Origin of the sequence: Flavobacterium terrigena (assembly GCF_900108955.1) — a bacterium.
Classification (GTDB): domain Bacteria; phylum Bacteroidota; class Bacteroidia; order Flavobacteriales; family Flavobacteriaceae; genus Flavobacterium; species Flavobacterium terrigena.
Genome location: NZ_FNYA01000002.1, coordinates 519,043 through 576,713 on the forward strand (window position 1 = coordinate 519,043; position 57,671 = coordinate 576,713).

A 57,671-nucleotide genomic window follows, 5' to 3' on the forward strand; every position below is an offset into this window, starting at 1 on the left:
TGAAGGATTAAAACCTGACATGGCTGTAATTAGCGACAGAGGCGTTGTTGGAATTATTGAAAAAACATCAAAAAATTTCGCTACGGTGATTAGTATCTTACATACCAAAAATCCTTTAAACGGAAAAATAAAAAATTCTGAGCATTTTGGTTCTATCACTTGGGATGGAAGAAATGCTGGTTACGTACAATTGATAGATGTTCCAAAATTGGCAACCCTGAAAAAAGGAGACACGATTGTTACTGGAGCACAATCGGCTATATTTCCTGAAAATATTCCAATTGGAAAAATTGACAGAATCTTTGAAGAAAAAGCAACCAACAAATATGTTATCAATATTCGATTATTTAACGACATGACTTCATTAGGTTATGTTTATATTATTGAAAATAAAAAGAAATTAGAGAAACAAGCTCTGGAAACAGAAACCGAAAAAGATCCAACTAAAAAATAATGAACAGTAACTTCATTTTAAATTTAATACGTTTTATTGTTTTATTAACGATACAAATTGTTGTTTTAGAACAAGTCAAATTTGGAGGTTGGATAAATCCGTATTTATATATATTATTCATTATCTTATACCCAATTAATTCTAACAAATCTGGGTTTATAGCCGCAAGTTTTTGTTTGGGTTTAGTAATGGATTTATTTTGCGATAGTGGCGGAGTTCACGCAACAGCTTGTTTACTACTCGCGTATTTTAGGCCTGGATTTTTAAAATTTGCCTTTGGTTTAAGTTACGAATATCAAACCATTAGAATTGCCGAAAAACTATCTGTAGACCGATTTACATTTATCATGTCTGCAATTTTATTTCATCATTTAGTGCTTTTTAGTTTAGAATTGTATCGTTTTGATTTAATTTTCGAAATCATAACTCGCACCATTTTAAGTACTTTATTTACGTTTATAATTTGCATCATTAGTATTTATTTAATTAAACCTAATAAACGATGAGAAAGACCTTATTACCAACCATTATCATTATAACTTCGGTTATTTTATTGGCGCGTCTTTTTTACTTACAAATTATTGATGACACCTTAAAAATTAAGTCGGAAAACAACGCTATAAAAATCAAATATGACTTTCCAGAAAGAGGTTATATTTATGACAGAAATGGAAAACTTTTAGTTGCCAATCAGCCATCTTATGATATTATGGTTGTTCCGAATGAAGTTAAAGAAATCGATACACTTGAATTTTGCCGAATTCTTCAAATTACAAAACCAGAGTTTTTAGAAAAAATCGAAAAAGCAAAAGTATATAGCCCAAGATTACCTTCACTATTTCTTGCGCAATTAAACAAAATGGAATTTGCTGGTTTTCAAGAAAAAATTAGAAAATACAACGGATTTTATATTCAAAAACGTGCCTTAAGAGAATATCAAACCAAAAGTGGCGCCAATGTTTTTGGATTTATCACACAAGTTAACGACGCCATTATTGCCAAACAACCCTATTATAAAAGTGGAGATTTAATTGGTCAACAAGGCGTAGAACAAGCCTATGAAGAAGATTTACGTGGTGTAAAAGGTGTGAAATATATTTTAAAAGACAAGCACAATCGTGAAATTGGCTCGTATAAAGAAGGAAAATTTGACACTATTGCCAAACAAGGAAGTGATTTAACGCTTTCAATCGATGGAGATTTACAAAAATATGGTGAAGAATTAATGGTTAATAAACGTGGTGGAATTGTAGCCATTGAACCCAGTACTGGTGAAATTTTAGCATTGGTAACTGCTCCTTCTTATGATCCTGCCTTATTAGTTGGAAGACAACGTTCAAAAAACTATACCAAATTATATAACGATTCCATTGCAAAACCTTTGTACGATAGAGGATTATTAGGAGAATTTCCTCCTGGCTCACCTTTTAAAATTTTAACTGGATTAGTCGGTTTACAAGAAGGTGTTATTGACGAAGAAACTTCATTTAGTTGTGGACCTGGTTTTTATTATGGTCGTGGAGCTTTTATGAAATGCCACTGTCCTGGCGGACACATTAAACTGAATTTCGGAATTTATAAATCGTGTAATACCTATTTTGCAAATACTTATAAGCGTACGATTGAAAAATATAAAAAACCAAAAGACGGAGTAAATGCTTGGGCAAATCATTTAAAAAGTTTCGGATTAGGTAATTTTATGGGTTACGATTTACCAACTGGTAGAAAAGGACACATTCCAACATCAAAATTTTATGAAAGGTTTTATCCAAATGGAGGTTGGCGTTCTACAACGATTATTTCTAATTCAATTGGACAAGGTGAAGTTTCAATGACTCCAATTCAATTGGCAAATATGATGGCGACAATTGCAAATAGAGGTTATTATTACACACCACATATTATAAAAAGTATTAAAGGAAGAAAAATTGACCCTAAATACACAACTAAACACGTAACAACGATTGAAAGGAGACATTTTGACCCAATAGTTAATGGCTTATTCGACGTATATAATCATGGTACTGCTTATAGTTTGGGTGTTGTTGGTTTAGAAATTTGTGGAAAAACAGGTACTGCAGAAAACTTTGCAAAAATAAATGGAAAACGTGTACAATTAGAAGACCATTCAGAATTTGTAGCTTTTGCGCCAAGAATACAACCTAAAATTGCTATTGCCGTAATCGTAGAAAACGGGCATTACGGAAATACTTGGGCTGGACCAATTGCTACGTTAATGATTGAAAAATATTTGAACAAAAAAATTACCCGAAAAGATTTAGAAAAACGAATGTTAGAAGGTAATTTAAATTATCAATATCGAAAATTATATCCGAGTAAAGATTCTATTAATAAACCGAAATTAACTAAAGTAGATTCGCTTCGTATGAAGTTGAAATCTAAAAAGGAAATTGAGGACGAAAAGAAGAATAAAGCAACAGGTAAGAAAAAAGATTCTGTAAAAAAATAAAATGAAATCACCACTAACAAAAAGTTTGTGCAAACAAACACCTATAAATAACAAGGTGATACCATATATGACCTCTTAAAAATAAATTTGCATATATGAAAAATCAAGATATTAGTAATTCCATCGATTGGATAACAATTTTGTTATACATCATCCTTGTTATTTTTGGATGGATGACTATTTATTCTGTTACTGTTCCACCTGATCAAGAATATACTTTTGATTTTAGTTTAAATTATGGACGACAAATGATTTTCATGATCATTACCATCCCAATTATTTTCGCCATATTATTTGTAGATTCAAAAATATTTGAACGGTTTTCCTTTGTGTTTTATGGTATTGGAATTGCACTACTTCTCGGATTATTTGTCTTTGGTGTTGAAAAAAAAGGACAAACTAACTGGTATCAATTTGGCGGATTTGGTTTTCAACCTTCTGAGTTTGTTAAAACTGCCGTCGCTTTATTATTATCAAAATATTTGAGTGATGCCCAAGTAAACTTAGCTAAAAGAAACTTTCAATACATTGCTTTTGCCATAATGGGATTGCCGATAGTTTTAATATTAATGCAACCAGATGCTGGTAGTGCGATGATATTTTTATCTCTAATTTTTGTATTATATAGAGAAGGATTACCGGGTTGGTATTTATGGACAGGCGCCATCGCTATCGCCACATTCCTTTTAGCTTTAATTATAAAACCGATATTCCTAATTTCATTTATTGGGGTTTTTATGGTGATTCATTATATTTTCAACCGATTAATTTCCAGAAATCCAATTGTATACGGTTTGATATTTATTGCCATTGCGAGTTTTGCTTTTTCGGTAAGTTATATGTACGATAAAGTTCTAGAACCACATCAAAAAGACCGTATTAACGTGCTTTTAGGGAAAGATGTGAACATGAAAAAAGAAGGTTATAATCTTAACCAATCTATGATTGCGATTGGTTCTGGAGGTTTACTCGGAAAAGGATATTTAGAAGGCACTCAGACCAAAGGTGGTTTCGTACCAGAACAACACACCGATTATATTTTTACAACCGTTGGTGAAGAATGGGGATTTGTAGGAAACCTATTAGTCATGAGTTTATTCGTGTGTTTATTCATTAGAATTTTATACTTAGCTGAAAGGCAAAAAACTAGATTTAGCAGAGTCTATGGCTATTGCGTCGCCACCTATTTATTTACCCACTTTTTTGTAAACATTGCGATGTTAATTCGTTTGTTCCCAACCATTGGAGTTCCACTACCCTTTTTCTCTTATGGTGGTTCTAGTTTATGGGCGTTTACCATTATGCTTTTTATCTTTATTAAGCTAGATGCGAATAAAGTGAATGAGTGGTAATAGAATGGATAAACTTCTAAACATAACTTTAGCACATGAATTTTACAGATGCTCAAAAGCACTTGAAAACTTTTGCAATCAAGCTGTTTATCTAAAGTCAAATCCAACAAAAAAAGACCGAATTGATTGCTACAATTCTTATGTAGATTTTCTTTCACATTTATATGAATTTTATCTAAATTTCATAGAAAATGAATTAAAACACAATAAATCAAAAACTTATGAAATCCATGATTTAAATAATAAAATGAAGGATCATGAAAAGCATGATATAATTCTCAACAATGAATTAAAACAACTATTAAGAAATAGAAAAAACAGAATTATAAAAGGATTTGAAGACAATTTAGGAGAAACAATAGATTTTTATGATAGAAGATTTCCTGAAGAATTTGCTAAACATTTTAGATATATTAGAAACAGAAGAAATCATTCTGATTTTAAAAGAGCATCAGATAATCATGACATTTCACTAAAAGAATTTTTCAAATTATACCATAAATATTTACTAATTATGTATTATGAAACGAAATGGATTTGGGATGTTGATATAGAAAAATATGAATGGAATGGAATTCAAGAATTTGCAACAGAAATTTTGAAGTAATACTTCCTAAAAACTCCAACCTTTATAATCTTTACTCGCTTCTAATTTATTTTCAGTTGCATCATCTAATTTAGGAAAAAAGTCAATTCCTGTTTTCTTTTCTAATTCATCTACAGAAACCACAAATTCATATAAAGGTTTATTCGATTTTTCATGTGGTACTAAAAAAGCAATCATTCTCGTTTTATCTTTCGTTAATAAAACCTTGTAGAAGTATTTTGGCACGGAAACATCTTCTTTACCAATAGTTTCTAAATCATCACTTAAAACACCACCAGTTACAACATAAATGCCATCGTATTTCCCAGCCCAATAGCGTACTTTGTTTTCTAAACGGTTCCAAATTCCAGCATTGAAATCGTATAATTGTGGCGAAGCATTGCTTGTAAAAAAAGTTTCGTCATATAATTCCTGTGTTTGTTTTCTATCGCCAGCCGGACACAAATGTCCTTTCGTATAACCTGATTTTTTATAATTTCCCCAATGTGCTGATTCCGTTTTTACTATTGGATCTTGTTCAAAAAGTGGACGTTCTAAATTGGAATATTTCCATTTTCCATCTTCAAGTAAATAGGCAACCCACTCGCTTTGTTCATGTGCTTCCACATATGAAAACACATACCCTTTATGTTCATAAACCGCATTTGTAGTTGATGTTGGCAGATAAGAAAACTCAATGTTTTCTGCTTCCTTTTCTGAAGTTGGCACATTTATTGTATCGGTTGCTTCTGTTACTTTTTCATTTTTAATTTGACAAGAAGTAAAAACAGAAAGAATAAATATATTTAAAAAAAAAATCGCATAATTATGTTTATTATCTTTGTAAAAGTAAACAAAAAACGTTCAATCTAATACCTACAATTATGAAAAAAACATTAACCTTTATGGCATTTGGTTTGTTTGCGTTAAATGCAAACGCGCAAGATATAACACCTGCTCCAACTCAACCAACTGATTCGATTCAAAAAGTTGAAGTCACTAAATTAGAAAAAGAAAAGACAGACAAAGAAGCTTTAAAAGCAAAAGAAAAAGCAGATAAGGATGCAGCGAAAGAAAAGGAAAAAGCGGAAAAAGCAGCCAGAGACCAACAAAAAGAAATTGAAAAAGAAAAACTTGCATTAACAAAAGAACTTAAAGCCTCTGAAAAAGCAAGAAAAGAAGCAGAAAAAGACCGAAAAAAACTTGAAAAAGAAAGAAAACAATTAGCAGATGCAAGAGATAAAGTTGCTGATTTAAAAGAAGATATTCTTAAAAACAAAGAAAAACTAGAAGACGAGAAAAAGGATTTTGAAAAAGATAAAAAAAGAGGAAAACTTTCTCCAAATGACGAATTAAAGCGTCAAGGAAAAATTGATAAACTTCTTGATAAAAGCATCGAATTACAAAACAAATTAGAAAAAGCTACTATCAAATTAGACAAAATAAGATAAGCGTTTTCATATTCCATAGAAACAAAAAATGCCATTCAATTTGAATGGCATTTTTTTATATTTTAAAATTGAAATTACTTCGAAGCTAATTTTTTCTCTTTAGTTTTTTTAGCTTTTTGACCTTTCATTGAAGTTGTGTTTGCGTCTTTTCCGCTTAAATCAGTTAAAACATTTAATGTTTCTGTCATATAAACATCTTTAATTAATTCACTATGCCATCTGTCGCGTTTTTCTTTTAGCAATTCATCTTTTGCCATTAATTCTAATTCATATGGTAAAGAAGTAAACGTTAAGTTGTTTTTGAATTTCTCAATATCTTTAAATTTCTTTGTTTGTGCTTCAATGTCAGCCAACTCTTTTTTGTAAGAAGTATAATTTAAACTAATTGTATTGTCTTCTTTTCTGTTGTTGATCCATTTTGCATTTTCAGAAATTAAATTGAAATTTTCATTTGCAGCAATTCTGTGTTTACTATTTGCAATTACTTTATCAAAATTCACATTTAATGGTGTGTAATCAGCTGGTTCAATTTTATCCCATGGTAAAGCGCTTTTTTCGTCTTTTTCACCAGTTTCCATAAAACTAAAACGGTCTGGCATTACAATATCACTTTTTACACCTTCTAATTGCGTAGAACCACCATTAATTCTGTAGAATTTTTGAGTCGTAGTTTTTAACGCTCCTAAATCTCCGTATTGGTTACCACGAACAAATTCGTTTAATTCAAATACATTTTGAACCGTTCCTTTTCCGTAAGATTGCTTACTTCCAACAACAATTCCTCTTTTATAATCTTGGATTGCAGCTGCAAAAATTTCTGAAGCTGAAGCCGAATAATTGTTAATCATTACAACTAACGGACCGTCCCATTGTACTTTTGCATCAGTATCAGGTAAAACTTGTGCTTTACCATTTGCTGGTTTTACTTGAACTACTGGACCTTTATCGATAAATAAACCTGTCATTTTCACAACCGTTTCTAAAGAACCTCCGCCATTGTCACGTAAGTCCATTACAATTCCTTGAACGTTCAATTCTTTTAATCTTTCAATTTCTTGAGCAACATCTTTAAAAGCATCTCTTTGCGATTTGTTTTCAAAAGATTGGTAGAATTTCGGCAAATAAATTACACCATATAATTTCCCATCTTTATTAACCACAGTCGATTTTGCAAAAGTTTCTTCTGTTTCCACTTCGTCTCTAAAAATTGGCACTACTTTAATAGTTCCATCTACTTTTTTAACTGTCAGTTTTACTAAAGTTCCTTTTGGTCCTTTTATCTTTTTAATAACATCATCTAAACGCATTCCAGAAATGTCAATAGGCTCTTCGTTTCCTTGACCCACTTTGATAATAATATCGCCTTGTTCCAATAATTTTCCTCTCCAAGCTGGACCACCACTGATTAATTCTGAAACTTCAATTCCTTCATTTTTCTTTTGTAAACGCGCGCCAATTCCTTCGAATTTTCCACTCATACTTACATCAAATTTCTCTTTATCTTCTGGAGAAAAATAATACGTATGTGGATCGTATTGCGTTACAATCGCATTAAGATAAATTGAGAACCAATCTTCACGAGTTAATTCTCCAATAAAACTGAAGTTGTTATTTAAATTACTTTCCGTGTTTTTTCTAGCTTTTTCTTCTAATTGTTCAAAAGTTTTTGGAGCTGATTTAACTGCTTCTTTATTTTCTTTAACATCAACTACTTGACTAATAGTTTTGTCTGCATTTTTTACAATAGCATCTTGAATTTCTTCTTTATCCGTAATATCACTTAACACAGCGAATTCCAATTGCTTTCTCCATCTTGCCACTAAATCAGCTTTAGAAGTTGCGAATGGTAATTTTTCGTAATCTACATTAATGGTTTCTTCGTCATTTAAGTTTAATGGTTTAGAAAGAATTTCACTATAAATTTCTTTAGATTCTTTCATTCTTAACATTAATCTTTTGTATGTTAAATCGAAAAAAGACAAATCTTTACTTCTAATCATATCATCAATTGAATTTTCATATTTCTGAAATTCATTGATATCCGATTCGATAAAATATCTTTTCGTTGGATCTAACGACTGAATATAAGACGCATAGGCTTTCTTCGAAAAATCATCATTCAATTGAATTGGTGAAAAATGCCCTTTTTCTAACACGAAAGAAAGCAACTCAATTAACATTTTATCCTTTTCGTCGCCAGACGTTTTTTGAGACGGAATAAAACTCCACAATCCTGCAGATAATATTCCTACGATCAATAAAACTCTATAATTTCTTTTCATAAATTCTACTATATTTTTCATTTCTAATTTCTAAAATCGTGCCAAAAGTGTAATCGTACCATTATTTAAAATGATGAAAACAAATTTAATATTTTTATCTGCAATAAAATCATAAAATATGATAATTTAGCAAATAATTTAACACTTCACGAAAATGAAAAAAATTCTAATTACTAATGATGATGGTATTGCAGCACCAGGAATAAAAGCCTTAACGGAAGTGATGCACGAATTAGGTGAAATTTTTATTATTGCACCTGATAGCGCGCAAAGCGGAATGGGTCATGCCATAACCATAAACAGTACGTTAGAATTGAAGCATATTCCAGGTTTTTTAGGAACCGAAAATGCCTATAGTTGCACTGGAACACCGGTAGATTGTGTGAAAATGGGGATTCATGAACTAATGAAAACTAGACCCGATTTATGTGTTTCTGGAGTAAATCATGGTTCGAATTCATCTATAAATGTGATTTATTCTGGTACGATGAGTGCTGCGGTTGAAGGCGGAATTGAAGGAATTCCATCGATTGGATTTTCATTGTGTGATTATAGTTGGGACGCTAATTTCGAAAACATCAAACCTTATATCAAAAAAATTGCATTAGAAGTTTTAGAAAAAGGTTTACCAGAAGGTGTTATTTTAAATGTAAATTTCCCGAAAACAGATAAAATTAAAGGTATTAAAATTTGTCGTCAAGCGAAAGCGGCTTGGGAAGAAGAATTTGACAAACGCACTAATCCAATGGGAAAAGAATACTATTGGTTAACAGGAAAATTTGTGAATCATGATAATGGTGAAGATACGGACGAATGGGCTTTAGCAAATGATTACATTTCCATAGTTCCCGTTCATTTTGATTTGACGGCCTATCACGCGATTCAGCAATTAAACAATTGGAATTTATAGTTTTCGAACTGAATCTCTTTTTCGTAATTCGGTTTTAATTACGGCCGTTTCAAATATTTTTTCTGATTCTGAATCAGGAATTTCTTCAATACGTTTGATGATTAATTCCGCCGTTTTTTGCCCGATTTCTGGTGCGTGCTGACTTATGGTTGACAAACTTGGCGTCATTCGACGTGACCACAACCCGTCGGCAAATCCAATTATTGACACATCATCTGGAACATGAAGTCCGTTTTTTAAACAAAATTTCATGGCGGTTACCACAGCATATTCGTCAATAGCAAAAATCGCATCTGGTTTTTTATCTAAAATAAGTTTGCTCATTTTCTCATCAAAACCAATATCAGAATCCATTAATAAAGAAATACTCTCATCAAAATTAATATTGTTTTTCAGCAATGCTTCTTTGTAACCGTTTTGTCTTAAATCGCCCACACTTAAATTATTGATGGTAGAAAATAAGGCGATTTTTTTACAATTTGTATCAATTAAATATTGAGTAGCATTTACCGCAGAATCGAAATCATCTACAATTACTTTATCGCATTTTAATTCTTCTGCAATTCGGTCAAACAAAACAACTGGCGTTCCGTGACGTATTACATTATATATATGTGCAAAATCATTTTCTTTTTGAGTCTCTTCGGCCAAAGCTAAAATAAAACCATCAATCGCACCATTATCTAACATTTCAATCATTTGTTTTTCTTTTTCCAAAGATTCGTTAGAGGTACACGTAATTAAATTATATCCTTTTTCGTTGGCATATAATTCAATTCCAGAAAAAACTTTAGCAAAAAACGGATTTAAAATATTTGGTAAAACCACACCAATAGTATAGGAACGCTGGTTTTTTAAGTTTTTAGCAATGCTATTGGGTTTGTAATTTTTAAGTTGGGCAAATTCTTTAATTTTAATTTTAGTTTGCTCGCTAATTTCAGGACTATTGCTTAACGCTTTAGAAACCGTTGAAGTAGAAACACCCAATTCTTTTGCTAATTCTTTTAATGTGGCTTTAGATTTCATTTTCATACTATATCAAAATCAAAAATATAAAAACAGACCCTAATAATTGTATTAAAATGAATATAAATTTAGAATAGAATTCAAAGACTTCAAAATCAATACAAAAGAAATTTAGGTTAGAGTTTGTAATTTTAATATTTAATTGTACTTTTGCACCCCTAAACCCGAAGTTCGGGGATAGGAATGGAATGTTTAATTAAAAATTAGTATTGTGAACACATTAAGCTACAAGACAATTTCGGCAAACAAGGCTACTGCAGACAAGCAGTGGATTGTTGTAGACGCTGAAGGTCATAACTTAGGTCGTTTTGCTTCTAAAGTAGCTATGCTATTAAGAGGTAAGTACAAGCCAAGTTATACGCCGCATGTTGACTGTGGAGATAACGTGATTGTTATTAACGCAGAAAAAATCAATCTTACTGGAAACAAATTGGATGAGAAAACTTACATCCGTCACACAGGTTATCCAGGAGGACAAAGAAGTCTAACTGCAAAAGTAATGCAACAAAAGAATCCTGCATTATTAGTAGAAAAAGCAGTTAAAGGAATGTTGCCTAAAAACAAATTAGGGGCTCAATTATTCCGTAATTTAAATGTTAACATAGGAGATGCTCATAAACATGCAGCACAATCACCTAAAACTGTTAACCTAAACGATCTTAAGTAATGGGAGTAATTCACAAAATCGGAAGAAGAAAATGTGCAGTTGCACGTGTTTATGTTTCAGAAGGAACTGGTAACATTACAGTTAACAAAAGAGAGTTCGCTGTTTACTTTCCAACTGCTACATTGCAGTACAAAGTAAAACAAGCTTTAACATTAACTAACAACGAAAACAATTTCGACGTTAAAATTAATGTTTATGGTGGTGGAGCAACTGGTCAAGCAGAAGCTGTAAGAATGGCAATTGCAAGAGCAATGTGCGAAGTAGAAGCAGAAAACAGATTGGTTTTAAAACCAGAAGGATTACTAACAAGAGATCCAAGAATGGTAGAACGTAAAAAATTCGGTCAGAAGAAAGCACGTAAGAGATTCCAATTCTCGAAACGTTAATATTGGATTTATTCCTGTATTATTTTTCAGATACATTTTTACAATTAAATTAGAATTTAAAAACAAGTTGTCGATATTTCTTTTTATTGAAAAAGAAATTAGTTTAGCATCTAAATTTTTAAGACAAACGCAAGTTACTACTTAAAGATTGCTAGAACACGGAACGTAAACTATTACAAAATGGCAAACAAAATTGACGTTAAAGAGTTACTAGAGGCTGGTGTACATTTCGGACACATGACTCGTAAGTGGGATCCAAACATGGCTCCTTACATTTATATGGAACGTAATGGTATTCATATCATTAACCTATATAAAACTGCTGCAAAAATCGAAGAAGCTAATGAAGCTTTGAAAAAAATTGCTGCATCTGGTAGAAAAATACTTTTCGTAGCTACCAAAAAACAAGCAAAAGATATCGTTGCTGAAAAAGCTGCTGCTTGTAACATGCCGTACATCACTGAAAGATGGCCAGGTGGTATGTTAACAAACTTCATCACTATCAGAAAAGCTATTAAAAAAATGGCTTCTATTGACAGAATGAAAAAAGACGGTACTTTTATGACGCTTTCTAAAAAAGAACGTTTACAAGTTGATCGTTTAAGAGCAAAATTAGACAAGAACTTAGGTTCAATTGCTGACATGTCAAGAATTCCTGCTGCATTATTCGTAGTAGATATTAAAGCTGAACATATCGCGGTAAAAGAAGCAAAAAAGTTAAACATTCCAGTATTCGCAATGGTTGATACAAACTCTGACCCTCGTTTGGTTGAGTACGTTATTCCAGCTAACGACGATGCTTCTAAATCAATCGATAAAATTTTATCTTTAGTAACTACTTCTATTACAGAAGGTTTATCTGAGAGAAAATCAGACAAAGAAGAAACTGCAACTGAAGCTCCTGTAGCTGAAGCTGAAGAAACTTCATCTGAAGCATAAATAATATAAATTCCGAAAGTAAAATTCCAAATTCCAAATTAATTTATTAACTTTTTGTTGTAAATTATATAAAACTGGAATTTGGATTTTTACGATTGGAATTTCTTTTTTTACATTAATAATTTAAAATATAATAAAATGTCAAATATAACTGCTGCTGAAGTTAACAAATTAAGAACTACAACTGGTGCTGGTATGATGGATTGCAAAAAAGCTTTAGTTGAAGCTGAAGGTAATTTTGAATTAGCAATTGAAATTTTAAGAAAAAAAGGTCAAAAAGTTGCTGCTAACCGTTCTGATAGAGAATCTACAGAAGGTGCTGTTATTGCTGTTGTTAATAGTGATAATACTGCTGGTGTTGTTGTTTCTTTAAATTGTGAAACTGACTTCGTAGGTAAAAACGAAGGTTTCGTAAAATTAGCAAATGATTTCGCAAACTTAGCATTAAACTTTACTGATAAAGACGCTTTCTTAGCTGCTGACTTCGGTGGAATCACTGTTGCTGAAAAATTAATTGAGCAAACTGGTGTAATTGGAGAAAAAATTGAAATCGGTTCTTTCGAAAGATTAGAAGGTGCTTTTGTTAATTCTTACATTCACGCTGGAAACGGTATTGCTACTTTAGTAGCTTTATCTGCAAATGTTGATGGTGGTGCTGAAGCTGCTAGAAACGTTGCAATGCAAGCTGCTGCAATGGCGCCAATCGCTTTAGATGAGTCTGGAGTTGATGCTGATACTATTGCAAAAGAAATTGAAATCGCAAAAGATATGTTACGTCAAGAAGGTAAACCAGAAGCTATGATTGAAAACATCGCTAAAGGTAAATTAGGACGTTTCTTTAAAGATAATACTTTAGTAAACCAAGATTATATTAAAGATAGTTCAATGAGTGTTGCTGCTTACATTAAATCTGTAGATTCAGGTTTAACTGTTACAGGGTTCAAAAGAGCTGCTTTAGGATAATATATCTTAAAAATATCTATACCTTTAAGGCTGTCAAATTTGACAGCCTTATTTTTTACTTGTATTTTATGGGAAACAAAAATTCAAAATGGTTTATCTTGCTAATATTAGCAGTAGTTTGGGGAAGTTCATTTATACTAATGAAAAAAGGTTTAGATGGCGGTATGAATGCTTATCAATTAGGCGCTTACCGAATTATATTCACCTCAGCATTTTTGCTACTTATAGCTGGAAAAGAACTATTTAAAATTAATTCAACCAAAATTAAATATATTTTTTTAGCTGGATTGCTAGGTAACTTCTTCCCTATTTTTCTTTTCGCATTAGCGCAAACTCAAATTAGCAGCTCAATTAGTTCTACCTTAAACTCGTTTACACCTTTAAACACATTAATAATTGGAAGTATATTTTTCGGATTAACCTTTAGCAGAAAACAAATTTTGGGTTTATTAATCGGAATTGCGGGTTGCTTACTATTAGTTTACGCTGGCGCTTCAGGAAATCCTTCTAAAAATTATTGGTATGCACTTTTGGTGATTGTAGCCTCCTGGTGTTATGCTTCAAATATTAATTTAGTAAAAAAATATTTATCTGATGTATCTCCATTAGCTATTACAGTAGGGAATTTTGCTTTTTTACTTTTACCTGCAATTGGAATTTTACTTTATAATGGATTTGATTTTCAAACGATTCATCAAGTAGCTGATGGTTACAATATATATCCTTTGTTCTATGTCGCAATTTTAGGAATTGTTGGTACAGGATTAGCCAATATTTACTTTTATCGATTGATACAAATGTCCTCACCTATTTTTGCATCCAACGTAACCTACTTAATTCCTGTTGTTGCAACTATTTGGAGTGTAATTTTCAATGAAGGAGTCACCTTGTTACAAGTTGCAGGAACTGTAATTATTTTATTTGGAGTTTATATTACGAATAGAAAGTAGAACAAACATAAAATAAACAAAATGAGCTCGATATTATATCGGGCTTTTTTTTTAATTCTATAAGCATTTACATTTGGTCTGATTTTTTTGCATTTCATTAAATTATTCGATTAACTGCTTGATTTTCAAGATTAAAAGATAAATGAATTTCAACCCAGCTTTAGAATAAGTTCTAACTTTGTAAAAAGATAAATGAAATTCTTATGAACAAAATTTACTTAACTCCAAAACAGCCCCACCAAAATGCAAACCAAATCTTAAAAATCAACATCAGAAAAAAACAATTCAGTTTATTTTTATTGATGTTTTTATTGGTTTCAGTCAAAATTTTAGGTCAATCCGTTGGCGATTACAGATCAGTAAATCCTGGCGGCCCATGGACTACTTTAGGTAGTTGGGAATACTACAACGGCAGTAGCTGGATTGCGGCCTCAACCTATCCAGGACAAAACCCAACAGGAACTGGTGTAGTTACAATTCTAGCAGGACACTCCATTTCTATTGGAACTACAGGGATAAACACAGGAGTAATCGGCTCAATTATTATATCAGGAAACTTAGCACTTACAGGAACTAATACCGGAGGAAATGGAACTGATTATGTTTTTAACACGCAATTAATTTCAGTTACACCTCTTTTAGGAACTATTACATTTATTGATAAGATAGATTTAATATTACCTAATAATGCTGTACTTTCAGTAACCTATGACATTACACCAAATCCGGATTATTATGGACTTATCGGAGATTGTAATCACAACCAAGATATTCATATTGGTTCATCCATTTACGCATATTGTAACGGAGGTGGAACAACTGCACTAACTTTTCAAGAAGTGATGGCTGGTGATGGAACCTTGAATTCATCACCAAGTTCAAACACCCCAGTTTGTGAAGGCAGTCAAATTAATCTTTCCGGAAGTTATTTAGGCACTTTTGGTACTACTGTAACTTATAGTTGGGCCATAATTGCCCCAGGTGGTGGAAACAGTTCTTCAGCTTTGCAAAACCCTGTTATACCTAATGCTTTAGTAGGAACTTATACAGCTACACTTACTTGTACAACAACTTACAGTGGAAATACGTATAATAATTACGAAGCTATTTCAATTCTTGTAAATCCACGTCCTGGTACTATTTCTATTGGTACAATCACACAACCTACATGTGCTTTACCAACTGGAAGTGTTCAATTAAACAACTTACCAGCAGGAAACTGGACTATTAATCCGGGAGCTATTGCAGGAAGCGGAAGTAGTTATACCGTTAGTGGTTTGACTCCAGGTAGTTATTCTTTTACAGCAACCAATAGTGGAGGCTGTACTTCTGTAGCAACTAGTCCTGTTAATATTATTTCTTCAAGTAAAGTTTGGAATGGCTCAATTAGTTCCGATTGGTTTGCTCCTTCAAATTGGACACCAAATAATGTCCCAAATGCAACGGACTGTGTTTCAATAACAAATATTGGAAATTCACCAGTAATTTCAGGACCTTCTGTGGCCTATGCTTATGCAATTACAGTACCTAGTAATGGAAGTTTAGAAATAGTATCAACTGGTATTTTACAAGTAACAGATGTCATAAATGTGAATGCTAACGGTATTTTCAACATTAGAAATAACGGAAGTTTGATCCAAATAAACAATGTGAGTAATATTGGAAATATCAATATGGAAAGAACAGCTTTTGTTGACCATAGTGATTATGTGTATTGGTCAAGTCCAGTTGCGGGATTTAATTCTGCAAATATTTCAATTTTTTCTAGTAATTCGAATCTTTACAAGTGGGTTCCAACTATACCTGGAAATGGTATTGGAGCATTCGGGAATTGGGCATATGCTACAGAAACTATGATACTTGGAAAAGGTTATGCTGAAAGAGGTTTGAACGGCGCACCTCAAAACTCACCTGTAAACTTCACCTCAACATTTACAGGCGTGCCTAACAACGGAAATATTACAACTCCAATTTCAAGAGGAACTTATAATACTATAGGAACGTATCCTTCACCGTATTCTCCAACAAATGCTACACAAGATGATGATAATTGGAACTTATTAGGAAATCCATATGCATCCTCAATTTCTGCAGACGCCTTTTTAACAGCAAACGCTACCAATATTATGGGTTTTGTTAATATTTGGAGACATGGAATTGCGCCAAGTGCAGGTGCTACAGATCCTTTCTATGGCAACTATGCTTATAATTATGACGCGTCTGATTATTTAACATATAATCTTTCTGGACCTTCTTCCCCATTAGGTTTTGATGGTTATATTGGTGCAGGACAAGGATTTTTCGTTTTAATGAATCCTTTAAGCCCGTTAACTTCAACAACAGCAGTGTTTAATAACACTATGAGAAGCAGTAGTTATCGTAACGACCAGTTTTACAAAACTGCAAACACAAATACAGCTGATTATCCTGAAGGAAGAATTTGGATCGATTTAGTATCTTCAACAACAAGCATCTCAACACTTATTGCTTATGTTAACGGGGCAACCAATCAAAAAGACCAACTGTATGATGCACAAGTCGATTTAAAAGCCCCTTTTAGTATTTATTCTTTATTAGAGGGTTATGACAGAAACATTATTCAAGGTAGAAGCTTGCCGTTTGATCAAAACGATCAAGTACCATTAGCTATTAAAGTACCGAGTTCTGGCAGTTACACTTTCTTTATTAAAGGAATTGATGGATTATTGAGTAATCAAAATATATATTTGGAAGACAAACTGTTAAATATAATTTATAATTTACGAATAGATCCATACACATTTACAGCCTCACAAGGTGAAACGCTTGATAGATTTGTATTACGTTTTACAAATAATATATTATCAACGGACCAGAATGTGTTTTCTGACCAAGTAACTATTTTCACAAACAACAATATCAATGTAAAATCAACAGTTCAATCGATTAATGAAATAATGATATATGATATACTAGGGAAAAATTTAGTTGACAGAAAAAATATTAACCAACAAGAAATCATTTTATCTGAATTAAAAGCTACAACTGGCGTATTAATTGTTAAAGTCAAACTTGAAAATGATGTGGTTATAACTAAAAAAGTTGTTTATTAATTCAAAATACATCTTCAGAAACAACCCCGTGTTTTTTAATATGAATAGATGTAAAATAAAAAAGGATTGCTTTCGCAATCCTTTTTTCTATATCAAAATAAAATTTATTCAAAATCTTTATCAGTAACACCTTCATTAATTTTTACATCTTGTGTAATAAACTCTAATGGCATACCCACATCTAAAGTAGTTTTGTAAGGAACTTTTACTCCTTTAACATCTACATAATCAGCATATGTTGTCATTACTTTACGTTTTTGATCTCCTTCACCTGCTTCATTTTCAGCAGCCACTCTTAATCCTGTTTTTACATCATAAAAATATTTTGAAGTATTCACTTGAATTACATAAGCATCTTGACCATTAACAGCCTCAATTCCACTTAAAACAATTGTTTTATCAGCTAACAAGGCTAATTCAATAAACGGAACAGCTTCTTTTTTCTCTTTAACTAATTCAGCACCTTCAATATTTTTTTTCTGACCTTGAGAAGTTTGGTAACCTGTTTTGTCTCCAATAATTTGTTTCATTAATGACATTCCTTTCATCGTAACATCTGTTGAAGACATTCCTTTGTTTGAAGTTTTAGAAACCATGTCTAAAGTTTGACCTTGAATTGTTCCTTTTGAAATCACAAACAATGTTTTAACAGCTTTTAAGGCTTTTTCTCCACCAATTGCATCAACGTGTTTCTTAATTACAGATTGAGCTGTTACACCAGCAGGAATTTCTTTTTTAACAACAGGCTTTTCAACTTTGTTTCCATATTTATCAAAATAGAAAATTGGCATTTTTTCTTTTGCACTCATTGCTTCTAATCCTGGTAATACATCAGCTGCTTTACCAACAATTACAACTCTAGTATTATTTGCTAAGAAATATTTATTAGCTGCATTTCTAATATCTTCTGGAGTTACCGCATTGATATTTCTTACATAATTTTCGTAGAAATCTTCAGGTAAACCTAATGTTTTAATGTTTAATGCATAACGAGCAATAGTTGCAGGTTTTTCAATTTGCATTACGAAGTTTCCAATGTATTTTGCTTTTGCATTTTTTAAATCTTCAGCAGAAACTAAATCAGTTCTAATTTTTTTCAATTCGTTGAAAATTTCAACAACTGCACTATCAGTAACTGTGTTTCTTACAGAAGCTGTAGAAGAAAATTTAGAGATATATTTACTAGCTCCTAAATTAGAATACGAACCGTATGTCCAACCGTGTTTTTCTCTTAAGTTTAAAAACAAACGACCTTCTCCACCACCACCAAGAATTTGGTTAGCTAAAATAGCAGCAAAATAATCTTTATCATTCATTTTTAATTTTGATAAATTGATTAACGAAATTTCAGATTGAACTGCATTTGGTACATCAACAAAATTAATTTGAGAATATTGTAAATCTTTTGGATCGTTATAAGTTAAATTTGGTGCTGTAGCTTTTTTCCAAACATCAGCTCCAAATAACTCTTCTACTTTTTTCTTAACATCTTTTGTTTTTACATCACCGATAACTACTAAATAAGCATTTCCTGGTACGAAATACGTGTTATAATGATTGATCACATCTTGTAAAGTCACATTTTTTAATGTTTCTTCAGAAGTAAATTCTCCATTATAGTGCTCTTTTCCGAATGTTAAAACATTTTGTACACGACCTGCAATTGCAGAAGCGCTTTTTTCATCAGATTTTAAACCTTCAATTATTTTTGCTCTTTCCGCATCAAAATCAGCTTGAGTAAATAATGGATTTAAAGCTCCGTCTGCTAATAATTCTAAAATTCTTGCAGAATATCTAGACAAACCACTTGCAGAAGCACCTGATTCGTTAAAATTAAAATTAGCTCCTAAAAAGTCAATTTCTTCGTTAAATTTATCTTTAGAAATTTTTTCTGTAGCATTACCAATCATAGCACTTACTAAATCTGTAACTCCTTTTTTGCTTCCTTCCGCAAAAGGGGCATTATCTAAAGTTAAGTTAAAAGAAACTCTTGGTAATTTATGATTTTCAACAACCATCACTTTTAAACCATTTTCTAAAGTGAAAGTTTCTGGCTTATTAATGTTAATTGATGGTGCTGGCCCTTGCTTAGGCATTTTTCTGTCTTGTGCTTGCATAGTTATTGTTACTAATAAACTGGCTGCGATATATAAATACTTCTTCATCTTAAAAATTATTTAGCTGTTTTTTCTTTTGCAGGTCCATAATTTAAAATCAAACGTTGGTTTGGGTTTAAATATTTTTTTGCAACTTCTTTAATATCTTCTCTTGTAATAGAACGGTAAATGTCAATTTCAGTATTTACTAAATTAATATCACCATATAATAAATAGTATGAAGCTAAATTTTCTGCAATACCTTCAACAGTTGAATTTGAATTCACATAGTTGTTTTCAAATTTATTTTGAAGTTTTTGAAAATCATTTTCAGAAATTAAATTGTTTTGCATGTTTACAATTTCTTCGTCAATTTCTTTTAATAAACTTTCTGAAGACACATCACCTAATGGTAAACTATAAATAATGTATTGTCCGTAGTCTTCTTGAGAATTATTGAAAGCACCAACTTGAAGCGCTACTTTCTTATCATCAACCATTTTTTTGTATAACTTAGAACTTTTTCCGTCTGATAAGTAAGAAGAAATCATGTCTAAAACACGAGCATCTTTAGTTTTCATAGATGGCGTTCTGTATGCTGCTAAAGTCATTGGTAATTGAACGTTTGGATCTTCCCAAGTAGCATTAATTGTAGAAGTAATTGGAGCTTCTTCAAATTTTTGTCTTTTAATTGGTTCTCCTTTCGGAATAGCTCCGAAATATTTTTTAATCCATTCTTTAGCTTGAGCATTATCAAACTGACCAGCAACAACTAAAACAGCATTATTTGGAATGTAGAATTTTTTATTGAATGCTTTAAACTCATCTAAAGTAGCAGAATCTAAATGCTCCATTTCACCAATTGTTGTCCAACGGTATGGGTGGTTTTTAAATAAACTTTGTTTGATTGCTTTGAAAATGTTTCCGTAAGGTTGGTTGTCAATTCTTAAACGTTTTTCTTCTTTTACTACTTCGTTTTGAGTATCAACACCAATTTGGTTAATTACTGGATGCATTAATCTTTCAGATTCCATCCAAATAGCTAACTCTAAATTATTAGAAGGGAAAACTTCATAATAATACGTTCTATCATCAGAAGTGTTTGCATTGTTGTTACCACCATTTGCAGTAACTATTTTAAACCACTCTCCTCTTTCAATATTTTTTGTTCCTTCAAACAATAAATGTTCAAAAAAGTGAGCAAAACCAGTACGATTTGGTTGTTCGTCTTTTGCACCAACATGGTACATTACTGAAGTAATAATTACTGGCGCAGAATTATCCTGATGTAACACAACGTGTAATCCGTTATCTAAATCAAATTCTTCAAATGCCACTTTTTGCGCATTTGCAGTGCTTCCTAACATTGCCATTGTTCCTAAAGCCATTAAAGTTTTTTTCATAAGTAAGTTTTATTGTTTTTTAAATCTCATATGAAGCGCTATTTTATTGTACTTTAACACAAATATTTTTGGTAGCGCATTTCACAATTAATTTTATAATAATAAATGATGTTAATTAGTGTGCGAAAGATATAAATTGTTACACAAAAAGCGAAAAACTTATTCAATTTATTTAAATTAAAGAAAAAAGAAAAGTTATGTTGTGTGATTAATAAATAATTGTATATTTGCAAACTGAAAAAATAATAATCTAAACATATTGTTATGTACGCAATCGTAGAGATAGCAGGGCAACAGTTCAAAGTAAGCAAAGACCAAAGGTTATTTGTTCACCGTTTAGCAAGTGATGTAGACGCAAAAGTTTCTTTTGACAAAGTCTTATTAATTGATAACGGAGGAGCATTAACATTAGGCGCCCCAGCTATAGAAGGAGCTTCTGTTGAAGCCAAAGTATTAAACCACCTTAAAGGTGATAAAGTAATCGTCTTCAAAAAGAAAAGAAGAAAAGGTTACAAAAAGAAAAACGGTCACAGACAATCGTTTACTCAAATTATCATTGAGAACATCGTTGCTACTGGTTCTGTAAAAAAAGCTGCTGCTCCTAAGAAAGAAGCTGCTCCAAAAGCGGAAAAATTAGCTGATGCTCCTGCTGCTGCACCTAAAGCTACTAAAGCTAAAGCTGCTAAAGCTGATGATTTAAAAATTATCGAAGGTATTGGACCTAAAGCTGCTGAAGTATTAGTTGCTGCTGGAATTGACACTTTTGCTAAATTAGCTGCTACTGCTGCTGATAAAGTAAATGCAATTTTAGATGCTGCTGAAGCTAAAGTACAACATTTAGATCCAACTACTTGGGCACAACAAGCTCAATTAGCTGCTGATGGTAAAATGGATGAATTAAAAAAATTACAAGATGAATTAAACGGTGGTAAAGCTGTTTAATTTTAGTATTAACTTATAAAACCAAAACGTCATGGCTCATAAAAAAGGTGTCGGTAGTTCGAAAAATGGTAGAGAATCAGAATCAAAACGTTTAGGCGTAAAGATTTATGGTGGTCAAGCTGCAATTGCAGGAAATATCATTGTTAGACAAAGAGGTTCAAAACACAACCCAGGTGAAAATGTTTACATGGGAAAAGATCATACTTTACATGCTAAAGTTGATGGAATTGTAAAATTCCAGAAAAAAGGTGAGAACAAATCTTGGGTTTCTATTCTTCCATTCGAAGCATAATCTTAAGATTACAAATACAAAACCCGTCTTGTTGTAAAACTTGACGGGTTTTTTGTTTTTAGTAATTACACAAATTATATTAATTTAAAAAATATTACGATTTAAACTTTGCTAAATAATTCTCCGATTGAATTTTCATTATTTCAGTCGCATTTTTCTTCTTCAAATTATATAACTCTTTATCAGCTTTAATATCCGCATATACCTCATCGTAAATAGCAGCATCTGTTTTCTTTTGCAAGTCGCGTTGGTAACTGTTTTGTTCAATTAATGTTTTATAACTAATTTCTGCATCTTCCAATTTAAAATCGTATTCGCTTTTACTCGATAACAACTTAGCAATAATTGGCGAAGTTTCAATCGCCAAGAATAACAACATAATAAATAACGAAGGCAAAAACGGTAATTTATCCAAAGCGTTTATTCGCGCCATTAATCCATCGAAACTATCAATTACCGGTTGTGAATCGGTTACTTTCTTATCCAAATCCGCTTGTAACGATTTTCCTTTCGTTTCCTTTTCGGCAATTAACTTCCCGTTTGAAACTTTTAAAGAGTCCAATTGTTTCGAAACTAAATCGAAAGCTTCCCGCTTTTCTTTATAAATTGGTCCTTTTCCCATTTTTTTCGTTCCAGCCGTTCCCTCCGCTTCCGTAATGTACGATTGATACAAAGCTGCCACTTCTTTTTCTTTTGTCTTTAACTGGCTTTTCAGACTATCAATAGATGCTTGATTTTTATCGACATCTGTTTTAAAGAAATTTGCAACTTGTTTTTTATTCGCGATAGCCATTTCGTTTTTCTCTTTTAATAAAACAGTATCAATTTCTTTTTTGAAGATTTTAATTTCTAACGGTTTTGAAATTACGATAGCAATAATCATGGCCAACACAATTCGCGGAGACGCTTGAATGAATTCATCCATAAAACTATCACGTTTTTTAATGGTTGAAACAATAAATCGGTCTAAATTAAAGATTAATAAACCCCAAATTAACCCGAAAGAAGTTGCCATATACACATTATCAAAAACAGTATATAAAGCGTAAGAACAGGCCACAAAAGCCATAATAGCAGTAAAGAAAACAGTAGCACCAATTCCGGCATATTTATTCTGTTCTCCATTGGAGCAAGAAGTAACTATATCTTTGTCCGCTCCAGAACAAAGGATAAAAAATGATTTTAGCATAACGATTCGTTTTACAACCAAAAGCATACACTTATGGTTAGTTGATGATTGATGATGATGATTACAAATTTGTTGCCAAAAATGGTTTTTTGTTACAGGTTTTTGGATTTATTATTTGACACTAAACAGAAACAACCAATTTTACGGTTTTAAGACATAAAAAAATCCCCAATCTTTCGAAAAGGGATTTTATATTTATAAAAACGAAAGTCAGTAAAAACCTATTATTGTTTTAAAAATTCAAATATTTTATTAGCAATTTCATTTTTTCCATTTTCACTTGTAATATAAGCTTTATCATTTTCATTAGATAAATATCCTACTTCCAACAAAACAGCTGGACATTTAGAATTTTTAATAATATAAAGATTAGCATCTTTCACTCCACCTTTTGCTAAATTTCTATTTGAAATATTATCAATTAATTTATTTGCTGTTATTAATGACTTTTCATAAAACTCATTTTGACTAGAAACATATGCATTTACACCATTTTCTTTTATGTTCGTTGATGCATTTAAATGCAATGAAATCACTAAACTTGGATTAATTTCATTTATTTTATTCACTCTTTCGCTTAAGCTAACAAAACTATCATCTTCACGAAGTAAAATAATTTTAAAATCTTCGTTAACATTTAATGCTTTAATTTTTTTTGCTAAACTTTCTACTATTTTACTTTCAAGTTCTTCATTAATTTTAGCGCCATGATCCTTTCCGCCATGACCTGCATCAATTACTATTATTTTTTGGTTTTTGGTATTTGATTTAGTTTCATAAGCCACGTATGATTTTGCATCCTTATAATTCACTCCAATGATTTTAATAGTATCATTACCAAACTTTAAGTGATTATTTTTTAAATGTTTATCGAAATAATCATTGGTATATAAAGTATAATGATAATCACTTTTAATTCCCTTTAAATCCCCTCTTCTATACATTCTTGTATAAGTGTGATGCTTAAAATCTGTAGGTTTGTATTTAGATAACTCAGAGTTTTTTATAGGTGTTTCATTAATTCTTACAGCGATATCATTACTTGAAACTAATTTATTATAAAATTCATTCGTTACCTTTTTTTCATTAATTGCTTCTGGAATAAAATCTAAATGAAGTCTTTTTTCTTCTAAAGTTAGCTCTTCATACATTTTATCAATTTTTACCACTTTTTTGCTATCGTCTCTAATTATCACTCTTACATTAGAATAGTAACGATCTCTAATTTTATCTTTCTCTGTTATTTCAGTATTTTTTAATTCTGAATTTACATTGATAACTTTCTCCTGCGCTATGATTTCTATACAGAAAAAATAAATTAATCCAGCAAGAATAGGAACAACAGCAATTTTTTTCAAAACGGCTAATTTTTGCGATGTGTTTTTTGTCATCATAATTAATCTTTTTTTGGTTACTAAATAATTCAAATTACTGGCCAAGTAAATCGTTTGGTTACAGCTACCTTTTTGTAAAAGTAAATTTTGGTAAAACGGAACATTGTTATATGTTTTCACAATTTCTTCATCGGCAAGAAATTCGTGATTAAGTTGAATAGCTTTTTTGTATAAAATTAATATTGGGTTGAACCAAAAAATAACTTTTAAAAACTCAATAAATAAAATATCTAGTGTATGTTTTTGAGTAACATGAACTAGCTCATGTGTGAATAATTCATTTTCAATATTTCTGTTATAATAGTCATCGAAATTGATAAAAATGGAGTTTAAAAAAGTATACGGAAGTGTTTTTTCTTCAACCAAAATCAGATTCGCATTTTTGTATTTTACAACTGGATTAATTTTTGATTTAATCATTAATTTTTTCCAATTTTTTCCAAATCGCAATAAAAATATAAAACTTATTATTCCATATATACCCCAAATTATAAACGGCAAATAATTTGTAGTTTCTTGTATAGGAATAACTTTTTCTTGAATAGAATTTTGATCTAATACTGAAGGAATTGAATTAACAATAATGGGTTCAATATTTTTTACAACTGGAATAACCTCAATTATTTCAAATGTAAAAAACGGAATTGCTAGTGAAATAAAAATCGAAATCAAAAGATAAAATCGATTGAATTGATGCATTTTTTCACGTTCTAAAACCAAATGATAGAAACCAAGAAAAACAATTAAACTGATTGTTGATTTTATTAAAAAGTCGATCATTTTTTCTTTTTTTGAAGTTCAACGTCAATTATTTTTTTCAATTCTTCCAATTCAGATTCCGTTAAATTAGTTTCTCGTGTAAAAAAAGAAGCAAATTGTGATGACGAATCATTAAAGAAATTCTTAATTAATCCGTTCACATGTTTTGAAAAATAGTCGTTTTTTTTCACTAATGGATAATATTCTCTTGAATTACCAAATTCATTATAAGCCACAAATTTTTTATCAATCATTCGTTTTAAAAGAGTGGCTACTGTTGTGGTTGCTGGTTTAGGTTCTTGATAAGCTTCTAACAAATCTTTCATGAAAGCTTTTTCCAGCTTCCATAGATGTTCCATCAATTGTTCTTCAGTGTTTGATAACGTCATTTGTTCTACGAATTTAGAATTAACTCTACAAATGTAGAATAATATTTTGATTCTACAAACATAGAGCAGTATTTTTACAAAAAAATCCCTAATCTTTCGAAAAGGGATTTCATATTATATATTTTTATCTCACTTGGTGAATTGTAAAATAACAGTCTTCTCTATTTCCAATTAAACCTAAACTTAGCAAACTAGCCACCACATTAAAACTTATAGTATCACCAATAGTTAAACTAACGAGTGTATTTATACTCCTTGAAGGCGGTGTCGCATTTATTCCTAAAATACCAATATTTGCAAATGAATTTCGATTTACAATCGTGCCGTTTTTTAAAATTACCACACCAAAATCAGTAGCAACTGAAATAGCTGAAGTAGCTTTTATTTGAATATTAATTTCATAAATACCATCCTGTTTGACTGTAAAAACTGAAGTTGAAGTATTAAATTCATTATTCAAATCAAATTCTTCAAAATCAAATGGAATTATTTTAGTACCAGCTAATAAAGTTAAACTTACATCGCTAGAGCTAACAAAAGCACCTTTAACAAAAGTTTTTAAATGACTTTCAATAACTGTCTTAGAAGAAATCCGCTTCACATTTCCAAGATTATCAGTTACTAAAATGGAATCTTTTGCGGCAGTATTATTAGTAGTTGTATTTGATGTCCTGACTCTTAAAGTGCCATTTACATCTAAATCAGCAGTCGGTGTAGTTGTCCCAACTCCAACCTGACTAAAGACATTTGTTACAAAAAAAACAAGACTAAGGTGAAGTAGCTTTTTCATAAACTTATATTTTTATTAAAATTAATAAAAATATATCAAAAAATCCCTACAAAAAGTTAATTTTATTTTAACATTCTGTAAGGATTTTGTTACTTATATAAAATACTAATTAGTATCTGTAGTATTCTGGTTTAAATGGTCCAGCAACTTCAACTCCAATATATGCAGCTTGATCGTCACGTAACGTTTCTAACTCAACACCCAATTTCGCTAAGTGTAAAGCAGCAACTTTTTCATCTAAATGCTTAGGCAACATGTAAACTTCATTCTTGTAGTTTGCACTGTTTGCCCATAACTCTAACTGTGCTAAAGTTTGGTTAGTAAACGAGTTACTCATTACAAAACTTGGATGACCTGTAGCACAACCTAAGTTTACTAAACGTCCTTCAGCTAAAATGATAACTTCTTTTCCGTTTACTGTATAAATATCAACTTGTGGTTTAACTTCGTTTTTAGTGTGACCAAAGTTTGTGTTTAACCAAGCCATATCAATTTCATTATCGAAGTGACCGATATTACAAACGATAGCTTTATCTTTCATCGCTTCGAAGTGACGACCTAAAACGATGTCCTTGTTACCAGTTGTAGTGATGATAATATCAGCATTTGAAACTACTGTATCTAATTTCTTAACTTCGAAACCGTCCATTGCAGCTTGTAAAGCACAAATTGGGTCAATTTCAGTTACAGTTACAATAGAACCAGCTCCACGGAAAGAAGCTGCAGTACCTTTACCAACATCTCCATAACCACAAACTACTACTCTTTTACCTGCTAACATTACGTCAGTTGCTCTACGAACTGCATCTACTGCAGATTCTTTACAACCGTATTTGTTATCAAATTTAGATTTAGTAACCGAATCATTTACGTTGATAGCTGGCATATATAAAGTTCCTGCTTTCATTCTTTCGTATAAACGGTGAACTCCAGTTGTAGTTTCTTCAGATAAACCTTTGATTCCTTTTACTAATTCAGTGTATTTATCAAACACTAAGTTTGTTAAATCTCCACCATCATCTAAAATCATATTTAATGGCGCACGTTCTTCACCGAAAAATAACGTTTGCTCAATACACCAATCAAATTCTTCTTCATTCATACCTTTCCAAGCATAAACTGGAATTCCAGCAGCAGCAATTGCAGCAGCAGCGTGATCTTGAGTTGAGAAAATATTACAAGAAGACCAAGTAACATCTGCACCTAAAGCTACTAATGTTTCAATTAAAACAGCAGTTTGAATTGTCATGTGTAAACATCCAGCAATACGAGCACCTTTTAAAGGTTGGCTTGCACCAAACTCTTCTCTAAGCGCCATTAATCCTGGCATTTCAGCTTCAGCTAATAAAATTTCTTTTCTTCCCCATGCTGCTAAAGAAATATCTTTAACTTTGTATGGTACGTAAGGAATTGTTGTTGTACTCATTATAATTTGTATATTTATTTAAATTTAAGTCCGCAAAGGTACAACATAAGTTTTTAATTTAGAAATAAATTATAGACATTTATGTTTTGTTTAAATAGCTAAACAACTGAATTACAATTGTATAAAATTTTTCAAACCTGAAAGAAACATGCCTTTTTATAAAGAAATTAACATTAAGTCAAATACCATAGCCTATTTTTGGAAAATTTCCGAAGATTTAGATTGGTTTTTTGAGAATGCACAACTTAATGAAAAGTCAATTTCTCGCTTGGAAACCATGAGTTCAATAGAACACAAAAAAGGGTTTTTAGCGGTTCGAATGTTATTGCAACATGTTGGTTTTACTGATTTTGATTTGTTTTATGATGAATTTGGAAAACCACATCTTAAGATGGAAGATGGAAGATGGAAGGTGGAAGAAAACGAGACTTCAAACTCCCAGCTTCAAAACCCCAGCTCCCAGCTCCCAGCTTCTGACTCTATACACATCTCCATTTCTCATTCTCATGAGTTTTCTTGTATTTGTATCAGTAATCAATGTATTGGAATTGATTTAGAAAAACGAAAAGAAAAAACCTTGAAAATTGCACCTCGATTTATGAACATTTCACATTTAGAAAACCTTTCTGAATCGGATAAAATTGCAAAATCTACGGTCGTTTGGGGAGTTAAAGAAAGTGTTTTTAAAGTAAAAAACGAGAAAGGAATTAGCTTTCCAAATCACATTTCCGAATCGCCATTTCAATTAGAAGACAAAAAAGGAAAAGCGCAATTGCATTTTAATAACATTACCGAAGAATTTCAATTTGAGTTTGATTTTGTAGACGATTATGTTTTCGTTTGTGTTTTGAATTGTTCCGAAAAGTAATAACAAATTAAAATCTTTACTTTATAATCCTTACTTTCGCATAGCAATGAAAAACATCTACCAAAATATTTTAGTCGCCAAACAAGTAAACGAAAAATTGTTGGCTATTTTGATTGATCCTGACAAAACGAAAGTCGAGGAAATTGAAAATATATCTCAAAAAATCAATCAATCACCAGCTACACATATTTTTATAGGCGGTAGTATTGTAGAACAAATTTGCATCGATAGCTTAATTATCGAAATCAAAAAACATTGCCACTTACCTATTCTTATTTTTCCAGGACATCCATCGCAAATTTCAAATGAAGCCGACGGAATTTTGTTTTTAAGTTTACTTTCTGGCAGAAATCCGGATTATTTAATAGAGCATCATATTAATTCTGTGGATATTTTAACCAATTCGACTTTGGAAATTATTTCGACAGGTTACATTTTAATTGATGGCGGAAATGAAACGGCTGTGCAACGCGTAAGTCAAACTTTACCTATTGAAAACACCAATATCGAATTGGCCTACAAAACCGCAAAAGCAGGCGAATATTTAGGTAAAAAACTAATTTATTTAGAAGCTGGAAGTGGCGCTAATCATCATGTTTCATTAGAAATGGTTGCATTTGTTTCTAAAAATATTTCAATCCCTTTAATTGTTGGCGGTGGCATTCGAAACTTATCTAAAATTGAAGAAATTTTTAAAGCTGGTGCTGATATTGTTGTGATTGGAACCGCATTTGAAAACGATAGTAATTTCTTTAACAACTAACATGATTGAGATTATTACAAATCAATATAAGGACATTCCTAATTGGCAAATTGCTATAGAAATTATCGTTTTTATATTTGGTATTTTAAGTGTGTATTTTGCAAAAAAAGAAAACATTTTAGTGTATCCAACTGGAATAATTGCAACAGTATTATCTATTTATATTATGTTCAATGCAAAATATTTTGCCGATATGAGCATAAATATTTATTATTCTATAATGAGCATCTATGGTTGGTATCAGTGGAAAAAAACAACAAACGGCGAAACACTTACCATATCGAGAACCAACAATAAAGAGAAAGTCATTGGTGTCATTCTATTTATTATCACAGCTATTGTTTGTGTTTTTATATATCAATTTTTCGATTACAAACTACAGACTAACAATTATTTAGATATTTTTACTACTTCTTTATTCTTTACAGCCATGTGGTATATGGCTCGCAAAAAAATTGAAAATTGGACACTTTGGATTATTGGCGATGCCATTTGTGTTTATATATTTTTCGACAGACAACTTTACATTATTGCCGTTCAATACATAATTTTTACTATTTTAGCCATCTCAGCGTATATAGAATGGAAAAAATATTTAGCGAAATAGATTTACAACAAATTGTTACACGCGGAAATTCTCTTGAAAAAATCATGCAACAATTGCATTATTTTAAAAACGGAATTCCGAATATTAACTTATATAAAATTGCATCAATAAATGATGGGATTTTTCAATTTTCTGAAGTTGAAGTTGAAAATTTTTGCACGTATTTCGATAAACACAAAGACAAGTATTCTATTGAAAAATTTGTTCCTGCAAGTGGCGCTGCAACAAGAATGTTTAAATCGTTAAATGAATTTTTACATAATTTCAATCCAGAGAAAGACACTATAAATTCTTACGTAAACCTTAATAAAGACAGAGATTTAAATTTATTTATTGTAGGTTTAAGATGTTTTCCTTTTTACAATGAATTGAAAGAAAAAACAAAAGCTATTTTTACAGATTATCCGAGTTATAATTCTGACCAAAAAGTGTATGCGATTGTAAAAACATTATTAACGGAAGAAGGTTTAAATTTCGCTAATAAACCAAAAGGAATTTTACCATTTCATATTCAAAATAATAAAATTTTAACACCAATTGACGAACATGTTTTCGAAACTGATTTTTACAAAAATCCAAATCAGAAATCGAAAATTCATTTCACTGTTACCAAAGAATTTGAAAAAGATTTTTTAGAAATCACCAATAAATATGATAATTTAGAAATTTCATTTTCTTACCAAAATGAAACTTCAGATACAATTGCAGTAAACGCAGACAATACGCCTTTTAGAATTTCTGAAAACGAATTGTTTTTTCGCCCTGGCGGGCACGGCGCATTGATTGAAAATTTAAATCAACTACAATCAGATGTGGTTTTTATTAAAAATATTGACAATGTTTCGCAAAATAATCGTGAGATGATTTTAAATCACAAAAAATTATTAGGCGGAATTCTTATTTATACCAAACGACAAGTTGAAATTTCATTGAAAAAATTATTGAACAATGAAGTTGACGAAAATAACATTAAAGAAATTATTGATTTTGTAGAAACAAAAATGTCTTTTCCTTTGCCAGATGAATTCAAAATGTTTCAATTCAATTATCAAAAAGAGTATTTAATTAAGATTTTGAACAGACCAATTCGTGTTTGTGGAATGGTTAAAAATGAAGGGGAACCTGGTGGTGGACCGTTTTGGGTCCAAGACGAAAAAGGCAGATATAACTTACAGATTGTAGAATCGTCTCAAGTTGATTTAAACAATGAAAATCAGCGCACCATTTTCAAAAATTCTACTCATTTCAATCCTGTTGATATCGTTTGTAGCATCAAAGATTACGAAGGAAAAAAATTCGATTTAACTAAATTCATAGACGAAAAAGCGGCATTTATTACGGAAAAAACCAAAAACGGAAAACCAATAAAAGCTTTTGAATTACCTGGATTATGGAATGGTGCTATGGCAAAATGGACGACGATTTTTGTAGAAGTTCCAATTGAAACGTTCAATCCAGTAAAAAAAGTAAACGATTTATTGAAACCTGCACATCAACCTAGTAATTTAGATACCAATTCTGCATTCTAATGAAGACGGAAATTATAACATCTGAACTCAATTTTAAAGCGGTACGAAGCAGTGGTGCTGGCGGACAAAATGTAAATAAAGTGTCCTCTAAAATGGTTTTGATTTTTGACGTGGCGACTTCATTAGGCTTAGATGATGAGGAAAAAGCACAACTTCAAACCAAATTAAAAACAAAAATCTCTCAAGAAAATTTATTGATTTTAACTTGCGATGAAGATCGAAGTCAATTCAAAAACAAACGAATTATCATCAAACGTTTTTTCGAAATGCTTGAAAAAGCATTAGTTAAACCTAAAGTTCGAAAAGCAACAAAAATCTCAAAAGGAGCCAACGAAAAACGCATTCAAGAAAAGAAAAAAGCAGGCGAGATTAAAGCTGGAAGAAAAAAATTAGATTTTTAAACTTGTAAATTTGTAAGTTTAAACTAAAGAGTCATATCTTTGCCCCATCTCAAAGGGGTGCTTAGATTCTTTCAGAATGACAGATTCGAAGCTGAGATTATACCCATAGAACCTGGGCGGGTAATGCTGCCAAGGAAAATCGAGAAATTCTTATCATGTTGAACACGATTCAGCATCTTAATTCTCACAAATAATAATTATTTAACAAGAGTAATTACCCCTTTTATTCGTATTTTTTTACGAATTATGTTTTTATTTAAAAAAAATTTATCACTAACTGCCTTTTGCCTTTTTTCTTATGCCTTAAATGCACAAGAACAACCTAAAGATTCAGTTAAACAAATTGAAGAAGTCTTAATCTCTGGTGTTAGAGCTAAAGACAAAAGCCCAATTACCTTTACCAATGTTTCCAAAGCGCAAATTGCGCCAAGAAACTTAGGTCAGGACATTCCCATTTTATTAAATTATTTACCTTCTGTAGTTACTACAACCGATGCTGGTGCTGGAGTTGGTTACACCTACATGCGTGTTCGTGGATCTGATGGTTCTCGAATTAATGTAACTTTAAATGGTGTACCGTTTAACGATAGTGAAAGTCAAGGCACATATTTTGTAAACTTACCTGATTTTGCTTCGTCTTTAGAAAGTATTCAGTTGCAACGTGGTGTAGGAACTTCAACAAGTGGCGCTGGCGCATTTGGTGCGAGTTTAAATTTACAAACTAGAACCTCTCAGGCAAATGGTTATGCAGAAATTGCAAATTCAGCTGGAAGTTTTGGAACAAGAAAGCATACGTTAGCTTTCGGAACGGGTTTACACAATAACTTTGAAATGAATGCACGTATTTCAAAAATTGATTCAGATGGTTATATAGACAGAGCATCTTCTAATTTATTTGGTTATTATTTTGATGCCAATTACATTACAAAAAACACTATCATTAAAGCGATTGCATTTGGAGGAAAAGAAAAAACATATCAGGCTTGGAATGGTTTAGAAGATGAAGAAAAACTAAGAAACGACAGAACATATAATTCTGTTGGACAATATACGGATGCCAATGGTAATACTCAATTTTACGGAAATGAAATCGATAATTACGGACAAAATCATTTTCAATTACATTGGAATCAAAAATTAGCAGCTAAATGGCAATCAAATATTGCATTACATTATACTTCAGGAAAAGGATATTTCGAACAATATAGAGAAGATGAAACTTTTGCTGATTATTATTTACCCGATTTTGGAGCAAATACAACCACTGATTTAGTTAGAAAACGTTGGTTAGATAACGACTTTTTTGGAACTACTTTCTCATTGAATTACAAAACAGAAAAAACAGATGTAATTATTGGTGGAGCAGCAAATAAATACCAAGGAAAGCATTTTGGAGAAGTAGTTTGGACGCAATTTTACGTCCCAACAGACAACAAGTATTACGATAATTTCGGAAATAAAAATGATGTGAATTTTTATGCAAAAGCATCACAACAGGTATGGAAATTTAATTTCTTTTTAGATTTACAATACCGTATGGTTTTCTATCAAGCAAATAGCACAAAATTTGCAGATGTTAATGATACTTTCCGATTTTTTAATCCAAAAATTGGAGCTAATTTTCAAATTAACCAACACAACCAAATGTATTGGTTTGCAGGTATAGCAAATAAAGAACCTAGACGAGATGATTATGAAAACGGTGCTGTAAAACCAGAACGTTTATTAGATTATGAATTGGGTTGGAAATACGCAACAAGTAAAACAAAAATTAACGTAAATACTTTTTTCATGCAATATGAAAACCAATTGGTAGCAACTGGAGCGTTAAATGATGTAGGAAGTCCAATTTTTGAAAATAGCGGAAAAAGCTACCGTTTTGGTTTAGAAATTGAATCTGCTATTAAACCCTTAAAATGGTTAACTGTTGCGCCAAACTTGACTTTAAGCGCCAATAAAAATAAAGATTTTTACTTTCAAAGAGATGGTGTTTTAACGAATTTAGGAAATACCAACATTGCTTATTCTCCAAACATTATTGTTGGAAATAACATCACATTTACACCAGTTAACGATTTACAAATTTCATTTTTAACCAAGTTTGTTGGTGAACAATATATGGGAAATATCGATGCTGAAAAATCGGTTTTAGCTGATTATACCACATCAGATTTTAATATTACTTACGAATTGAAAATTAACAAAGGCATCAAATCTATTGTGTTTTCAGGAATGGTAAATAATGTTTTCGATAGGGTTTACGAATCAAACGGTTATTTTTATACGTATGACGACACTTGGAGTGGTCCAGAAACTACAACAATTGAAGGTGTTGGATATTATCCTCAGGCTGGAATTAATTTCTTAGCAGGAATCAACTTGAAGTTTTAAGTATTTTTATATAGTTATGCATTCAAAAAAGGTTAGAAGAAATTCTAGCCTTTTTTATTTACCTTCAATCCAATTCGTGATACTTTCATCATCTGGTTGAATTTTTGGTAGAATTACTTTTTCTAACTCACCATTTTCATTCAATAAATACTTTTGAAAATTCCATTTTACTTTGGAATCTTCTACTCCATTTTCAGATTTCTTAGTCAGGAATTCATAAACCGGATGTTTATTTCTTCCTTTTACAGAAATTTTTTCCATCATAGGAAAAGTAACACCGTAATTTACACTACAAAACTCTTGAATATCATTTGAATTCCCTGGTTCTTGCCACAAAAAATCATTTGAAGGAAAACCTATTATTTCGAAATTTTGAGTTTTATATTTTTCGTAAATTTCCTGTAATTTTTCGTACTGAGGTGTTAATCCGCATTTAGAAGCAGTATTTACAATTAGTATTTTCTTTCCTTTTAAAGTGGAAAAATCAAAGTCATTCCCTTGCAAATTCTTCACCATAAAAGAATGAACAGAACCTTTCGGATACGTTTTTGTATCTTTTTTAAAGAACGAAAAAATACTTTCAAACATTAATTATACACTTTAATAGTTGTTGCGTCAACCATTTGTACTCTATAAGCTTTCATAGGATATTTCTTTCCAGCAGATAAACCTGTGTACAAACTATATTCAGCGTCATCGCAAGGACATTTCGCATTAATTGAATTAATTGTCATGGTAGAGCAATCTGACAAAGCTTGATTAGGACAAGCAGCATCATATGCCAAGTAATTTCCACTACCCGCATTAAAAACAATCAAACCTCTAATTCCCGCACCTGCAGAATTTACATAAACAGCATTAGAAGGATATTGCAAAGTAGCATATTGAGGAAAACTCATATTTAAATTAACTTCAAACGAATAATTTGGTAAATACGGATTGTTATTACTCGTTTCTTTGTCTTTTTCACAAGACAAAGTAGCTAAAAACAAAACAACTAGGTAAAAAAATCTTTTCATTTTTTATATTTATTTGAATTATCAAATTTAATTTATTTATATTTGACAAACTAATATAGTAAACGAAAAATAGTTAAATAAATTATATCTTTGCAAAAAGGGAATCCCATAGTTGTGGGATTTTTTCTATTTTATAAATTAATGAAGTTATGAGCACAGTATCTTACTACACAGCAGAAGGATTAAAACATTTAAAAGACGAGTTAGACCAACTTAAATCTATAGAGCGCCCAAAAGCATCACAAGCTATTGCAGAAGCAAGAGATAAAGGAGATTTATCTGAAAACGCGGAATACGATGCTGCAAAAGAAGCTCAAGGTTTGTTAGAAATGCGTATTTCTAAAATGGAAGAAGTAGTCTCTAACGCAAGAATTATTGATGAATCGACTTTAGATTTATCAAAAGCATTGGTTTTATCTAATGTAAAAATTAAAAATCAAACGAACGGAATGGAACTAACATATAAATTAGTTGCAGAAAGTGAAGCAGATTTAAAAACTGGAAAAATATCAGTAACTTCTCCAATTGGAAAAGGTTTATTAGGTAAAAAAGTAGGTGAAATTGCAGAAATCAATGTGCCAAATGGAGTATTGAAATTTGAAGTTTTAGAAATTACACGCGACTAATTCTCGATACATTTTTTGATTTCATTTCTCAATTAAATAAAATCAAAAAACACTCGAATTGACGAAATTGTTTTAATTATGAGTTCTATTTTCACAAAAATAATCAACGGAGAAATCCCTTGTTATAAAATTACAGAAAACGAAGATTTTATTGCTTTTTTAGATGTTAATCCGAATGCAAAAGGTCATACTTTATGTGTGCCGAAGCAAGAGATTAATAAAATTTTCGACATGGAAGAAACATTATACTTAGGTTTAATGGCATTTTCAAGAAAAGTAGCCATTGCTTTAGAAAAAACAGTTCCTTGCAAACGAATTGGCGTAGCGGTTGTTGGTTTAGAAGTACCACACACTCATGTGCATCTGATTCCACTTCACGATATGGACGATATGCGTTTCCAACGAAAAACAACTTTAACACCAGAAGAATTTACAGCATTAGCTAAGCAAATCGGTGAAAATTTATAAAACCAAATTCCACAAATTTTAAATGAGTTTGTGGATTTTTTTTATCTTATTCATGAAAAAAATCATCCTTTTTTTATTATTCTCAAATTTTGTTTTTTCTCAAGACATTACGACTGAAAATTATTTTTGGGAATTTAATTACATCAATGAAAACGGAATTGAAGCTGTAATTGGCGCAAAAAATTGTTATGTCAGGCAAGATTCTACATCTAACAGTCAATTATTAGATTCTTTACAAATTGGAACTAAAATTAAAGTTCTAAAAAACACCGAAGAATATCTAAACATTAAAGGTTTAAATTTATCTTGGGTTGAAATTGAATATCATAAAAACAACCAAGTGAAAACGGGTTTTCTTTGGAAAGGTTTTATAGCCGTTGGAAGTTCTACAAAAGGCAACACCACTTTTTTAACGACTATCGATTCTAAATACAGTAAAAAAGTAAAGCAAAATGATTACGAATATGATGGAGAATTTTGTCGAATTTCTGTCAAAGCCATAAATTCTGAAAATCAAATTATAAATGAAAAATCAATTTCTAAAGAATTATCAGAAAGTATTTATTTTCAAAATTCAGCAATTAAAAGTTGGGGTTTAAAAGAAGTCTCAGATGTATATCGAATTTCTTTTAGCGGGCAAGCTTGCGGTATCCCAACGTACCATTTTTATTTTGGCTGGAACGGAAAAGAATTTTTACTTCTTCCAGAGAAATACGATGTTGGAGATGCTGGTGTTTATTACCATACAGAAGAATTTATCTTCCCAAAAGAAAAAGGTGGACAAACCGATATGATCATTAAGAATATTGAAGAAGACGAAGAAGTTAGCGAAGCTAAAGATGGTTCATATACGATTCATGAAGTTAAAAAATCTACCGAATATTATTCTTGGGACGGAAAAACATTTAAACTAATAAAAACCACAAAACAGAAACCAAAACTTATAGATGTAAAATATTAACTCTCTTTTTTAAAACTCATTTGCATTGTAGTTCCTTTGCCAATTTCCGAACTCACTACTCTAATTTTTCCTTTGTGATACTCTTGTACAATTCGTTTGGTAAGTGACAAACCTAATCCCCAACCGCGCTTTTTAGACGTGTAACCTGGTTCAAAAACGGTTTTAAATTTATTTTTAGGAATACCACTTCCAGTATCGGTAACAGTAATATAAACATTCGTGTCACCTTCTACAATTTCAATAAAAAGTTTACCTTTTCCTTTCATCGCATCAATAGAATTCTTTACTAAATTTTCAATAGTCCAACTATGCAATGTCGGATTTAACGAGACGTAAAGTGGTTTACTTGGTGCTCTAAAATCGAAACTAACTTGCTTAGAAGTTCTGGCTTGTAAATATTCAAAAGATGATTTTGTTTCTTCAATAATATCTTTTTTTTCTAAAATAGGTTCACTTCCAATTTTCGAAAATCTATCGGTTATGGTTTGCAAACGATTGATGTCTTTTTCAATTTCAGTAATCGTAGATTCTTCTACATTATCTAATTTCAACAATTCCAACCAACCAATTAATGAAGACAAAGGCGTTCCTATTTGATGCGCCGTTTCCTTCGCCATTCCTGCCCAAAGTTTATTTTGAGTTGCCATTTTAGTCGCGCGATAAAAGTTATATACCACACCGCCAAATAATAAAGCCACCAACAATAAAGCTATTGGATAATATTTTAGTTTATTTAGCATTGGAGAATCTCCATAATACACCAAATTATAATCATCAGGTGCAAATTGTATTTTAATAGGCTGATTTTGATTCTTCAAACTATTAAAATAATTTTTAATTTTTACAGAATCTTTCGTAATCAAAGAATCAATATTTGCACTGTTTATAATGTTAAGTTTTTTATCCGCAAGAATTAAAGGAATATTTTTATTGTTTTCTATTATAAATGTTGGTAATGAAATATCCGCATCTATATCTGAATTTCTTATATTTTTTAAAGCCTTAGCCCAAAGTTCTACTTTATTACGTTCCTCTTCTTTAAAAATTTGGAAAAAGATATAGGTATTCCATAAAATTAAGGAAGCAATTAAAAACGAGGAAATAATTATGATCCAACGTGTAAGATTTCTTTTTTCAGAAAACTGCATAGAATGTATTTTGAGTAAAAATAACAAAAAGTGAGTAGTGAATTGTAATTAGTGAATAGTTTTTTGATTTTTTTACAAAGTCTAATTAAAGAATTCAAGTATATTTGTAAAAAATTACAATTTATGTTAAGCATTGATCCAAAAGAAATTTCACCAGCAAAATTACAAGGGTATTTACAAAGTGCTGTAGCGCCTAGACCTATTGCTTTTGCTAGTACTTTAGACCTGAACGGAAACCCGAATTTGTCGCCATTTAGTTTTTTTAATGTGTTTAGCAGCAATCCGCCGATATTGATTTTTTCGCCAGCGAGAAGAGTTCGAGATAATACGATAAAACATACTTTAATTAATGCTCAAAACACGAATGAAGTTGTTATTAATATTGTAAATTACGATATTGTACAACAAATGAGTTTGTCGAGTACAGAATATCCTGATGGTGTAAATGAATTTGAAAAAGCTGGGTTTACGATGCTTCCTTCGGATATTGTAAAACCATTTAGAGTTGCTGAAAGTCCGGTTCAATTTGAATGTAAAATTAACGATATTATCGCTTTGGGTGACCAAGGTGGTGCTGGGAATTTGATTATTTGCGAAGTGGTTAAAATTCATATTCACGAAAGTATTTTAGACGAAAATCAAATGATTGATCAACGTAAAATTGATGTGGTTTCACGTTTAGGAGGAAATTGGTACAGTCGTGCTAATGCTGGATTATTTGAAGTAGAGAAACCCTTAACAACTTTAGGAATTGGTGTAGATTCTATTCCGAATTTTATTAAAGAAAGTGGATATTTCAACGGAAATGATTTAGGAAAATTAGGAAATATAGAAGCTATTCCAAATGAAGAAGAAATTACTATATTTGTAAAAGAAAATTTTGAAGTGAAAGCTGTTTTAAGTTCAGACGATTTCGATACAAAATTCACAAAAGCAAAAGAATATTTAGACAACAATCAGGTTTTAAACGCTTGGAAACTGTTATTAGCAGAAAAATAAATTATAGAGATTATGGAAGTTATTGGAAAAATTAAAATGATTGGAGCTACTCAAGACGTTAGTGCTTCATTCAAAAAGAGAGAATTAGTTGTTACTACTGAAGAGCAGTATCCACAACATATTATGATTGAATTTACGCAAGCAAAAGTTGACGATTTAAATTCTTACCAAGTTGGAGAACAAGTTAAAGTTTCTATCAATTTAAGAGGTAGAGAATGGGTGAATCCTCAAGGTGAAACAAAATATTTTAACTCAATTCAAGGTTGGAGAATTGAAAGAGTAGCCGCTGCAGCTCCTGCTGGCGCTCCAGAAATGCCACCTATGCCAGCTGCTGAAGCTTTTGCTCCTGCAACTGACTTTAAAGAAGAAGAGCACGACGATTTACCTTTCTAAAAGTTAGAAGTCTGAAGATAGAAGTCAGGAGTTAAGGTTTTACTTAATTTCTGGCTTTTTTTAATATTTCTAATTTGAAATTGATTTTTTGAAACTTAAAAAATGTATTTTTTAACACCTGAACTTTATTTTCCTCCAGCTTCAGAAACCTCATTAGAAGGTATTATTGCTGTTGGTGGCGATTTGTCTCCTGAAAGATTGTTATTGGCTTACCAAAACGGGATCTTCCCTTGGTATAATGAAGAGGAACCCATTTTATGGTGGTGTCCAGAAGAAAGAATGGTGTTGTTTTTCGAGAATTTACGAATTACGAAAAGCATGCGAAACATTTTAAACAGAAAGGAATTTCAAGTTACTTTTAATACTGCTTTTAAAGAGGTGATTTCTAATTGTCAGCAATCACCAAGAAAAGACCAAGATGGCACTTGGATTTCAGATGAAATTGTAGAAGCTTATTGCAAATTGCACGAATTAGGTCATGCTAAAAGTGTGGAAGTTTGGCAAAATAACAAACTCGTTGGCGGTTTATACGGCATTGATTTAGGCGATGTGTTTTGTGGTGAAAGTATGTTTTCTAAAGTTCCAAATGCGAGTAAAGTTGGTTTTATTCATTTGGCAAAACAATTAGAAATGGCGAATTATAAATTGTTAGATTGCCAGGTTCATAACAATCATCTAGAAAGTTTAGGTTGTATTGAAATTGACCGTGAAGAGTTTTTAGCGATTTTGAAAGGTTAGATTTTACTCAGAGTATCGTAAAGATTTATTTTCTACAACCACGAATTCACGAATTATAGTTTGCGCTTAAAATTTTACGTCAAAATTTATTCATCTACGATGAAAATTCGAAATAAATCGAAAGTTTAAAACAATAAATTCAAAAATTCTTGGCTAAATTTAAAATTTTCAAAATAAAGAACGCTTTATCTAGCATCAAATTTTTTCAAACTTCTTACATATAACTCTTCTACTTTTTTTCGTGCCCATTCGGTTTTTCGTAAAAAAGTTAAACTAGATTTAATGGTTGGATTTTCATTAAAACATTTAATTTTTATCAATTCGCCAAGCGTATCAAAGCCATAATAATCGACTAATTTTTCGAGAATTGCTTTTAAAGTTATGCCGTGAAGTGGATCGTTGCTCATTTTTGTATAATCTATTTTGTATAGTGTATAATGCTTAAAAACTAATTTCTCACCCAACAATCTTCCACATGATCATTCACCATTCCAGTGGCTTGCATGTGTGCATAAACTACGGTTGAGCCTACGAATTTGAATCCGCGTTTTTTTAAATCTTTACTTAAAGCATCTGAAATTTCTGTTGTTGCAGGAACATCTCTTAGTGTTTTTCGATTATTATCTATTGGTTTTCCATCTACAAAACCCCAAATGTATTTCGAAAAACTACCAAACTCTTCTTGCACTTTTATAAAAGCTTGTGCATTCGTAACTGCTGCTTTGATTTTTAATTTATTTCTGATAATTCCAACATCTTCGGCTAGAACTTGCAATTTGGCATCGGTAAATTTCGCCACTTTTTGCACATCAAAACCTGCAAATGCTTTTCTGAAATTGTCACGTTTTACTAAAACCGTATACCAACTTAAACCCGCTTGAAACGTTTCTAAAATTAAAAACTCAAACAAAGTGGGATCATCATAAACGGGTTTTCCCCATTCGTTGTCGTGATAATCTTTATATAAATCGGTTTTTTCGCACCAAGCACAACGTTTTTTAGTCATTTATAATAAGTTTTTCGTCTTTATGAATGTATTTCTCAATCAAGAAATGCCCTAAATATATTAATGGTGTTAAGCAAATTGCAATGATTAATTTGAAGGAATAGCCCGTTAAAGAATATTCTACATATTGCTTTGTATTCCAAATTCCCGGTAAGTAAAAGGCAATTCCACCTACAATAAAAGAGTCAATTAGTTGTGAAATAACGGTAGAACCTGTACTTCGTAACCAAATCATTTTTTCACCTGTTTTCTTTTTGAAATAACTAAAAATCGTCACATCTAAAAACTGCGCCACTAAAAACGCAATGATTGAACCTATAATAATCAAATTACTTTGTCCGAAAACAGCAATAAATTGTTCGTTACTAACAGGACTAATCCCTTTGGCTTCGGGAATTTTCATGGAGAAATACAAAACCACAAAACAATAGGCAATTAAACCTGCCGTAATGTAACTTAGTCTTTTTACGCCTTCTTTACCAAAATATTCATTGATTAAATCGGTTGTAATAAACACTATTGGCCACGGCAAAATCCCCATACTTAATACGAAAGGACCAACTTCAATTAGTTTTCCTCCAATAAGTTCGGCAGTGATGGCGTTTGTTATAAAAATTCCCGCCAAAATGATGTATACTATTTCCTTTTTGGTTCTTAGCATTTAGTCTTCGTAATACGCTTCGTCTTCAAAACTATTTCCTCTTCCATTTGAGAAACTCACACGCAAATGATTATCGTTTAACGATTCGTTAATCATAACCTTCATTAAGTGTTCAATTTCTTTATCTTCGATAATTTTTTCTTCGTCGAATCTTCTAAATGCTTTTAAATTTAGCTTGTTATTTTCATCATGAACGAAAGCAATAGCTGTTAATTTTTCAGCGTTTTTCCCGTAAGAATCATCTTCAATATTAATTTTTTTATAGAAGAAATAAGATATTTTTTTATCTTTTAGCGTAATTACTTTTTCATCTAACATTACAATTGAATCGTTTTCTTCATTAACATCTTCATAATAATGAATCGCATTTTTCACAATTGAATCTTTGCTGAACTTATTCAATTCATCCATTTGTTTGTTATGATACAACATTTGAAAAGCCGTATATTTCGTTTTCGGATTTTCAATTAATTTTTCAATATTGTTCTTGTCTAACTTTTTATTTCTAGCCAATTCTCTGTTGGCAATGGCGATATTTAATTCATCAATATTTAATTTTTCCGCTTTTTGATACAATTGACTCATATCTTTTTCGTTTTTAAACGGATATAAAATAGACAAATAACTATTAAATGCTTCTACTGGCGCACCATTTTCATCGTTATAATCGTATTCATCTTCATCGCTTGCTTCATCTTCTGATTTCCAACTTAACAATCGTTTGTATTCTAATTTCGCATTAGTTAACAACATTTTTTTATACGATTTTAATTTTTTCGATTGTGCTTTCTCAGAATTTAGTAACACTTTTACAAAATCTACAATTGGTTCGTGAAACTCGTTAATACTATAATATTCTAATATATTTGGATATAAAACTTGTGAGTTATCAAGATCTGAAGTAAATAAACTAAACAATCCGGAAATTACATATTCATCAGAAATGGGTAAATCGTATTCTAATAATTCTGCGATTTTTTTGTACGCAATTTTACTTTTTTGAAACGTTAACGCTCTTAAAATTGCAAATTGAGTTTGTGTAGAAACATCTTGTGCTTTGTAGGCTTGCTCTAAAAACGGAATAACTTCTGCAGATTTTAAAGAACCAATACTTTCGTATAAATCACCTTTAAATTCCATTTCTTCTTTACGGAATTCGAAATTTTCAATTAATTCTTTCAATTTAGAAAAATCTGCTTCTTCGATTCTTAAATCATGAAAAGATTTTATTGACGAATATCTAATGCTGTCGTGTTCGCTATTTAAGTCTTCTTCAAAAATGCTAAATTTGTTTTCGAAAAAAGTTCTCGACGTAATTTTATCGTCAACTTTAAACGTGTTAAATACCTTTTCAATAAACGGATTATCGTTTTTATAATTCTTGTCTACTAAAGTGGCAAGCGTATAATATTCGCCTTTTTTAAGTACAATTTTATATTTTATGGCTTGTGTGCTTTTTGGTTTTGTAGCTAAAACTTCGTACACATAATAATCATTCGCTTCGTCTTTCGTGAATTTTTCATTCGTTAAATCTAATTTCTGATTTGTTGACAAGGCCAATGTTTTATCCCAAGTTGTCGATTTATAATCTAACGGATTAAATTTTTCTTCCTTTTTTTCTTCGTTTAAAGTTACCACTGAAGACAAAGTTGCATCAACCGCAGCAGCATCAACTACAGCAACCACATCAAGATCTGAATAATCATTATTGTTATTTGAATAATTTTTAGCTTCAAAATCTGTTGCGATATTTTTCTTAATTCTGTTAAATAACGAATCTAACACCGCATAACTTTCATATCTATGTGGCTGAGAATAGGTAATTTCAACAACATTTTTATTTGGTGAGAAAATTTCAAACGTTTTAAATTTCACTTCAAAATGATTGACTTTATCCGCATCCTCTTTGTATCTGTTTTTCCTTTCGAATTTAAAATCTAAATATTCGTTCTGTTGTTTCGGAATATCAACAGAAAAATGAGCCGTAGAATCTTTAAACGTTTTATACACTATTTCTTCTTTTGCATTTGTAATTTCAAATGAATTGAAGAACGTATCTACTTTGCTTTTAGAAGCATTTATAGTTCCTAATAAATAATATTTATTTCCTTTTAATACTGATTTCAAGAAAATATTTTTCTCTTTCAATTTAGATTGAGAAATGAATTCGAATTTGTTTTTATCAAAATGGGTTTGCGTAGAATCTAATTCGTGTGCATTATAAAATTCATAGTGCATTCTTTTCAATTCATATTCTGAATCTTCCAAATTAGAAATATCCATTAATGTACTTTCCATTAAGAAATAGTGCGCATTTTCTTGCTCATCGAAAGCGTAAATTTCTGTATCTTCTAGTTTTTTATTGTCTTTTTTATTACCTACAAACGAATAATAAGAAGGCATTTTTACTTTAAAATTTTGTTTCGTTGGAACAATATTTACAACTTCTTGTTTGTACGATTTGATTTTAATATTGTTATACACCTCATCTTCATATTTTCTAACATAATCACCTTCGCCGCTCATGATTACTGCAATAATTTCAAGTGGTGTGATGTAATATCTATATCTTTCGTTTTTACCAGTTTTCGTTTTACTTTTAATATCGTACACAAAATTACCTTTCTCTTGGTACGATTTTTTCTCCAAAATTTCACCTGGTATGTTTTCGAAAAATAAACTATCTAATGTTTTATGATTGAATTTTTCGTCTTTTTTGCTAATAAAATCTTTTAGCAACATACGTTTCACATTGATATAACCTCCATTACCTAAATCTGGAGATTCTAAATTTTCTTCATTTCTTAAAACTAAAGGAAATAGTGGTAAAGAAACCATTTCATCTGAAGTAGTATTTACTTCAAAAACCGGTTTCACAAAATAATCTTCAATTTGTTTTTTTAATTTTTTTCCTTTTTCTGTATATTCAGAAAGAATTGGCGTTACAGTATATCCTTTTCTACGTAACATTTCAATCATTCCATTTTTTCCTGGTAAGTGTGCTGCACCAACTGCTGCAAACAAACTTCCCGTTTTCATGATTGAATCCATGCTTTTAGACATTACTTCGTTTCTGTCAAAAAGCATCGCTTTGTTGTACGATTTTGGAGAAGAAAGCATGTTTAAAGTATCAATTAAATCTAAATCTTTTTCTCTATACGCATCTCTTAAAACCTCAGCATAAGAACGCTTTTTTAAGATTTTTAAAAACGCCTGCTTGTTTTCGTCCACTTCACTTCTATCCATTTCAGCTTGCGCTTTTTCAATATTTAAAGTCGTAGTTTTTACGTTTTCTAAACCTAAAGTTTTTTTACCATATTTTCTTCCTGTTCTGTAAATGAACATATCCAAATAGGTTTCTTCTTGATATTCTTGATTGGCTTGATTCGTACGAGATAATAATCCGATTAAATTATAATTAGAACCTCTGAAAAGAGAATATAAATTGTTCTTTTCTATTGGCGATGTATAGAAATTAGAATAAAAATTACCACTAGTTTTTGTAGATCTGTAAAAACTGAATAAATCGTATAATTCCGTCCAAGTATTTGGTTCGCTTTCGTTTGCTATAAAATCTGAAGCTAATAATTTTTCGAAAAAAGTATCAGATAAATGAAAAGAAACCTTGTCGGAAACGTGCATCGTTCCATACATATATGATTTTTTGGTTAATCCGTTTCCAGATATTTCCCAAAATAAACTTTGGTATTTCTTCTCTTGCGCTACTGCAGTTATTGACAAAAAAGTCAATAAAAATAAAAACTTCTTCAAAACGAATTATATTAGGTTAATTTCCCCCAAATATAACAAATTGAAATAACTTTTTTCAGGATTTAACATATGTTCTTTTAAAGTTTTTCAGTCAACAAAATTCAATGTATTTATAGAAAGAATACTATAATTTAAAACTTGTTTTAAAATTGTAACATTTTACAAATTATTCTACTAATTTAAAAAAACTAAACTTTAAAAATTATGAATGCACACGAGATAGATTACCATATTTATGGTGAAGAAATGCAATATGTAGAAATCGAATTGGATCCGCAAGAAATTGTTGTAGCTGAAGCTGGCGGATTTATGATGATGGAAGATGGTATAAAAATGGAAACCATTTTTGGTGATGGAAGCACACAACAACAATCGGGAATTTTTGGCAAATTACTTTCTGCAGGAAAAAGAGTTTTAACAGGCGAAAGTTTGTTTATAACTGCTTTTCAAAACCAAGCTTCTGGAAAGAAAAAAGTATCTTTTGCTTCGCCTTATCCTGGAAAGATAATTGCTATAGATTTAAAAGCGTATAACGGAAAATTTATTTGTCAAAAAGATGCTTTCTTGTGTGCTGCAAAAGGTGTTTCAGTTGGAATTGAATTTTCTAAAAAAATCGGAAGAGCTTTATTTGGCGGCGAAGGTTTTATTATGCAAAAATTGGAAGGCGACGGAATGGCATTTGTACATTCTGGTGGAACTTTAGCCAAAAAAGAATTAGCACCTGGTGAAGTGATGCGAATTGACACAGGTTGTGTGGTGGGTTATACACAAGATGTAGATTTTGATATTGAATTTGTTGGCGGTGTGAAAAATACCATTTTTGGTGGTGAAGGAATGTTTTATGCAACACTTCGTGGACCTGGAACTGTATTTGTGCAATCGTTACCGTTTAGCCGATTAGCTGGTAGAATTTTAGCCAACGCGCCTCAAAATGGCGGAGGAAAAGAAGAAGGAAGTTTACTTGGCGGAGTCGGAAGATTATTAGACGGAGATAATTTTTAAACTTCAAACTTATAAAAAACCCTCCGAGAGTTTTGAACTCTCGGAGGGTTAAAATTTATACTTTATAAGTGATTATTACTTCACACTTTTAATTCCCATATTGAACAAAGTAAATGCTTGAATATCTACTTGTTCGTTGATAATTGCTTCCGTTGATTTTCCTGCACCATGACCAGCATTGACATCAATTCGAATTAAAACTGGATTAGTTCCTTGTTGTTTCTCTTGCAATTCTGCAGCAAATTTAAAACTATGCGCTGGCACTACTCTATCATCATGATCACCAGTTGTCACTAAAGTTGCTGGATATTCTATTTTTTTTACGTTATGAACTGGTGAATAATTTTTGATATAATTGAACATTTCTTCACTTTGTTCTGCTGTTCCATAATCGTATGCCCAACCAGCACCTGCTGTAAATGTATGGTAACGTAACATATCTAAAACTCCAACTGCAGGCAACGCCACTTTAAATAAATCCGGACGTTGTAACATGGTTGCTCCAACTAACAAACCACCATTCGAACCACCTTTGATTGCTAAATATTGAGATGACGTATATTTTTGAGCGATTAAATATTCTGCAGCGACAATGAAATCATCAAACACATTTTGCTTTTTCAATTGTGTTCCAGCATCATGCCATTTTTTTCCATATTCTCCACCACCACGTAAATTAGCTACAACATAAACACCACCATTTTCTAACCAAACGGCATTTGCAATACTAAAAGCCGGTGTTAAACTGATATTAAAACCTCCGTAACCATATAAAATAGTTGGATTTTTCCCATTTAATTTCAGCCCTTTTTTGTGTGTGATAATCATTGGAATTTTAGTTCCATCTTTTGAAGTATAAAACACTTGCTTCGACTCGTATTCATCAGAATTAAAATCTACTTTCGGTTTTTCATAAACAGAAGACTTTCCTGATTTCACATCAAAAGAATAAACTGAACTAGGTGTCGTATAATTTGTAAAAGTATAGTACAATATTTTTTCTTCTTTTTTTCCTCCGAAACCACTCGCCGTTCCAATTCCAGGTAATTTTACTTCCGAAATTAAAGCACCATCATAATTATATTGTTTCACCACAGAAATAGCATCTTTCATATAATTAGCAAAAATAAATCCGCCACCAGTTGAAATAGATAAAACATTTTCCGTTTCAGGAATTACATCAACCCAATTTGTTAATTCAGGTTTATTTGCATCAATAATCATTAATTTTTTATTTGGTGCGTTGTTATTTGTAGTCACATATAATTTACTTCCGCGATTATCAATAACATCATAATCATGAAACATATTGTTGACTAAAATTTGTACTTCAAACTTTGGTTTCGTTAAATCTACCAAATACAATTCGTTTGAACTTGTTGCATTTGCAGCAGTAATTACCAAGTATCTATTATCTTCTGTTACACCGCCACCAACATATCTTCTTTTAATATCAGCACCAAAAACAACTTTATCTTCAGATTGAGCCGTTCCTAATTTGTGATAATATAATTTATGTTGATCTGTTTTTGCAGACAATTCGCTTCCCGTTGGTTTATCGTAACTTGAATAATAAAAACCTTCATTTTTATACCAAGAAATACCGCTGAACTTAACATCTACAATAGTTTCACCAATTTTTTCTTTTGTAACCGCATTTAATACAATTACTTTTCTCCAATCTGAACCGGCTTCTGAAATTTGATACGCCACTAAACTTCCATCTTGTGTAAAATTAGTTCCGGCTAAAGAAGTTGTACCATCTTTAGAAAAAGTATTCGGATCTAAAAAAACTTCTTCTTTTCCAGAAGCGTCTTTTCTAAATAAAACAGATTGATTTTGAAGTCCGTTATTTTTATAGAAATACGTATATTTTCCCTCCACAAATGGCGCAGAAATTTTTTCGTAATTCCATAACTTTTCCATTCTAGTTTTAATGTTTTTACGGAATGGAATTTGGTCTAAATAGTTATACGTAACCACGTTTTCTGCTTTTACCCAACTTTCTGTTTCGGCACTTCTATCGTCTTCAAGCCAATGATAAGCGTCAATAACTTCTGTATTAAAATAAACATCTTTATGGTCTATTTTCTTGGTTTTTGGATAGGTAATTTTATTTTGAGCCATAATTCCGACTGAACTAATTAAAGTTGCAAAAATGATTGTTTTTTTCATCTGTTAGTAGTTTTTTGTTGTGTTACAAATATATAATTCTACAAATTAAAATTTACACCTAAAATTATATTTCTTCCCATATTGTAAATTCCATCTGCTTTTAAACGAGATAAATGTGCTACATATTCTTTATTTAATAAGTTTGTAGCTGTAAAATATATGTTAAATTTCGATTTTTTCAACTGAATATCTGTCCCAATTCCTGAAGAAAGCAATAAATAATCATTGGTTTTGGTTTCAAATTCGCCAATTTTATTTTGATTAAACGTGTAATTTGCTTGCAAGAAAACAAAGCTATTTTTTATACTTTTCGACACATCGAAATTAGCTCTAAAGTTATTTTTCCATTGATTTGCTGGAATTAAAGGCAAACTCGATTTGTTGTCTAATTCCCCAATTACCATTTCATAACTACTCGTCATGTGTAACCAATCCATTTCATGTAAATGCAAGTGAATTCCAGCTTCACCACCATATAAAGTCGCATTATTTTGCAAATAATCATAAACAAAATTATCGTCAATTACATTTCCGTTTGGCGAAATAAAAATATAATTGTTGATCTTATTATAAAATCCGTTCGCAAAAAAATCAAAATGTTCCGCATTATAATCGACATTCAAATCCACTTGAAAATTTTGCTCGTTTTTTAAGTTGCCATTTCCAATTTCATAACGATTACTTCCTTCGTGCACACCATTTGAAGATAATTCAGATAAGTTTGGCGCTCTGAAACCTGTTGCGACGTTAATTCGAGATGTGATTTTTTCGGTAATTTGTGTTTTAAATCCTAATGAAGCATTAATACTTTCAAAATCTTTATCTAATTTTTGAAAAGAACCTTCTGTGCCAATATCTCCAAATTCTTGGATATTTACGTTTCTAAAATCGTATCGTACACCAAATTGCAACAGATTTTTATTGAATTTATATTGCGAAGTTCCAAAGAAACCAATATCTGCAATTTTAGCATCTGGAATCAATCTTTCTTCTCCGAAATTTCTGTTTTTCTGGTTCATTCCTTGAAAACCAATTATTGTTTCAAAATTTCCAAAATGAGGTAAATAATATTTCACGTTATAATTGAAGGTTTTCAATTTCATAAAAAGTGCGATTTCATCAGCACCTTCTAATTCTTTTCTATCGTTAAAAACATAACCAGCAGTTGCTTCTAATTTCGAATTTTTAAAGAATACTTTCTGATTGAAACTCAACAAATGATTTTCGATTTTCTGACTTGGAAATAAAGGCGTTCTGAATTTAGAATCTTCGATATCTTCTTCGGGTAAACCTAAATTTAAATCGTTATAATTGTAACGAAAATCGGCTACGTATCGCGAAGTCGCAAAAGAAGTTCCAACTTTAAAATCTTTTTCAATGAAACGTGTATTCACAACTGATTCCCCATTTGGTGTTTTATAATCGGCGTGAGTCGTGTAATTATTTTGGACTAAAAACTTAAATTTATCTTCCGAAGTTTTTAACGTTACCGAACTATTAGAACCTTGTGTATTGCTATTTACAACCTGATTTACGGACAATTCTGTTTTATTATTTGCGGCGTATTTTTCTGGATTGAAATACAAAACGCCGCCCATCGCATCCGAGCCATATAATAAAGAAGCTGGACCTTTTATGATTTCCACACTTTCTTGTCCGTTTGCATTTAATCCTAAACCGTGTTCTTCTCCAAATTGTTGATTTTCCAATCGGATGCCTTGTGCGTAAGTTAAAACTCTGTTTCCGCTTAATCCACGAATAACAGGTTTTCCGATTGAAACTCCAGTCGAAACTACACTTACGCCTGGATTTGTCGCCAAAGCATCTGATAAATTAATAGCGCCGGAATTTTGGATTTGTTTTAGATTAATATGGTCAATTTTTACCACATTTTCATTTTGTGTTTTATTGAAAACAGAAGAAACTAAAATTTCATCGATATGATGATGTTCTTCTTCTAAAACAATATCAAGTGTTTTTTGTTCTTCTTTTCCGACTGAAATTTGTTCGGATTTAATTTCGAATTTATCTTTTTTGAAAATTAAAGTCCATTTTCCAATAGGTAGATTCTTGATTTCAAACTGTCCGTTTTCGTTAGATTTCGTATGAATATTAGCATCTGAAACTGAAATTTCAACATTATAAATTGCTTCATTATTTTCGTTTTTTATGGTTCCAGAAATGGAATTTTGAGCAAAGCCCATACTTGTAAAGCCCATCAAAATGATGAGAAAAATATATTTTTTCATTTTTGTAAAGTTTAAATTTAATGTAATAGAAATATTTTAAACACAGATTTCACAGATTAGCACAAATAAAATATTTGAGTAATGAGTGTTTTTTGTTTTAATAAATCAAAAGAAAGATTCTGAATCAAGTTCAGAATGACAAATTTAAACTACAGGCGGACCTCGATGAGAGAAACATAAAAATTCCTTTTCTTTTACGATAGATTCGTAAGTATTAGAAAAATGGAATTTTGGTTGTGGAGAAAATAAATGAACTACATAAATATCTTCCGCTAAAAACGCTGCGAATTGAAAATCACAGACCGGACAATCTTCATGATTATCTTGTGAAAATTGTGTTTTAGAAGTGTTTTTATGAGCTATTTCATCATGAGAATGATGTTGATGTGCTTCATCCGTAAAAATGTGCAACGATTGATAGCATATAGCAAAAAGAATTGCCAAAGCCATTAATATATTCGTTTTTACATGATTTTTTGAAACATTCATTTTGCGAAAATAATCATTTTCTAATTAAAAAATGTTAAAAAAATTACATAAAAAAGAGCTTTAAAATTAAAGCTCTTTTTAAAACATTTATTTGATCTTACACCAAATTATTCTTAACTAGATATTCAGCAATTTGAACTGTGTTTGTAGCTGCTCCTTTACGTAAATTATCAGCAACAATCCATAAATTTAATGTATTTGGCTGACTTCCATCTCTACGGATTCTTCCAACGAAAACATCATCTTTACCTTCTGCATAAAATGGCATTGGATATGTAAAAGTATCTAAATTATCTTGAACTGTAATTCCAGGTGTGTTGTGTAAAATTGTACGTACTTCGTTCACATCAAAATCGTTATGAAATTCTACGTTTACTGCTTCACTATGTCCACCAACAACTGGAATTCTAACAGCAGTTGCCGTAACACCAATCGTTTTATCGTTTAAGATTTTTTGTGTTTCACGAACCAATTTCATTTCTTCTTTGGTATAATCGTTATCTTCAAAAACATCACATTGTGGAATTGCATTTCTGTGAATTTGGTATTTGTAAGCCATTTCGCCTTTAATACCTGCATATTCGTTTTCTAATTGTTGCACACCTTTTACACCTGTTCCAGTGATAGATTGGTAAGTTGAAACAATTACACGTTTGATTTTATATTTCTTATGTAATGGTGCTAAAGCCATCACTAATTGAATTGTAGAACAATTCGCATTTGGAATAATTTTATCGTCTTTCGTTAAGATATCCGCATTGATTTCTGGAACCACTAATTTCTTAGTTTCGTCCATTCTCCAAGCTGAAGAATTATCAATAACTGTAGTTCCAGCTGCAGCAAATTTTGGCGCCCAAGCTAAAGAAGTTTCTCCTCCTGCAGAAAACAAAGCAATATCTGCTTTCATATCTACAGCTGTCTGCAAACCAACAACTTTATATTTTTTCCCGTCGAATTCAATTTCCTTACCAACAGATTTTTCTGAGGCAACAGGAATTAATTCCGTAACTGGAAAATTTCTTTCTTTTAATATTTGAAGCATTACTTCTCCCACCATTCCAGTGGCTCCAACAACGGCTACTTTCATTTGTTTAAATTTTATTTTTTTAGCACTGCAAAAGTATAAAACTTATCGCTAACATTTTTAACTAAAAAAGTTAATAATCATAAAAAAACTGCCCGAAAGCAGTTCTTTTATTTTTGAGTTATTACTTTACTAATGAGTCTAATAAAGTCACTAATTCTGGTGATGATGGTCTTGGTGCATCAGCACTTACAATTTTTCCTTCTGGACTAATTAAGATAAATCTTGGTATACCATTAATTTTATATCCTTGAACGAAATCAGATTTCCAATCTTTATCTGCTAATAATTGAATTCCACCTAAGTTTTTATCTGTAACAAATTTGTTCCATTTTTCTTTGTCTTTCATTACATCAACAGAAATACTTACGAATTCGATATTTTTCCCGTGATAAGCTTCTTCTGTTTTTTGTAAAAAAGGAATCTCTTGACGACAAGGTCCACACCATGTAGCCCAAACATCAATATACACATATTTCCCTTTTAAACTTTCTAAAGAAGTTAATCCACCTTTATGATTTTCGAAATTAAATGAAGGCGAAGCTGTTCCGTTCAATTTTTTTAATTCAAAACTAGAAGCTAAATATTGAACCATTCCTTTCATACCATTTTCTACATCTGTTTTGTATTTCGTTACAAAACCTGCATCTAAATCTTTAGGCATAGCTGCGAAAATGCTTTCTTTATATTTAGCAACTTCTACATTTAACGCGTCTAAATTTTCAGCCTTCATCATTGGTTCCATCTTAGATTGATCAGCCTGTTTTAAAGTTTCAGCAGCTAAAAAAGTATTTTCATTTGCGCCTTTTCCTTTAAATTTAATCGTATTATCAAAATCTTTATAATCTAAAGCAACTTGAATATCAGTTGTGTTTGTTAAATATAAATCCGCATATTGCTCATCTACTTCCAACTTAAACATACCGTCTGTAACTTTAAAAGTTGAATTAAAATTCCCTTTTTTATCAGCTACAATCATTTGACTAAAACCTCTTGATTTTACATAAATGGTATCTGTTGGCTTGTTCGCAATTTTTGCTGAAAATTTTACTTGAGCGCTTGCTGTTAAAGAAAAAACTCCCGCTAATACTGCAATTAAAAATGTTTTGTTTTGTGTCATTTTAGTTATTTTTAAAATATAAAGCGTAAATATAAAAGTTTTATAAATATAATTACCTAAAAAATTGTTAAGATTATTAGCCTTTAAACTTAATAAAATTTAAAATTATTATACTTTTGCAAAAAATAAAAAACAATGTTTAGAAGTTTTACTTGTGGCGAATTAAATGCTACACATATTAATCAGGAAGTTACATTAGCAGGTTGGGTTCAAAAAACACGTGATAAAGGATTTATGATTTGGATTGATTTGCGTGACCGATATGGAATTACACAATTAATTTTAGACGAAACCAGAACCGACAAAGCTATTTTTGATAAAGCAAAATCTTTAGGTCGTGAATTTGTAGTTCAAGTAAAAGGTACTGTAATTGAGCGTGAATCTAAAAACAAAAACATACCAACTGGTGATATTGAAATTTTAGTTTCTGAATTAACGATTCTAAACGATTCATTAACGCCTCCATTCACTATTGAAGATGAAACGGACGGTGGTGAAGACATCAGAATGAAATATCGTTATTTAGATATTCGTAGAAATCCAGTTAAAAACAGTTTATTATTCCGTCATAAAGTGGCACAAGAAGTAAGAAACTATTTATCTAACCAAGGTTTTTGTGAAGTTGAAACGCCATATTTAATTAAATCTACTCCAGAAGGTGCGCGTGATTTCGTAGTGCCAAGTAGAATGAACGAAGGACAATTTTACGCGTTACCACAATCGCCACAAACTTTCAAACAATTATTGATGGTTGGTGGAATGGATAAATATTTCCAAATTGTGAAATGTTTCCGTGATGAAGATTTACGTGCCGATAGACAACCAGAATTTACACAAATTGACTGCGAAATGGCTTTCGTAGAACAAGAAGATATTTTAAATCAGTTTGAAGGATTAACCCGTCATTTATTGAAAGAAGTTAAAGGAATTGAAGTTGAAAAATTTCCTCGTATTACTTACGATTACGCCATGAAAACGTATGGTAATGACAAACCAGATATTCGTTTCGGAATGGAATTTGGTGAATTAAACGAAGTAACAAAACATAAAGATTTCCCAGTATTTAACGCTGCTGAATTTGTAGTTGGAATTGCCGCTCCAGGTTGTGCATCATATACTAGAAAAGAAATTGATGCTTTAATTGATTGGGTAAAACGCCCTCAAATTGGCGCAACAGGAATGATTTATTGTAAATATGAATTAGACGGAAGTTTAAAATCATCTGTAGATAAATTTTTCGATCAAAAAGACTTAAAAAAATGGGCAGAAATTACTGGTGCAAAACCTGGTGATATGATATTTGTTTTATGTGGAAATACAGATAAAACAAGAACACAACTTTCTGCATTACGTATGGAATTAGCAACGCGTTTAGGATTGAGAAATCCGGATGTATTTGCACCTCTTTGGGTTTTAGATTTCCCTTTATTAGAATGGGATGAAGAATCTGAAAGATATCATGCGATGCACCACCCATTCACTTCTCCAAAACCAGAAGATATGCATTTAATTACTACCGATCCAGGTAAAATTAGAGCCAACGCTTACGATATGGTTTTAAACGGAAATGAAATTGGCGGTGGCTCGATTCGTATTCACGATAGAGATTTACAAGCTAGAATGTTCGAATTATTAGGTTTCTCAAAAGAAGAAGCAGAAAATCAATTTGGTTTCTTAATGAGTGCTTTCCAATACGGTGCACCACCACACGGAGGTTTAGCTTTTGGATTGGACAGATTGGTTGCCATCTTAGGCGGACAAGAGACTATCAGAGACTTTATTGCCTTCCCAAAAAACAATTCTGGAAGAGATGTTATGATTGATGCGCCTTCTGCAATTGACGACAAACAATTAGAAGAATTAAGCATCAAGTTAAATATCACAAAATAAAATCACAATTTTCTTGCTTGTGTCGAATAAATTTATATATTTGCTCATTATTAATAATTAAATACGCATATAATGCAAACAGGAACAGTAAAATTCTTCAATGAAACTAAAGGTTTTGGTTTCATCACTAACGAAGATACAGGTAAGGACATTTTTGTTCACGCTACAGGAATCAAGGTTGAAAACTTAAACGAAGGAGACCGTGTTAGTTACGAAGAAGAAGAAGGAAGAAAAGGAATTGTAGCAACGAATGTTGTAATATTAAACGATTAATTTATTACCGTCTAAAAACGCTCCCCATAAAGGAGCGTTTTTTTTGTGCCTTATTTTTTATTTAGAATGATTATAAATGTATTCATTTTAATGAAATTACTATTCTTATTAGAGTTTAAATTTTGATAATACCACAATACAAATTATTTTTGTAGCTATTTTCAAATCAACACTAAAAATGCAAAATTCTCAAATCGATTTTATACCAATTCTAATGCAAGTTGTGCTTGCTGTAGGGTTTGTTGCTGGAACTATTGCAATTTCTAACTTATTAGGTCCAAAAAGATCATCTGTAAACAAAGACAAAAGTTTCGAATGTGGAATTGAATCTGTTGGAAACGCACGTATTCCTTTTTCTGTAAAATACTTTTTAGTAGCTATTTTATTCGTTCTTTTTGACGTGGAAGTTATTTTCATGTATCCTTGGGCCGTAAATTTTAAAGAAATGGGCGTTGATGGGTTGATTAAGATGAGTATCTTTATGATTTTATTACTAATTGGTTTCTTCTATGTAATTAAGAAGAAAGCATTAGTTTGGGAATAACAAATTGGAACGTATGGAAAAGAATAAAGTAAATATGGTTGACGCTCCAGAAGGGCATGTTGGTGAAGGGTTCTTCGCAACGAAATTAGACCAAGTAGTTGGTTTAGCTCGTGCCAATTCATTATGGCCATTGCCGTTTGCCACTTCATGCTGTGGTATTGAATTTATGGCAACAATGGCTTCACATTACGATTTAGCTCGTTTTGGTTCTGAACGTGTGAGTTTTTCTCCTCGTCAGGCGGATATGTTGTTAGTAATGGGGACAATCTCAAAAAAAATGGCGCCAAT

54 protein-coding genes (2 of these 54 only partly in view) are annotated in these 57,671 nt (G+C 31.2%); 32 read left to right on the forward strand and 22 right to left on the reverse strand.

Annotation, left to right across the window (positions count from 1 at the left end):
- The 5 genes from mreC to BMX42_RS05700 all read left to right on the forward strand — a co-directional run.
- Positions 1-454, forward strand: the 3' portion of a protein-coding gene (gene mreC / locus BMX42_RS05680) for a rod shape-determining protein MreC (protein WP_091310206.1). Its footprint begins 383 nt before the window's first position; the window shows 454 of its 837 coding nt (coding positions 384-837); the start codon falls outside the window, past its left edge; its stop codon occupies positions 452-454.
- Positions 454-960: a rod shape-determining protein MreD gene (mreD, locus tag BMX42_RS05685; protein WP_091310209.1), complete on the forward strand. Its 507-nt coding sequence runs from the start codon at positions 454-456 to the stop codon at positions 958-960. The genes mreC and mreD overlap by 1 nt, the downstream gene beginning before the upstream one ends.
- A complete protein-coding gene (mrdA, locus tag BMX42_RS05690; protein WP_091310212.1) occupies positions 957-2,924 on the forward strand; it encodes a penicillin-binding protein 2 in 1,968 nt (655 codons plus the stop codon). Before mreD ends, mrdA begins: the two co-directional genes overlap by 4 nt.
- A 95-nt stretch (positions 2,925-3,019) precedes the next feature.
- Entirely contained in the window at positions 3,020-4,276 is a 1,257-nt protein-coding gene (rodA, locus tag BMX42_RS05695) for a rod shape-determining protein RodA (protein WP_091310215.1), read from the forward strand.
- Positions 4,266-4,883, forward strand: a complete 618-nt coding sequence (locus BMX42_RS05700) for a hypothetical protein (RefSeq protein WP_091310219.1) — start codon at positions 4,266-4,268, stop codon at positions 4,881-4,883. Before rodA ends, BMX42_RS05700 begins: the two co-directional genes overlap by 11 nt.
- Before the next feature lie 6 nt (positions 4,884-4,889).
- On the opposite strand, the gene BMX42_RS05705 is transcribed toward BMX42_RS05700, so the two are convergent.
- Positions 4,890-5,591 (reverse strand): DNA/RNA non-specific endonuclease, encoded by a 702-nt coding sequence (locus tag BMX42_RS05705; protein ID WP_245748253.1) that lies wholly within the window; start codon positions 5,589-5,591, stop codon positions 4,890-4,892.
- Positions 5,592-5,746: 155 nt separating this feature from the next.
- Between BMX42_RS05705 and BMX42_RS05710 the strand changes: the two genes are divergently transcribed.
- Positions 5,747-6,313, forward strand: a complete 567-nt coding sequence (locus tag BMX42_RS05710) for a hypothetical protein (protein ID WP_091310226.1) — start codon at positions 5,747-5,749, stop codon at positions 6,311-6,313.
- 74 nt (positions 6,314-6,387) lie between these two features.
- Here BMX42_RS05710 and BMX42_RS05715 read toward each other — a convergent pair whose 3' ends face one another.
- Positions 6,388-8,616, reverse strand: coding sequence for a carboxy terminal-processing peptidase (locus BMX42_RS05715; protein WP_091310230.1), 2,229 nt, complete (start codon positions 8,614-8,616; stop codon positions 6,388-6,390).
- Between the two features lie 133 nt (positions 8,617-8,749).
- On the opposite strand from BMX42_RS05715, the gene surE reads away from it, so the two are divergent.
- A complete protein-coding gene (surE, locus tag BMX42_RS05720) occupies positions 8,750-9,505 on the forward strand; it encodes a 5'/3'-nucleotidase SurE (RefSeq protein ID WP_091310233.1) in 756 nt (251 codons plus the stop codon).
- Here surE and BMX42_RS05725 read toward each other — a convergent pair.
- Entirely contained in the window at positions 9,500-10,531 is a 1,032-nt protein-coding gene (locus BMX42_RS05725; protein ID WP_091310916.1) for a LacI family DNA-binding transcriptional regulator, read from the reverse strand. The genes surE and BMX42_RS05725 overlap by 6 nt on opposite strands.
- 211 nt (positions 10,532-10,742) lie before the next feature.
- Between BMX42_RS05725 and rplM the strand changes: the two genes are divergently transcribed.
- From rplM to BMX42_RS05755, 6 genes are all read left to right on the forward strand, one after another.
- Positions 10,743-11,198: a 50S ribosomal protein L13 gene (gene rplM, locus BMX42_RS05730; RefSeq protein ID WP_091310237.1), complete on the forward strand. Its 456-nt coding sequence runs from the start codon at positions 10,743-10,745 to the stop codon at positions 11,196-11,198.
- Positions 11,198-11,584 (forward strand): 30S ribosomal protein S9, encoded by a 387-nt coding sequence (gene rpsI, locus BMX42_RS05735; protein WP_091310242.1) that lies wholly within the window; start codon positions 11,198-11,200, stop codon positions 11,582-11,584. The genes rplM and rpsI overlap by 1 nt, the downstream gene beginning before the upstream one ends.
- A 180-nt stretch (positions 11,585-11,764) precedes the next feature.
- Positions 11,765-12,523 (forward strand): 30S ribosomal protein S2, encoded by a 759-nt coding sequence (gene rpsB / locus BMX42_RS05740; protein ID WP_091310245.1) that lies wholly within the window; start codon positions 11,765-11,767, stop codon positions 12,521-12,523.
- Between the two features lie 138 nt (positions 12,524-12,661).
- Positions 12,662-13,486, forward strand: a complete 825-nt coding sequence (tsf, locus tag BMX42_RS05745) for a translation elongation factor Ts (RefSeq protein WP_091310920.1) — start codon at positions 12,662-12,664, stop codon at positions 13,484-13,486.
- A gap of 68 nt (positions 13,487-13,554) precedes the next feature.
- Entirely contained in the window at positions 13,555-14,436 is an 882-nt protein-coding gene (locus tag BMX42_RS05750) for a DMT family transporter (RefSeq protein ID WP_091310249.1), read from the forward strand.
- Positions 14,437-14,639: 203 nt separating this feature from the next.
- Positions 14,640-17,528, forward strand: coding sequence for a T9SS sorting signal type C domain-containing protein (locus tag BMX42_RS05755; RefSeq protein WP_091310253.1), 2,889 nt, complete (start codon positions 14,640-14,642; stop codon positions 17,526-17,528).
- A 104-nt stretch (positions 17,529-17,632) separates the two neighbouring features.
- Here the strand turns inward: BMX42_RS05755 and BMX42_RS05760 are convergent, their stop codons facing one another.
- Positions 17,633-19,693, reverse strand: a complete 2,061-nt coding sequence (locus BMX42_RS05760) for a M16 family metallopeptidase (protein WP_177169125.1) — start codon at positions 19,691-19,693, stop codon at positions 17,633-17,635.
- An 8-nt stretch (positions 19,694-19,701) separates the two neighbouring features.
- On the reverse strand, positions 19,702-21,027 hold the full coding sequence (locus BMX42_RS05765; RefSeq protein ID WP_091310258.1) for a M16 family metallopeptidase: 1,326 nt from the start codon (positions 21,025-21,027) through the stop codon (positions 19,702-19,704).
- A 264-nt stretch (positions 21,028-21,291) separates the two neighbouring features.
- Between BMX42_RS05765 and rplU the strand changes: the two genes are divergently transcribed.
- Together rplU and rpmA are read left to right on the forward strand one after the other, a co-directional pair.
- Positions 21,292-21,969, forward strand: a complete 678-nt coding sequence (rplU, locus tag BMX42_RS05770; protein ID WP_091310261.1) for a 50S ribosomal protein L21 — start codon at positions 21,292-21,294, stop codon at positions 21,967-21,969.
- 31 nt (positions 21,970-22,000) lie between these two features.
- Complete coding sequence (gene rpmA, locus BMX42_RS05775; RefSeq protein ID WP_091310265.1) at positions 22,001-22,261, forward strand: 50S ribosomal protein L27; 261 nt, start codon at positions 22,001-22,003, stop codon at positions 22,259-22,261.
- 94 nt (positions 22,262-22,355) lie between these two features.
- Here the strand turns inward: rpmA and BMX42_RS05780 are convergent, their stop codons facing one another.
- From BMX42_RS05780 to ahcY, 5 genes are all read right to left on the reverse strand, one after another.
- Positions 22,356-23,450: a DUF4407 domain-containing protein gene (locus BMX42_RS05780; RefSeq protein WP_091310269.1), complete on the reverse strand. Its 1,095-nt coding sequence runs from the start codon at positions 23,448-23,450 to the stop codon at positions 22,356-22,358.
- 224 nt (positions 23,451-23,674) lie between these two features.
- Positions 23,675-25,624, reverse strand: a complete 1,950-nt coding sequence (locus tag BMX42_RS05785; RefSeq protein WP_091310272.1) for an N-acetylmuramoyl-L-alanine amidase — start codon at positions 25,622-25,624, stop codon at positions 23,675-23,677.
- On the reverse strand, positions 25,621-25,992 hold the full coding sequence (locus tag BMX42_RS05790) for a BlaI/MecI/CopY family transcriptional regulator (protein ID WP_091310276.1): 372 nt from the start codon (positions 25,990-25,992) through the stop codon (positions 25,621-25,623). The genes BMX42_RS05785 and BMX42_RS05790 overlap by 4 nt, the downstream gene beginning before the upstream one ends.
- Positions 25,993-26,116: 124 nt before the next feature.
- Positions 26,117-26,782 carry a hypothetical protein gene (locus tag BMX42_RS05795; RefSeq protein ID WP_091310280.1) on the reverse strand — a complete coding sequence of 222 codons (666 nt, stop codon included), beginning with the start codon at positions 26,780-26,782 and terminating at the stop codon, positions 26,117-26,119.
- Between the two features lie 109 nt (positions 26,783-26,891).
- Positions 26,892-28,208, reverse strand: coding sequence for an adenosylhomocysteinase (gene ahcY, locus BMX42_RS05800; protein WP_091310283.1), 1,317 nt, complete (start codon positions 28,206-28,208; stop codon positions 26,892-26,894).
- Between the two features lie 148 nt (positions 28,209-28,356).
- On the opposite strand from ahcY, the gene BMX42_RS05805 reads away from it, so the two are divergent.
- The 6 genes from BMX42_RS05805 to BMX42_RS05830 all read left to right on the forward strand — a co-directional run bounded on the left by BMX42_RS05805 (position 28,357) and on the right by BMX42_RS05830 (position 34,767).
- Positions 28,357-29,076, forward strand: coding sequence for a 4'-phosphopantetheinyl transferase family protein (locus BMX42_RS05805; RefSeq protein ID WP_091310287.1), 720 nt, complete (start codon positions 28,357-28,359; stop codon positions 29,074-29,076).
- A gap of 46 nt (positions 29,077-29,122) precedes the next feature.
- The gene (locus tag BMX42_RS05810) at positions 29,123-29,839 is read left to right on the forward strand and encodes a phosphoglycerol geranylgeranyltransferase (RefSeq protein ID WP_091310290.1); all 717 of its coding nucleotides are present in this window, start codon (positions 29,123-29,125) and stop codon (positions 29,837-29,839) included.
- Between the two features lies 1 nt (position 29,840).
- Positions 29,841-30,446 (forward strand): nicotinamide riboside transporter PnuC, encoded by a 606-nt coding sequence (gene pnuC, locus BMX42_RS05815; RefSeq protein WP_091310294.1) that lies wholly within the window; start codon positions 29,841-29,843, stop codon positions 30,444-30,446.
- Positions 30,422-31,975: a DUF4301 family protein gene (locus BMX42_RS05820; RefSeq protein ID WP_091310298.1), complete on the forward strand. Its 1,554-nt coding sequence runs from the start codon at positions 30,422-30,424 to the stop codon at positions 31,973-31,975. The genes pnuC and BMX42_RS05820 overlap by 25 nt, the downstream gene beginning before the upstream one ends.
- Entirely contained in the window at positions 31,975-32,376 is a 402-nt protein-coding gene (gene arfB / locus BMX42_RS05825) for an alternative ribosome rescue aminoacyl-tRNA hydrolase ArfB (RefSeq protein WP_091310302.1), read from the forward strand. The genes BMX42_RS05820 and arfB overlap by 1 nt, the downstream gene beginning before the upstream one ends.
- Before the next feature lie 246 nt (positions 32,377-32,622).
- On the forward strand, positions 32,623-34,767 hold the full coding sequence (locus BMX42_RS05830) for a TonB-dependent receptor (protein WP_091310305.1): 2,145 nt from the start codon (positions 32,623-32,625) through the stop codon (positions 34,765-34,767).
- Positions 34,768-34,821: 54 nt separating this feature from the next.
- On the opposite strand, the gene BMX42_RS05835 is transcribed toward BMX42_RS05830, so the two are convergent.
- Together BMX42_RS05835 and BMX42_RS05840 are read right to left on the reverse strand one after the other, a co-directional pair.
- Complete coding sequence (locus tag BMX42_RS05835; protein ID WP_091310308.1) at positions 34,822-35,355, reverse strand: glutathione peroxidase; 534 nt, start codon at positions 35,353-35,355, stop codon at positions 34,822-34,824.
- Complete coding sequence (locus tag BMX42_RS05840) at positions 35,355-35,786, reverse strand: Rieske (2Fe-2S) protein (protein WP_091310312.1); 432 nt, start codon at positions 35,784-35,786, stop codon at positions 35,355-35,357. The genes BMX42_RS05835 and BMX42_RS05840 overlap by 1 nt, the downstream gene beginning before the upstream one ends.
- 149 nt (positions 35,787-35,935) lie before the next feature.
- Here BMX42_RS05840 and greA point away from each other — a divergent pair, with 149 nt between their 5' ends.
- From greA to BMX42_RS05855, 3 genes are all read left to right on the forward strand, one after another.
- On the forward strand, positions 35,936-36,412 hold the full coding sequence (greA, locus tag BMX42_RS05845; RefSeq protein WP_091310314.1) for a transcription elongation factor GreA: 477 nt from the start codon (positions 35,936-35,938) through the stop codon (positions 36,410-36,412).
- 78 nt (positions 36,413-36,490) lie between these two features.
- Complete coding sequence (locus tag BMX42_RS05850; RefSeq protein ID WP_091310318.1) at positions 36,491-36,880, forward strand: HIT family protein; 390 nt, start codon at positions 36,491-36,493, stop codon at positions 36,878-36,880.
- Between the two features lie 52 nt (positions 36,881-36,932).
- Positions 36,933-37,841: a hypothetical protein gene (locus tag BMX42_RS05855; RefSeq protein WP_091310321.1), complete on the forward strand. Its 909-nt coding sequence runs from the start codon at positions 36,933-36,935 to the stop codon at positions 37,839-37,841.
- Here the strand turns inward: BMX42_RS05855 and BMX42_RS05860 are convergent.
- On the reverse strand, positions 37,838-38,989 hold the full coding sequence (locus BMX42_RS05860; protein ID WP_091310324.1) for a sensor histidine kinase: 1,152 nt from the start codon (positions 38,987-38,989) through the stop codon (positions 37,838-37,840). The genes BMX42_RS05855 and BMX42_RS05860 overlap by 4 nt on opposite strands.
- Before the next feature lie 123 nt (positions 38,990-39,112).
- On the opposite strand from BMX42_RS05860, the gene BMX42_RS05865 reads away from it, so the two are divergent.
- The 3 genes from BMX42_RS05865 to aat all read left to right on the forward strand — a co-directional run bounded on the left by BMX42_RS05865 (position 39,113) and on the right by aat (position 41,119).
- Positions 39,113-39,988, forward strand: a complete 876-nt coding sequence (locus tag BMX42_RS05865) for a flavin reductase family protein (RefSeq protein ID WP_091310328.1) — start codon at positions 39,113-39,115, stop codon at positions 39,986-39,988.
- Between the two features lie 12 nt (positions 39,989-40,000).
- Positions 40,001-40,381: a DUF3127 domain-containing protein gene (locus tag BMX42_RS05870; RefSeq protein ID WP_091310332.1), complete on the forward strand. Its 381-nt coding sequence runs from the start codon at positions 40,001-40,003 to the stop codon at positions 40,379-40,381.
- A gap of 102 nt (positions 40,382-40,483) precedes the next feature.
- Entirely contained in the window at positions 40,484-41,119 is a 636-nt protein-coding gene (aat, locus tag BMX42_RS05875; protein ID WP_091310336.1) for a leucyl/phenylalanyl-tRNA--protein transferase, read from the forward strand.
- 185 nt (positions 41,120-41,304) lie between these two features.
- Here aat and BMX42_RS05880 read toward each other — a convergent pair whose 3' ends face one another.
- Genes BMX42_RS05880 through BMX42_RS05895 form a run of 4 tightly spaced genes read right to left on the reverse strand, consistent with a single transcriptional unit; the run spans position 41,305 to position 46,557 of the window.
- A complete protein-coding gene (locus BMX42_RS05880; protein ID WP_177169127.1) occupies positions 41,305-41,526 on the reverse strand; it encodes a VF530 family protein in 222 nt (73 codons plus the stop codon).
- A 41-nt stretch (positions 41,527-41,567) separates the two neighbouring features.
- Positions 41,568-42,125, reverse strand: coding sequence for a DNA-3-methyladenine glycosylase I (locus BMX42_RS05885; protein WP_091310340.1), 558 nt, complete (start codon positions 42,123-42,125; stop codon positions 41,568-41,570).
- Positions 42,118-42,786 carry a queuosine precursor transporter gene (locus BMX42_RS05890; RefSeq protein WP_091310343.1) on the reverse strand — a complete coding sequence of 223 codons (669 nt, stop codon included), beginning with the start codon at positions 42,784-42,786 and terminating at the stop codon, positions 42,118-42,120. Before BMX42_RS05890 ends, BMX42_RS05885 begins: the two co-directional genes overlap by 8 nt.
- On the reverse strand, positions 42,787-46,557 hold the full coding sequence (locus BMX42_RS05895; RefSeq protein ID WP_143055608.1) for a TraB/GumN family protein: 3,771 nt from the start codon (positions 46,555-46,557) through the stop codon (positions 42,787-42,789).
- A 204-nt stretch (positions 46,558-46,761) separates the two neighbouring features.
- Between BMX42_RS05895 and BMX42_RS05900 the strand changes: the two genes are divergently transcribed.
- Complete coding sequence (locus tag BMX42_RS05900; RefSeq protein WP_091310350.1) at positions 46,762-47,559, forward strand: TIGR00266 family protein; 798 nt, start codon at positions 46,762-46,764, stop codon at positions 47,557-47,559.
- Between the two features lie 75 nt (positions 47,560-47,634).
- Here the strand turns inward: BMX42_RS05900 and BMX42_RS05905 are convergent, their stop codons facing one another.
- From BMX42_RS05905 to BMX42_RS05925, 5 genes are all read right to left on the reverse strand, one after another.
- Positions 47,635-49,734, reverse strand: coding sequence for a prolyl oligopeptidase family serine peptidase (locus BMX42_RS05905; RefSeq protein WP_091310354.1), 2,100 nt, complete (start codon positions 49,732-49,734; stop codon positions 47,635-47,637).
- Positions 49,735-49,772: 38 nt separating this feature from the next.
- Positions 49,773-51,983, reverse strand: coding sequence for a TonB-dependent receptor (locus BMX42_RS05910; RefSeq protein WP_091310357.1), 2,211 nt, complete (start codon positions 51,981-51,983; stop codon positions 49,773-49,775).
- A 144-nt stretch (positions 51,984-52,127) separates the two neighbouring features.
- Positions 52,128-52,472, reverse strand: coding sequence for a hypothetical protein (locus BMX42_RS05915; protein WP_091310360.1), 345 nt, complete (start codon positions 52,470-52,472; stop codon positions 52,128-52,130).
- Positions 52,473-52,569: 97 nt separating this feature from the next.
- Complete coding sequence (locus BMX42_RS05920; protein WP_091310362.1) at positions 52,570-53,559, reverse strand: aspartate-semialdehyde dehydrogenase; 990 nt, start codon at positions 53,557-53,559, stop codon at positions 52,570-52,572.
- A 121-nt stretch (positions 53,560-53,680) separates the two neighbouring features.
- Positions 53,681-54,676 (reverse strand): TlpA family protein disulfide reductase, encoded by a 996-nt coding sequence (locus tag BMX42_RS05925; protein WP_091310365.1) that lies wholly within the window; start codon positions 54,674-54,676, stop codon positions 53,681-53,683.
- Between the two features lie 135 nt (positions 54,677-54,811).
- Here BMX42_RS05925 and aspS point away from each other — a divergent pair, with 135 nt between their 5' ends.
- From aspS to BMX42_RS05945, 4 genes are all read left to right on the forward strand, one after another.
- Positions 54,812-56,566 (forward strand): aspartate--tRNA ligase, encoded by a 1,755-nt coding sequence (aspS, locus tag BMX42_RS05930; RefSeq protein ID WP_091310368.1) that lies wholly within the window; start codon positions 54,812-54,814, stop codon positions 56,564-56,566.
- Between the two features lie 72 nt (positions 56,567-56,638).
- The gene (locus tag BMX42_RS05935; protein WP_091310371.1) at positions 56,639-56,839 is read left to right on the forward strand and encodes a cold-shock protein; all 201 of its coding nucleotides are present in this window, start codon (positions 56,639-56,641) and stop codon (positions 56,837-56,839) included.
- Positions 56,840-57,017: 178 nt separating this feature from the next.
- On the forward strand, positions 57,018-57,383 hold the full coding sequence (locus BMX42_RS05940; protein ID WP_091310374.1) for an NADH-quinone oxidoreductase subunit A: 366 nt from the start codon (positions 57,018-57,020) through the stop codon (positions 57,381-57,383).
- Between the two features lie 13 nt (positions 57,384-57,396).
- Positions 57,397-57,671: the 5' portion of an NADH-quinone oxidoreductase subunit B gene (locus tag BMX42_RS05945; RefSeq protein ID WP_091310376.1), read on the forward strand. The gene runs 274 nt beyond the window's last position; only the first 275 of its 549 coding nucleotides appear in the window; its start codon is at positions 57,397-57,399; the stop codon falls past the right edge of the window.

Coding starts and splice junctions, on each gene's coding strand:
- BMX42_RS05915 (WP_091310360.1), bottom strand. CDS start 52,472: ATGAATGTTTCAAAAAATCATGTAAAAACGAATATATTAATGGCTTTG.
- rpmA (WP_091310265.1), top strand. CDS start 22,001: ATGGCTCATAAAAAAGGTGTCGGTAGTTCGAAAAATGGTAGAGAATCA.
- BMX42_RS05855 (WP_091310321.1), top strand. CDS start 36,933: ATGAAAAAAATCATCCTTTTTTTATTATTCTCAAATTTTGTTTTTTCT.
- BMX42_RS05900 (WP_091310350.1), top strand. CDS start 46,762: ATGAATGCACACGAGATAGATTACCATATTTATGGTGAAGAAATGCAA.
- BMX42_RS05865 (WP_091310328.1), top strand. CDS start 39,113: ATGTTAAGCATTGATCCAAAAGAAATTTCACCAGCAAAATTACAAGGG.
- BMX42_RS05750 (WP_091310249.1), top strand. CDS start 13,555: ATGGGAAACAAAAATTCAAAATGGTTTATCTTGCTAATATTAGCAGTA.
- BMX42_RS05780 (WP_091310269.1), bottom strand. CDS start 23,450: ATGCTAAAATCATTTTTTATCCTTTGTTCTGGAGCGGACAAAGATATA.
- BMX42_RS05885 (WP_091310340.1), bottom strand. CDS start 42,125: ATGACTAAAAAACGTTGTGCTTGGTGCGAAAAAACCGATTTATATAAA.
- BMX42_RS05905 (WP_091310354.1), bottom strand. CDS start 49,734: ATGAAAAAAACAATCATTTTTGCAACTTTAATTAGTTCAGTCGGAATT.
- BMX42_RS05925 (WP_091310365.1), bottom strand. CDS start 54,676: ATGACACAAAACAAAACATTTTTAATTGCAGTATTAGCGGGAGTTTTT.
- BMX42_RS05820 (WP_091310298.1), top strand. CDS start 30,422: ATGGAAAAAATATTTAGCGAAATAGATTTACAACAAATTGTTACACGC.
- BMX42_RS05795 (WP_091310280.1), bottom strand. CDS start 26,782: ATGAAAAAGCTACTTCACCTTAGTCTTGTTTTTTTTGTAACAAATGTC.
- BMX42_RS05940 (WP_091310374.1), top strand. CDS start 57,018: ATGCAAAATTCTCAAATCGATTTTATACCAATTCTAATGCAAGTTGTG.
- BMX42_RS05810 (WP_091310290.1), top strand. CDS start 29,123: ATGAAAAACATCTACCAAAATATTTTAGTCGCCAAACAAGTAAACGAA.
- pnuC (WP_091310294.1), top strand. CDS start 29,841: ATGATTGAGATTATTACAAATCAATATAAGGACATTCCTAATTGGCAA.
- BMX42_RS05860 (WP_091310324.1), bottom strand. CDS start 38,989: ATGCAGTTTTCTGAAAAAAGAAATCTTACACGTTGGATCATAATTATT.
- BMX42_RS05935 (WP_091310371.1), top strand. CDS start 56,639: ATGCAAACAGGAACAGTAAAATTCTTCAATGAAACTAAAGGTTTTGGT.
- rplU (WP_091310261.1), top strand. CDS start 21,292: ATGTACGCAATCGTAGAGATAGCAGGGCAACAGTTCAAAGTAAGCAAA.
- aat (WP_091310336.1), top strand. CDS start 40,484: ATGTATTTTTTAACACCTGAACTTTATTTTCCTCCAGCTTCAGAAACC.
- BMX42_RS05760 (WP_177169125.1), bottom strand. CDS start 19,693: ATGAAGAAGTATTTATATATCGCAGCCAGTTTATTAGTAACAATAACT.
- greA (WP_091310314.1), top strand. CDS start 35,936: ATGAGCACAGTATCTTACTACACAGCAGAAGGATTAAAACATTTAAAA.
- rpsB (WP_091310245.1), top strand. CDS start 11,765: ATGGCAAACAAAATTGACGTTAAAGAGTTACTAGAGGCTGGTGTACAT.
- BMX42_RS05765 (WP_091310258.1), bottom strand. CDS start 21,027: ATGAAAAAAACTTTAATGGCTTTAGGAACAATGGCAATGTTAGGAAGC.
- BMX42_RS05785 (WP_091310272.1), bottom strand. CDS start 25,624: ATGATCGACTTTTTAATAAAATCAACAATCAGTTTAATTGTTTTTCTT.
- BMX42_RS05710 (WP_091310226.1), top strand. CDS start 5,747: ATGAAAAAAACATTAACCTTTATGGCATTTGGTTTGTTTGCGTTAAAT.
- BMX42_RS05870 (WP_091310332.1), top strand. CDS start 40,001: ATGGAAGTTATTGGAAAAATTAAAATGATTGGAGCTACTCAAGACGTT.
- BMX42_RS05835 (WP_091310308.1), bottom strand. CDS start 35,355: ATGTTTGAAAGTATTTTTTCGTTCTTTAAAAAAGATACAAAAACGTAT.
- mreD (WP_091310209.1), top strand. CDS start 454: ATGAACAGTAACTTCATTTTAAATTTAATACGTTTTATTGTTTTATTA.
- BMX42_RS05715 (WP_091310230.1), bottom strand. CDS start 8,616: ATGAAAAATATAGTAGAATTTATGAAAAGAAATTATAGAGTTTTATTG.
- BMX42_RS05700 (WP_091310219.1), top strand. CDS start 4,266: ATGAGTGGTAATAGAATGGATAAACTTCTAAACATAACTTTAGCACAT.
- mrdA (WP_091310212.1), top strand. CDS start 957: ATGAGAAAGACCTTATTACCAACCATTATCATTATAACTTCGGTTATT.
- rpsI (WP_091310242.1), top strand. CDS start 11,198: ATGGGAGTAATTCACAAAATCGGAAGAAGAAAATGTGCAGTTGCACGT.
- BMX42_RS05920 (WP_091310362.1), bottom strand. CDS start 53,559: ATGAAAGTAGCCGTTGTTGGAGCCACTGGAATGGTGGGAGAAGTAATG.
- BMX42_RS05890 (WP_091310343.1), bottom strand. CDS start 42,786: ATGCTAAGAACCAAAAAGGAAATAGTATACATCATTTTGGCGGGAATT.
- BMX42_RS05850 (WP_091310318.1), top strand. CDS start 36,491: ATGAGTTCTATTTTCACAAAAATAATCAACGGAGAAATCCCTTGTTAT.
- BMX42_RS05840 (WP_091310312.1), bottom strand. CDS start 35,786: ATGAAAAGATTTTTTTACCTAGTTGTTTTGTTTTTAGCTACTTTGTCT.
- arfB (WP_091310302.1), top strand. CDS start 31,975: ATGAAGACGGAAATTATAACATCTGAACTCAATTTTAAAGCGGTACGA.
- rodA (WP_091310215.1), top strand. CDS start 3,020: ATGAAAAATCAAGATATTAGTAATTCCATCGATTGGATAACAATTTTG.
- BMX42_RS05830 (WP_091310305.1), top strand. CDS start 32,623: ATGTTTTTATTTAAAAAAAATTTATCACTAACTGCCTTTTGCCTTTTT.
- surE (WP_091310233.1), top strand. CDS start 8,750: ATGAAAAAAATTCTAATTACTAATGATGATGGTATTGCAGCACCAGGA.
- BMX42_RS05725 (WP_091310916.1), bottom strand. CDS start 10,531: ATGAAATCTAAAGCCACATTAAAAGAATTAGCAAAAGAATTGGGTGTT.
- BMX42_RS05910 (WP_091310357.1), bottom strand. CDS start 51,983: ATGAAAAAATATATTTTTCTCATCATTTTGATGGGCTTTACAAGTATG.
- aspS (WP_091310368.1), top strand. CDS start 54,812: ATGTTTAGAAGTTTTACTTGTGGCGAATTAAATGCTACACATATTAAT.
- BMX42_RS05805 (WP_091310287.1), top strand. CDS start 28,357: ATGCCTTTTTATAAAGAAATTAACATTAAGTCAAATACCATAGCCTAT.
- BMX42_RS05790 (WP_091310276.1), bottom strand. CDS start 25,992: ATGACGTTATCAAACACTGAAGAACAATTGATGGAACATCTATGGAAG.
- tsf (WP_091310920.1), top strand. CDS start 12,662: ATGTCAAATATAACTGCTGCTGAAGTTAACAAATTAAGAACTACAACT.
- BMX42_RS05880 (WP_177169127.1), bottom strand. CDS start 41,526: ATGAGCAACGATCCACTTCACGGCATAACTTTAAAAGCAATTCTCGAA.
- ahcY (WP_091310283.1), bottom strand. CDS start 28,208: ATGAGTACAACAACAATTCCTTACGTACCATACAAAGTTAAAGATATT.
- BMX42_RS05755 (WP_091310253.1), top strand. CDS start 14,640: ATGAACAAAATTTACTTAACTCCAAAACAGCCCCACCAAAATGCAAAC.